This window comes from Fundidesulfovibrio agrisoli (genome assembly GCF_022808715.1).
Taxonomy (GTDB): Bacteria; Desulfobacterota; Desulfovibrionia; order Desulfovibrionales; family Desulfovibrionaceae; genus Fundidesulfovibrio; species Fundidesulfovibrio agrisoli.
This window is the reverse complement of sequence record NZ_JAKZKX010000003.1, coordinates 56,990-113,625: the sequence shown is the minus strand read 5'-3', so window position 1 is coordinate 113,625 and position 56,636 is coordinate 56,990. Positions and strand designations below refer to the sequence as shown.

Annotated in this window: 47 protein-coding genes and 1 tRNA gene (2 of these 48 running past the window's edge); 11 read left to right on the top strand and 37 right to left on the bottom strand. The window is 65.9% G+C overall.

Annotated features, from left to right (window positions below):
* The 5 genes from MLE27_RS03225 to lysS all read right to left on the bottom strand — a co-directional run.
* On the bottom strand, positions 1–208 hold the beginning of the coding sequence (locus MLE27_RS03225) for an OmpH/Skp family outer membrane protein (protein ID WP_243310448.1). Its footprint begins 314 nt before the window's first position; 208 of the gene's 522 nt are visible here — the first part of the coding sequence; the start codon lies at positions 206–208; the stop codon falls past the left edge of the window.
* A 108-nt stretch (positions 209–316) separates the two neighbouring features.
* Positions 317–3,007: an outer membrane protein assembly factor BamA gene (gene bamA, locus MLE27_RS03220; protein ID WP_243310447.1), complete on the bottom strand. Its 2,691-nt coding sequence runs from the start codon at positions 3,005–3,007 to the stop codon at positions 317–319.
* Positions 2,994–3,677 (bottom strand): ABC transporter ATP-binding protein, encoded by a 684-nt coding sequence (locus MLE27_RS03215; protein WP_243310446.1) that lies wholly within the window; start codon positions 3,675–3,677, stop codon positions 2,994–2,996. Before MLE27_RS03215 ends, bamA begins: the two co-directional genes overlap by 14 nt.
* Positions 3,670–4,899, bottom strand: coding sequence for an ABC transporter permease (locus MLE27_RS03210; RefSeq protein ID WP_243310445.1), 1,230 nt, complete (start codon positions 4,897–4,899; stop codon positions 3,670–3,672). Before MLE27_RS03210 ends, MLE27_RS03215 begins: the two co-directional genes overlap by 8 nt.
* Entirely contained in the window at positions 4,896–6,428 is a 1,533-nt protein-coding gene (gene lysS, locus MLE27_RS03205) for a lysine--tRNA ligase (protein ID WP_423747964.1), read from the bottom strand. Before lysS ends, MLE27_RS03210 begins: the two co-directional genes overlap by 4 nt.
* A gap of 237 nt (positions 6,429–6,665) precedes the next feature.
* On the opposite strand from lysS, the gene MLE27_RS03200 reads away from it, so the two are divergent.
* Positions 6,666–6,741 (top strand) — tRNA-Asn (locus tag MLE27_RS03200).
* A gap of 144 nt (positions 6,742–6,885) precedes the next feature.
* Here the strand turns inward: MLE27_RS03200 and MLE27_RS03195 are convergent.
* The 16 genes from MLE27_RS03195 to MLE27_RS03120 form a co-directional block, all read right to left on the bottom strand.
* Positions 6,886–7,731, bottom strand: coding sequence for a transglutaminase family protein (locus tag MLE27_RS03195; protein WP_243310443.1), 846 nt, complete (start codon positions 7,729–7,731; stop codon positions 6,886–6,888).
* A 5-nt stretch (positions 7,732–7,736) separates the two neighbouring features.
* Positions 7,737–8,495 carry a proteasome-type protease gene (locus MLE27_RS03190; protein WP_243310442.1) on the bottom strand — a complete coding sequence of 253 codons (759 nt, stop codon included), beginning with the start codon at positions 8,493–8,495 and terminating at the stop codon, positions 7,737–7,739.
* Positions 8,492–9,469, bottom strand: coding sequence for an alpha-E domain-containing protein (locus tag MLE27_RS03185; RefSeq protein ID WP_243310441.1), 978 nt, complete (start codon positions 9,467–9,469; stop codon positions 8,492–8,494). Before MLE27_RS03185 ends, MLE27_RS03190 begins: the two co-directional genes overlap by 4 nt.
* A 19-nt stretch (positions 9,470–9,488) precedes the next feature.
* On the bottom strand, positions 9,489–10,922 hold the full coding sequence (locus tag MLE27_RS03180) for a circularly permuted type 2 ATP-grasp protein (protein WP_243310440.1): 1,434 nt from the start codon (positions 10,920–10,922) through the stop codon (positions 9,489–9,491).
* A 434-nt stretch (positions 10,923–11,356) separates the two neighbouring features.
* On the bottom strand, positions 11,357–11,620 hold the full coding sequence (locus MLE27_RS03175; RefSeq protein ID WP_243310439.1) for a hypothetical protein: 264 nt from the start codon (positions 11,618–11,620) through the stop codon (positions 11,357–11,359).
* Between the two features lie 81 nt (positions 11,621–11,701).
* Positions 11,702–12,541, bottom strand: coding sequence for a sulfite exporter TauE/SafE family protein (locus MLE27_RS03170; protein ID WP_243310438.1), 840 nt, complete (start codon positions 12,539–12,541; stop codon positions 11,702–11,704).
* On the bottom strand, positions 12,534–13,358 hold the full coding sequence (locus tag MLE27_RS03165; RefSeq protein WP_243310437.1) for an FkbM family methyltransferase: 825 nt from the start codon (positions 13,356–13,358) through the stop codon (positions 12,534–12,536). The genes MLE27_RS03170 and MLE27_RS03165 overlap by 8 nt, the downstream gene beginning before the upstream one ends.
* A gap of 227 nt (positions 13,359–13,585) precedes the next feature.
* Complete coding sequence (locus tag MLE27_RS03160) at positions 13,586–14,149, bottom strand: 4Fe-4S dicluster domain-containing protein (protein WP_243310436.1); 564 nt, start codon at positions 14,147–14,149, stop codon at positions 13,586–13,588.
* Positions 14,150–14,151: 2 nt separating this feature from the next.
* Positions 14,152–14,511 carry a hydrogenase maturation nickel metallochaperone HypA gene (gene hypA, locus MLE27_RS03155; protein ID WP_243310435.1) on the bottom strand — a complete coding sequence of 120 codons (360 nt, stop codon included), beginning with the start codon at positions 14,509–14,511 and terminating at the stop codon, positions 14,152–14,154.
* A 332-nt stretch (positions 14,512–14,843) separates the two neighbouring features.
* Positions 14,844–15,929: a hydrogenase large subunit gene (locus MLE27_RS03150; RefSeq protein ID WP_243310434.1), complete on the bottom strand. Its 1,086-nt coding sequence runs from the start codon at positions 15,927–15,929 to the stop codon at positions 14,844–14,846.
* Positions 15,929–16,477: an NADH-quinone oxidoreductase subunit C gene (locus MLE27_RS03145; protein WP_243310433.1), complete on the bottom strand. Its 549-nt coding sequence runs from the start codon at positions 16,475–16,477 to the stop codon at positions 15,929–15,931. The genes MLE27_RS03150 and MLE27_RS03145 overlap by 1 nt, the downstream gene beginning before the upstream one ends.
* Positions 16,474–17,001 (bottom strand): 4Fe-4S dicluster domain-containing protein, encoded by a 528-nt coding sequence (locus tag MLE27_RS03140; protein WP_243310432.1) that lies wholly within the window; start codon positions 16,999–17,001, stop codon positions 16,474–16,476. Before MLE27_RS03140 ends, MLE27_RS03145 begins: the two co-directional genes overlap by 4 nt.
* Positions 16,986–17,444, bottom strand: coding sequence for an NADH-quinone oxidoreductase subunit B family protein (locus tag MLE27_RS03135; RefSeq protein WP_243310431.1), 459 nt, complete (start codon positions 17,442–17,444; stop codon positions 16,986–16,988). Before MLE27_RS03135 ends, MLE27_RS03140 begins: the two co-directional genes overlap by 16 nt.
* 15 nt (positions 17,445–17,459) lie before the next feature.
* Positions 17,460–18,419, bottom strand: a complete 960-nt coding sequence (locus MLE27_RS03130) for a respiratory chain complex I subunit 1 family protein (RefSeq protein WP_243310430.1) — start codon at positions 18,417–18,419, stop codon at positions 17,460–17,462.
* Complete coding sequence (locus tag MLE27_RS03125; RefSeq protein WP_243310429.1) at positions 18,412–22,167, bottom strand: proton-conducting transporter transmembrane domain-containing protein; 3,756 nt, start codon at positions 22,165–22,167, stop codon at positions 18,412–18,414. Before MLE27_RS03125 ends, MLE27_RS03130 begins: the two co-directional genes overlap by 8 nt.
* 77 nt (positions 22,168–22,244) lie before the next feature.
* The gene (locus MLE27_RS03120; protein ID WP_243310428.1) at positions 22,245–22,916 is read right to left on the bottom strand and encodes a Crp/Fnr family transcriptional regulator; all 672 of its coding nucleotides are present in this window, start codon (positions 22,914–22,916) and stop codon (positions 22,245–22,247) included.
* 819 nt (positions 22,917–23,735) lie between these two features.
* Between MLE27_RS03120 and MLE27_RS03115 the strand changes: the two genes are divergently transcribed.
* Complete coding sequence (locus MLE27_RS03115; RefSeq protein WP_243310427.1) at positions 23,736–24,821, top strand: NAD(P)H-dependent flavin oxidoreductase; 1,086 nt, start codon at positions 23,736–23,738, stop codon at positions 24,819–24,821.
* 230 nt (positions 24,822–25,051) lie between these two features.
* Here the strand turns inward: MLE27_RS03115 and MLE27_RS03110 are convergent, their stop codons facing one another.
* From MLE27_RS03110 to MLE27_RS03095, 4 genes are all read right to left on the bottom strand, one after another.
* Complete coding sequence (locus tag MLE27_RS03110; RefSeq protein WP_243310426.1) at positions 25,052–26,053, bottom strand: DUF6976 family protein; 1,002 nt, start codon at positions 26,051–26,053, stop codon at positions 25,052–25,054.
* A gap of 9 nt (positions 26,054–26,062) precedes the next feature.
* A complete protein-coding gene (locus tag MLE27_RS03105; protein WP_243310425.1) occupies positions 26,063–26,296 on the bottom strand; it encodes a hypothetical protein in 234 nt (77 codons plus the stop codon).
* 538 nt (positions 26,297–26,834) lie between these two features.
* Complete coding sequence (gene gap / locus MLE27_RS03100; RefSeq protein WP_243310424.1) at positions 26,835–27,851, bottom strand: type I glyceraldehyde-3-phosphate dehydrogenase; 1,017 nt, start codon at positions 27,849–27,851, stop codon at positions 26,835–26,837.
* A gap of 11 nt (positions 27,852–27,862) precedes the next feature.
* A complete protein-coding gene (locus MLE27_RS03095) occupies positions 27,863–28,426 on the bottom strand; it encodes a GAF domain-containing protein (RefSeq protein ID WP_243310423.1) in 564 nt (187 codons plus the stop codon).
* 344 nt (positions 28,427–28,770) lie between these two features.
* Between MLE27_RS03095 and MLE27_RS03090 the strand changes: the two genes are divergently transcribed.
* From MLE27_RS03090 to MLE27_RS03070, 5 genes are all read left to right on the top strand, one after another.
* On the top strand, positions 28,771–31,860 hold the full coding sequence (locus MLE27_RS03090; RefSeq protein ID WP_243310422.1) for a hypothetical protein: 3,090 nt from the start codon (positions 28,771–28,773) through the stop codon (positions 31,858–31,860).
* Positions 31,861–31,884: 24 nt separating this feature from the next.
* The gene (locus tag MLE27_RS03085; RefSeq protein WP_243310421.1) at positions 31,885–33,546 is read left to right on the top strand and encodes an aspartate:alanine exchanger family transporter; all 1,662 of its coding nucleotides are present in this window, start codon (positions 31,885–31,887) and stop codon (positions 33,544–33,546) included.
* A gap of 121 nt (positions 33,547–33,667) precedes the next feature.
* Positions 33,668–34,651: a DNA cytosine methyltransferase gene (locus MLE27_RS03080; RefSeq protein WP_243310420.1), complete on the top strand. Its 984-nt coding sequence runs from the start codon at positions 33,668–33,670 to the stop codon at positions 34,649–34,651.
* Positions 34,651–35,514, top strand: coding sequence for an NgoMIV family type II restriction endonuclease (locus tag MLE27_RS03075; RefSeq protein ID WP_243310419.1), 864 nt, complete (start codon positions 34,651–34,653; stop codon positions 35,512–35,514). The genes MLE27_RS03080 and MLE27_RS03075 overlap by 1 nt, the downstream gene beginning before the upstream one ends.
* A 6-nt stretch (positions 35,515–35,520) precedes the next feature.
* A complete protein-coding gene (locus MLE27_RS03070) occupies positions 35,521–35,952 on the top strand; it encodes a very short patch repair endonuclease (RefSeq protein WP_279355663.1) in 432 nt (143 codons plus the stop codon).
* Positions 35,953–35,995: 43 nt separating this feature from the next.
* Here the strand turns inward: MLE27_RS03070 and MLE27_RS03065 are convergent, their stop codons facing one another.
* The 6 genes from MLE27_RS03065 to MLE27_RS03040 form a co-directional block, all read right to left on the bottom strand.
* Positions 35,996–37,429: a sigma-54-dependent transcriptional regulator gene (locus MLE27_RS03065; protein ID WP_243310417.1), complete on the bottom strand. Its 1,434-nt coding sequence runs from the start codon at positions 37,427–37,429 to the stop codon at positions 35,996–35,998.
* Positions 37,422–39,833 carry a c-type heme family protein gene (locus tag MLE27_RS03060; protein WP_243310416.1) on the bottom strand — a complete coding sequence of 804 codons (2,412 nt, stop codon included), beginning with the start codon at positions 39,831–39,833 and terminating at the stop codon, positions 37,422–37,424. The genes MLE27_RS03065 and MLE27_RS03060 overlap by 8 nt, the downstream gene beginning before the upstream one ends.
* 151 nt (positions 39,834–39,984) lie before the next feature.
* A complete protein-coding gene (locus tag MLE27_RS03055) occupies positions 39,985–40,422 on the bottom strand; it encodes a universal stress protein (protein WP_243310415.1) in 438 nt (145 codons plus the stop codon).
* Positions 40,422–40,820, bottom strand: coding sequence for a biotin/lipoyl-containing protein (locus MLE27_RS03050; RefSeq protein WP_243310414.1), 399 nt, complete (start codon positions 40,818–40,820; stop codon positions 40,422–40,424). Before MLE27_RS03050 ends, MLE27_RS03055 begins: the two co-directional genes overlap by 1 nt.
* A gap of 13 nt (positions 40,821–40,833) precedes the next feature.
* Positions 40,834–41,943, bottom strand: a complete 1,110-nt coding sequence (locus MLE27_RS03045) for a YeiH family protein (RefSeq protein ID WP_243310413.1) — start codon at positions 41,941–41,943, stop codon at positions 40,834–40,836.
* Between the two features lie 12 nt (positions 41,944–41,955).
* Positions 41,956–42,378 (bottom strand): universal stress protein, encoded by a 423-nt coding sequence (locus tag MLE27_RS03040; protein WP_243310412.1) that lies wholly within the window; start codon positions 42,376–42,378, stop codon positions 41,956–41,958.
* Between the two features lie 309 nt (positions 42,379–42,687).
* Between MLE27_RS03040 and MLE27_RS03035 the strand changes: the two genes are divergently transcribed.
* Positions 42,688–45,576, top strand: coding sequence for an EAL domain-containing protein (locus MLE27_RS03035; protein WP_243310411.1), 2,889 nt, complete (start codon positions 42,688–42,690; stop codon positions 45,574–45,576).
* Between the two features lie 27 nt (positions 45,577–45,603).
* Here the strand turns inward: MLE27_RS03035 and MLE27_RS03030 are convergent, their stop codons facing one another.
* Entirely contained in the window at positions 45,604–48,159 is a 2,556-nt protein-coding gene (locus MLE27_RS03030; protein WP_243310410.1) for an ATP-binding protein, read from the bottom strand.
* 221 nt (positions 48,160–48,380) lie between these two features.
* Between MLE27_RS03030 and MLE27_RS03025 the strand changes: the two genes are divergently transcribed.
* Both MLE27_RS03025 and MLE27_RS03020 read left to right on the top strand, forming a co-directional pair.
* Entirely contained in the window at positions 48,381–48,827 is a 447-nt protein-coding gene (locus MLE27_RS03025) for a CreA family protein (RefSeq protein ID WP_243310409.1), read from the top strand.
* The gene (locus MLE27_RS03020) at positions 48,827–50,440 is read left to right on the top strand and encodes an ABC transporter substrate-binding protein (RefSeq protein WP_243310408.1); all 1,614 of its coding nucleotides are present in this window, start codon (positions 48,827–48,829) and stop codon (positions 50,438–50,440) included. The genes MLE27_RS03025 and MLE27_RS03020 overlap by 1 nt, the downstream gene beginning before the upstream one ends.
* Before the next feature lie 22 nt (positions 50,441–50,462).
* Here the strand turns inward: MLE27_RS03020 and MLE27_RS03015 are convergent, their stop codons facing one another.
* The 4 genes from MLE27_RS03015 to MLE27_RS03000 form a co-directional block, all read right to left on the bottom strand.
* Positions 50,463–52,049, bottom strand: coding sequence for a diguanylate cyclase (locus tag MLE27_RS03015; RefSeq protein WP_243310407.1), 1,587 nt, complete (start codon positions 52,047–52,049; stop codon positions 50,463–50,465).
* A gap of 154 nt (positions 52,050–52,203) precedes the next feature.
* Positions 52,204–53,484: an EAL and HDOD domain-containing protein gene (locus MLE27_RS03010; protein ID WP_243310406.1), complete on the bottom strand. Its 1,281-nt coding sequence runs from the start codon at positions 53,482–53,484 to the stop codon at positions 52,204–52,206.
* 142 nt (positions 53,485–53,626) lie between these two features.
* Entirely contained in the window at positions 53,627–54,121 is a 495-nt protein-coding gene (gene gpt, locus MLE27_RS03005; protein WP_243310405.1) for a xanthine phosphoribosyltransferase, read from the bottom strand.
* Between the two features lie 35 nt (positions 54,122–54,156).
* Entirely contained in the window at positions 54,157–54,585 is a 429-nt protein-coding gene (locus tag MLE27_RS03000; RefSeq protein ID WP_243310404.1) for a hypothetical protein, read from the bottom strand.
* Between the two features lie 226 nt (positions 54,586–54,811).
* Between MLE27_RS03000 and MLE27_RS02995 the strand changes: the two genes are divergently transcribed.
* A complete protein-coding gene (locus tag MLE27_RS02995) occupies positions 54,812–56,095 on the top strand; it encodes an EAL and HDOD domain-containing protein (RefSeq protein WP_243310403.1) in 1,284 nt (427 codons plus the stop codon).
* 199 nt (positions 56,096–56,294) lie between these two features.
* Here MLE27_RS02995 and MLE27_RS02990 read toward each other — a convergent pair whose 3' ends face one another.
* Positions 56,295–56,636: the end of an amino acid ABC transporter ATP-binding protein gene (locus tag MLE27_RS02990; protein WP_279355661.1), read on the bottom strand. Its footprint extends 438 nt past the window's final position; 342 of the gene's 780 nt are visible here — the last part of the coding sequence; the start codon falls outside the window, past its right edge; it ends in the stop codon at positions 56,295–56,297.

Genomic DNA, 56,636 nt, shown 5'->3' with positions numbered 1-56,636 from the left:
TCTTCTTGAGGTCTTCGCTCTGGCGGGTCAGTTCCTTCTGCTTGGACTCGGCCTTGTTCTGCAGTTCCTGCATGGCGCGCTTGCCGGCGTCAGAGTTCTGCACAACCTCGTCAGAGCTGACGACACCGATCTTGTCCGCGGCCCGGGCCATTGCCGGCATGGCCACGACCAGGCATGCAAGCAGCACATATTTCAGCAGGTTAGGCATTTCTCATTTTCTCCTTTGTCTGCAAATCTGTTCACACTGGTCAACTCTTCGTCGCATCGGGGCACGGCGATGCTCACATACCCTTTTGCCGAGAAAGTCAAGCCATTCTTAGAAGGTCTGCCCCATGGTGAAGCCGATTTGGAACGGGTTCTGGTTATGCTGGATGGTGTCGAGGGCGTAACCGGCCTCAACACGGATCAGGCCCAGGGGGGAGTGCCAGCGCACGCCGCCGCCCAGCGACTTGACGAACCAGATGTTCAGTCCGTCACGCATCCGGTAGATGGAGTTGCCCGCGTCGAAGAAGCCCACGCCGTAGAAGCCGTACTGTTTGGCGATGGGGAAGATGTACTCCAGGTTGGCGAAGTAGGAGGTGTCGCCGCCGATCGCCTCGTTGGTGCGGTGGTCGTGCGGGGTGATCTTGTCGGTCTCGTAGCCGCGGATGTTGTTGATGCCGCCCAGGAAGAAGCGCTCGAACACCGGGATGTCGCCGAAACCGTTCTGGTAGAGCACGCCGATCTGCGTCCTGAAGTGGAACACCGTCTCCAGGGGCAGAGGCTGGTAGAAGTTGAAGCTGTAGCTGGTCCTGACGAAGCCGCGGTCGCCGCCAAGGCCGGCGTATTCGACGTTCATCTCGTTGATGGTGCCCTTGGTGGGCTTGGTGCGGCTGTCGGTGGTGTCGCGCGAGGCGCCCGCCACCACGGCGCTGGTCCAGTGGATGCCCTTGGACTCCTGGATGATCGTGGCCGCGAAGGGGTTGGTGTGGTACACGTCGTCGCGGGTCAGGCGGTAATCCCAGTTCAGGGTGGTGTACTCGCCCACGGGGTAGCCGAAGCGGATGCGGGTGCCCTGCGACTGCTTGTAGAAGTCGGAGTAGCGGCGGAAGGTGCTGAACACGTCCGCGCCGGCAGCCAGGTTGGAGTCATAGACGTGGGGGTTGGTGAAGCTCAGGACGAAGCGGTTGGTGACGCCCGAGATCATGCCCTGGAACTGCACGTCGTAGCCCTTGCCGAAGAGGTTGCGCTCCTGCACGGAGCCGCCGAAGAACACGGAGTCGTAGGTCGAGTAGCCCACGCCCGCGGAGATGGAGCCGGTGTTCTTGTCCTTGACCTTGACGCGGATGTCCACTTCGCCGGGGTTATCGGTGGGCACGGTCTCCAGGTCGACCTTCTCGAAGTAGTCCAGCTTGTTCAGGCGTTCGTTGGAGCGCTTGAGCTTGGTGCCCGAGAAGAGGTCGCCGTCGGAGAGGCGCACTTCGCGGCGGATGACGTTCTCGCGGGTGCGGTCGTTGCCTTCGACCACCACGCGGCGCACGTAGACCTTCTGGCCCTTGCTCAGGATGTAGGTCACGTCGACGATCTTCTCGTCGCCGCGCTTCTGCATGTCGATATCGGTCTCCGCGAAGGCGTAGCCCATGTCGGAGTAGGTCTCGTTGAGCTTGGTGATGTCCTCGCGGACCACGGAGCGGTCGAAGTATTCCTTCTTGGACGCCAGGGTGTTGAGCTTGGTGAGCTCGCGCAGCTTCTTCTCTTCGAGGAGCAGGTCGCCCTTGTAGTTGACGTTGCCGATCTTGTAGCGCTCACCCTCGGAGACCTGGAAGGTCAGGTAGATGCCGTCGGGCTTGATGTCCACGGTGGGCTGGCCCACGCGGGCGTCGATGTAGCCGCGGTTGGTGTAGTAGTTCTCGATGGCGGCGGAGTCGCGGTCGAGCAGCTCTTCCTTGAGCACGCCGGTCTGCAGGATCCAGGAGAGGAAGTTCTTCTCCTTCAGGGCCATCTCGTCCTTGAGGTCGGAGGCGGAGATCTGCTTGGCGCCCTCGATGGTGATCTTCTTGATGTAGAGCTTCTGGGTCTCGTGGATGACGATGTTCAGGCGGGCCAGGCGGGGGTCGGTCTGCTCCAGCTTGTACTCGACGGTGGTCTGGTACAGGCCTTTCTTCTTGTAGAGCTCGCGGATCTTCTCCAGGTCGTCGGCCAGCACCTGCATGTTCAGCACCGAGCCGGCCTTGGTGCCCATGGCCTCGAGGATGTCGTCCTTCTTGATCTCGTCGTTGCCGAGCACGCTCACGGCCTGGATGCGCGGCTTCTCCTTGACCACGAAGACCACGCGCTTGCCGCCGCGCACGTCCTCGGTGCGGATCTGCACGTCTTCGAAGTAGCCGAGGTCGAAGAGGCGCTTGAGGTCGTCGTTGACGGTCTTGTTGTCGAAGGGCTCGCCAACCTGGGTCTTGACCTTGAGCAGGATGACGTCCTTCTCAAGGGCGTTGTTGCCCTCGACGTCGAGCTCGACCACCTTGGGGCCGGACGCGCCGGAAACGGCGGCGCCCGCCGCGGGGGCGGAGGAAGAGGCCCCAGCCGGGCGGACCTTGCCGGCCAGCTCATCCACGGCGGAAGGCAGGGAGAGCATGTCCGGGCGGGTGACTATGATCTGCTGGGGTTCGCCGCCGGCGGCGTCGACGGTCTTGGCGTCGATGGAGATGGAGTCGCCCACCTGGTTGAGCGTGCCGTACACGGCCGTGGCGGCCCCGGCGGCCTTGGCCGCGGAGCGCGCGGCGGAGGCCGAGCTCACAGGTTTGGCCTTGGCGGACGCGGCCGCGACGCTCACGCCCTGCTCGCGCAGGCGTTCGGTCAGCAACTGGGTGATGCTTTTGGACAGGGCGTCCTTGCCGCTGGGGGCGTTCACCGTGAAAGGCAGCACCAGGACCTTGCCGGCCCCGGACTGGGCCATGGCCGCACCGGAGAAGCACAGGAAAAGCGTTGCGAGGAAGGTGAGAATCAGACCGGTACGGTTAGGGCTGCGCATAGAGTTCTCCGCCATGCAGTTCCATTCTCCGACCCATGAGCCGGGCCAGGTTATGGTTGTGGGTGACCACTATGAGGGTCATATTGAGTTCACTGTTCAATTTCGCCAGGAGTTCTCCGGCGCGCTGGCCGGTCGATTCGTCAAGGTTACCAGTGGGTTCGTCAGCCAGAAGAACCTTGGGCCGCATCAGTATCGCCCGTGCGATGGCGGCCCGTTGCCTTTCTCCGCCGGAGAGGGTTGTTACCCTGTGATGCAGCCTTTGTTCAAGCCCTAAAAGCCCCAAGGCGTCCGAGGCCATATCGAAAGCCTTCTCTTTGGGCACTCCCGCTATCAGCGCGGGCATGGCCGCGTTCTCCAGGGCCGTGAACTCGGGCAGCAGGTGGTGGAACTGGAAGACGAACCCGATGTCCTTGTTGCGCAGCCTGGCCGCCGCCGCCGGCTTCAGCCGGGTGATGTCCTGCCCGTCGAACTCCACCGTCCCGCGCGTGGGGGTATCCAGCGCGCCCAGCAGCTGCAGCAGCGTGGACTTGCCCGACCCCGAGGACCCGAGGATCGCAATCGATTCCCCCGGCATGATCTCCAGCTCGATGGAGCCCAGCACCCGCACGGCCTCGACCGGCCCCTGGTAGTCTTTGCCCAGGCCCTTGAGTCGGTAGATCGGCTCAGTCATGGCGCAGGGCCTCCACGGGCTTGAGCGAGGCCGCCTTGCTGGCCGGGTACAAGGTAGAGAGGAAGCAAAGCCCGAAAGCCGTTACACCGATGCCCACGAGATCCACCCAGTTGAGCAGCACGGGGATGGTGTCCATGGGGTAGACGTCCGCCGGGAGCTTGATGAACTGGAAGTGCTTGATGGTCAGGGCCAGGCCGATGCCCAGCGCGTAGCCCATCACCGTGCCCACGGCCCCGATGATGCAGCCCTGGAGCAGGAATATCCGGCGGATGGTGTCCGCCTGGGCGCCCATGGACATGAGGATGGCGATGTCGCGCGTTTTCTCCATGACCAGGAGCACCAGGGAGGTGATGATGGAGAAGGAGCCCACCAGCACGATCATCAGGAGCACCACGAACAGCCCGGCCTTCTCCAGCTTGAGGGCCGCGAAGATGTTGCCGTTCATGTCCACCCAGGTGCGGGTGTAGTACGGCATGCCGCCCAGGGCCCGGGTGATCTCCTCGCCGATGCGGGGGGCCTCGTCGGGGTCGTGGAGGCGCACATCGAGGTAGAGGGCGGAATCGGGCTTGAAGCCGAGCATCTCCTGGGCCGCGCCGAGGGAGACGAAGGCCGAGGAGGAGTCGTATTCGTACATGTGAGTCTTGAACACGCCCACCACCTGGAAGATCTTCACCTTGGGGGTGAAGCCCACGGCGGAGCCCCGCAGCGAGGGGGTGAGCACGTTCACGGTGGAGCCCAGGCCCACGCCCATGCGCGCGGCCAGCTCGGAGCCCAGCAGGATGCCGGGCACGTCGGCGGGCTTCTCCAGGTCTTCCATGGAGCCGTAGACCATGTCCTTGTGCACGGCCAGCACGGCCTTGGCCGAGGCTGGGTCGATGCCGCGCAGGATCACCCCTTTGGGCGCGCCCGCGCGCGAGAGCATGACCTCGGCGTAGATGATGGGCGTCACGCCGGAGACCCCGGGCACCCTGGCCACCTTGTCCATCTGGGCCTCGTAGTTGCGCATGGCTCCGCCGGTGACCCCGGCGATCACATGGGAGGAGAGGCCCAGGAGCTTGTCCCGGAATTCGGTGGAGAAGCCGCTCATCACGGACATGACCACGATGAGCGCCGCCACCCCCAACCCCACGCCGAGCACCGACATGAGGGAGATGACGGAGATGAAGGAGTGCTCGCGCTTGGTGAGCAGATAGCGCAGGGCTATGAACAGCTCGAATTTCATTCTGCGGCTGCGCCCTCGGGCTTGAGCAGCGGGAACAGGATCACCTCGCGGATGGAGGGCGAGTCGGTGAGCAGCATCACCAGCCGGTCGATGCCGATGCCCTGCCCCGCCGCCGGAGGCATGCCGTACTCCAGGGCGCGGACGTAGTCCTCGTCCATGTAGTGGGCCTCGTCGTCGCCGGCGGCCTTCTCGGCCACCTGCTCCTCGAAGCGCAGGCGCTGGTCCACGGGATCGTTCAGCTCGGAGAAGGCGTTGGCCATCTCGCGCCCGGTCATGAACAGCTCGAAGCGGTCCGTGATCTCGGGGTTGGCCTCGTTGCGGCGCGACAGCGGCGAGATGTCCGTGGGATAGCCGTAGATGAAGTGCGGCTGGATGAGCTTGGGCTCCACGAAGAGGTCGAAGAGCTTGGCCTGGAGCTTGCCCAGCTTCTCGCCCTTGAGCACCTTCTCGCCGTGCTTGAGCACGTGGGCCTTGCAGGCCTCGTAGTCGGTGTAGATTTCGGGGGGCACACCGCCGACCTTCTCCAGGGATTCATGGAAGTTCATGCGCTGCCAGGTGCCCACGGTGAGGTCGATCTCCTGGCCCTGGTAGGTCACCTTGGTCGTGCCGCACACCGCCTGGGCCAGGCGGGCGAAGAGCTCCTCGGTGAGGTCCATGAGGTCGTCGAACCGGGCGTAGGCCCAGTAGAACTCGCACATGGTGAATTCGGGGTTGTGCTGGGTGGAGATGCCCTCGTTGCGGAAGTTGCGGCCCACCTCGTAGACCTTCTCGAAGCCGCCCACCAGCAGGCGCTTGAGGTACAGCTCCGGGGCGATGCGCATGTAGAGCTGCAGGTCGAGCGCGTTGTGGTGCGTCAGGAAGGGCTTGGCCGTGGCGCCGCCGGGGATGGCCTGCATCATGGGCGTCTCGACCTCGACGAAGCCCCTCTCGTTCAAGAAGCTGCGCAGCTCGGTGACGATGCGGGTGCGGATCTTGAAGATCTCGGCCGTGCGCGGGGTGACGATGAGGTCGACGTAGCGCTGGCGGTAGCGGATCTCCACGTCTTTCAGACCGTGGTACTTCTCGGGCAGCGGGCGCATGGACTTCGAGAGCAGGCGCACCTCGGTGCAGCCCAAAGTCAGCTCGCCGGTCTGGGTGCGGAAGAGCTTGCCCACGCAGCCCACCACGTCGCCGGTGTCGAACTTCTTGAACACGGAGTAGGCGTCCACGCCCAGCTCGTCGCGGGTGGCGAAACACTGCAGCTTGCCGGAGGCGTCCTGCAGGTGGAAGAACGTCACCTTGCCGAAGGAGCGGTGCGCCACGATGCGCCCGGCCAGGGCGAAGGTTTTCGGCGGGTCGGCCTCGGCCAGGGCGGCCAGGGCGGGCTCGTCGGCGTCTTTGTATTTCGTCGCGGTATCGCCGATGTCGTCGGTTTTGACGAAGTCGTTGGGATAGAGCGGTACGTCGCCGTCCAGGAGCTGGCAGGCTTTGGCCACGCGGTTTTTGAGAACTTCGTTGAGTTCGTCGCGGTTGGCCAGGGCTTCGAGCATGGGATGGAACCGCTCGACCTTGTCCGATTTCACGGGCAATTTGAAATCGCGGCGGCGGGGCTTGTCTTGGGATGCCAAAGGGATCACTCCGTGGTCGTAAAGAGAAGGTCGGATCGAATCCGGCTGAACTATGACAAAACCCCTGGAGCGTCAAGGAAACCGGAAAGTTCCCAAAAAAGTGGTTGACGCCGTGGCCGCTTTCTCATAGACGTTCTTTCCGCCGCAACGCGGCTCTGTTCCCCGGTAGCTCAATCGGCAGAGCGGGTGACTGTTAATCACTAGGTTGGGTGTTCGAGTCACCCCCGGGGAGCCACGAGAACAAGGGTTCCAGACGAAAGTCTGGAACCCTTTTCGTTTTCCGGCCTGACTGCGCGCCCGCCCCAATCCGACATGCACTCACGGACGGCACAATGCGGTGTGACGTAGCCTCGGGCATGGGCCACGGCCAGCCCAGGCGTCACGCAGTCACGGTCAACGCTATCCGGTGCGAGAGCTCGCTTTCGGCCCCGGTGCCCCGGAAGCTGCCCGTGCTGGGCGCGGTGAGCGCGGGTTCCGGGCTGGCGCAAAGCGCCAGGTGGGCGTCGGCCACGGCCAGGCCCAGGGTCGGGTCGTAGCCTCGCCAGCCAGCGCCGGGCAGGTAGACCTCCACGCAGGCGTGCAGGTCGCGCTCGGGCTGGTCCGCGTCGCCCTGCTGGTAGCAGGAGAGGTAGCGCGCGGGCAGGCCCACGGCGCGGCAGGCGGCCATGAACACCAGGGACGCGTCCCGGCAGGCCCCGCACCCGGCCGCCAGGGTGGCGTCCGGCGTGAGCACGCCCGGCTCCTCCCGTACGGTCACGGCGATGTCGCGGTACAGCCTGGCGTTGAGTTCGTTCAGAAACGCAAGGGTCTCGTAGCCCGCCGCCCGTGCCAGTTCGCGGCCCAGGCCTTCCGCCCGCTCCGCCCCGGGGATGGGGCCCAGGCTGGGGGCCAGCACCGCGCGTTCCAGGGGTGAAAGCTCCAGGGGAAGCTTCTCCGCCCCCTGGAGCAGCAGGTAATCGAAGGGATTATGGCGCAGGGTTCTGGCCGTAAACGAGGTGGAGACGGTCAAGGACTCGTGCAGGCCCTCGAACCAGAGCCAGCAGGCCTGGTTGCCGTCCGCATCCGTGATCTCGCAGCGCCCGGCGGGCTCGGGCCACACCCGCAACACGAAGGACTCCAGCCGCTGGGCGCCATCCTGCCGGGGCGTCAGGCGCACCAGGTGCGGCTCAAGAAAGACCGGGCGGCTGTAGCGCCAGGCGATCTCGTGCTCACCCGTGAAGAGCATCCGCCCTACTCCTCCAGGCGGCAGTGCAGCTTGCGGGCCGCCGGGGAGAGATTGGCCGCGATGGCCTCGATCCACTCCGAGGGCAGGGCGTGCACGCTCTCGCGCAGGCGCTCCTGCCACCACAGCGAGATGTGCTCCAGGTCCTTCTTCTCGAAGCGGTGCTCCACCAGGGCGAAGCTGCCCTTGGTGTAGACCACCACGTCCAGGGGGAAATCCACCCCGGCGGCGCTGATGCGCGTGGAGTCGAAGGCCAGGCAGCCCACCTTGAGCGCGAAGTTGATGGAGTCGGCGTGCTTGAGGGTGCGGTCCAGCACGGGCTTGCCGTAGCCGGTCTCGCCGATGATGTGGTAGGGCGTGCCCGGGCTTATCTCCACCCAGTTGCCCTGGGGGTAGATGAGGTAGAGCCGGTGGCAGGAATCCCCCGAGAATTGCCCGCCCATGATGACGTGGATGTTGAAGTGCAGGCCCGACTCGTCCAGGTACTCCTTGTCCTCCTTGGCCACGCGCCGGATGATGCCCGAGATCGTGTTGACGGCCTTGTAGATCTTGTCCTGCGGGGGGCAGGTCTCCAGGGCCTCCTCGAAATAGGTGACCACCTTGTCGCGCACGGAGCGCAGGCCCGAGGTCATGAAGAAGAGCGCCCCGCTCTGCGTCTCGTAGGTGCTGAGCTTCTGGGCGGTGGTCATCTCGTTTCCCGCGGTGATGCGGGTATCCGCGATGCCCACCAGGCCTTCCTCGACCGTGATCCCGAGGCAAAAAGTCATTGTTCCACCTGCACCTGGGCCACCCCTCCGGGGTAGCCGAAGAATTCGCGACCCAGGCAGGCGTCCGCCGCGTTCATGCGGGTCTGGAGCCTGTCCGTGAAGCGGTGCAAACCTTGGTCGAAAACCTCGTCGATGGTCAAGTAGGAGAGGTCCGCCCGCAACTGGCCCAGCAGGCGCTCGCTCTCGCGGGAGTAGTGCCCCGGGGCCGTGCCGGTGATGGCGTGCAGGGAGTGCTGGGCCTGGATCAGGCCGTGGAGCACGGAGCGGGGGAACTCCTGGTCCAGGAGCAGGAACTCGGCCACCTTGGCCGGGGAGATGCGCCCCCTGCAGCGGCGGAAGGCGTTGAGCGCGCTGGTGGCCCGCAGCAGGGCGGACCAGTGGATGGAGTCGAACACGATGCTCTGGTCGCCCTCCTCAGGCAGCATGCGGTGGCAGTTGACGTCGAGTATGCGCGAGGTCTTGTCGCAACGCTCCAGCAGCCTGCCCAGGCGGGCGAAGTGCCAGGCCTCGTCGTGGATCATGGCGTCGCCCTCGATGCCGCCCACGATGAAGTCGCCCTGCTTGATCTGCTGGCAGAAGTCGTAGGGGTTCTCCACCACCTCCAGGGGCCGTTTGGCCATGTCCTGCACGAAGTGGTAGGTGATGTTGATCTGCTCCCACATCTCGTAGGGGATCACCTCGCGGATGGCCCGGGCGTTCTCGCGCCCGGCCCACAGGCAGGAGTGGATCGAGTTGAGGTAGTCCGCGTCGAAGCAGAGGAAGGTGATTACCGAGGCGGCGTCGTAGTCGCCGTAGCGCTCCTCGAAGAGCGCCTTGTCACCGCTGGCGATGATGAGCGACCTCCAGGCCTCCGGGCCGGACCCGGGCAGGTCCAGGGTCAGGTGCCAGTTCACGTCAACGAAGCGGGCCAGGTTGCCCGCCCGCTCCAGGTAGCGGCTCATCCAGTAGACCGCGTTGGCCACGCGCGAAAGCATAGGTTCGTCCCCGTACGGGTTAGTGTTTGAGGACCCAGGTGTCCTTGCTGCCGCCGCCCTGGGAGGAGTTGACCACCAGCGAGCCCTTCTTGAGGGCCACGCGGGTCAGCCCGCCCGGGATGACCCGCACGTCCCCGTCGTGGAGGATGTAGGGCCGCAGGTCCACGTGGCGGCCCTCGAAGTGGTCGTCCACTATCACCGGCGCGCGGGAGAGCTTGAGCGCGGGCTGGGCGATGTAGTTGCGCGGGTTGGCCTTGACGCGCCCGGCGAACTCCTCGCGCTCCTGCTTCGTGGAGCCGGGCCCCACCAACATGCCGTAGCCGCCGGATTCGTTGGCGGCCTTGACCACCATGGTCTCCAGGTTCTCCAGCACGTATTTCCGGTCGGACTCGCGCCAGCAGAGGTAGGTGGGCACGTTGGGGATGAAGGCCTCCTCCCCCAGGTAGTAGCGGATGATCTCGGGCACGAAGGCGTAGACCACCTTGTCGTCGGCCACGCCGGTGCCGGGGGCGTTGGCCAGGCTCACGTTGCCCGCGCGGAAGGCGTCCATGATGCCGGGCACGCCAAGCAGGGAGTCAGGCTGGAAGACCTTGGGGTCGAGGAAGTCGTCGTTCAGGCGGCGGTAGATAACGTGCACGCGCTTGAGGCCTTTTGTCGTGCGCATGTAGACGCGCCTGTCGCGCACCTCCAGGTCCTGCCCTTGCACCAGTTCGATGCCGGTCTGCAGCGCCAGGAAGGAGTGCTCGTAGTAGGCCGAGTTGTAGATGCCCGGAGTGAGCAGGGCCACGCGCGGGTTGCGCACCCCTTCCGGGGCCATGCGCAGGAGCAGGTCCAGCAGGCGGGCCGGGTAGTCGTCCACGGGGCGCACGTTGGAGGCGGCGAACACCTCGGGCAGCGTGCGCTTCATGAGCCTGCGGTTGGCCAGCACGTAGGAGACGCCCGAGGGGCAGCGCAGGTTGTCCTCCAGCACGTGGAACACGCCGTGTTCGTCGCGCACGAGGTCCGTGCCGGTGATGTGGCACCAGATGCCCTTTGGCGGGTCGATGTTCATGCAGGCGGGCAGGAAGCCCTCGGCGGTCTCGATGATCTCGCGGGGGATCACCTTGTCCTTGAGGATCTTCTGGCCGTGGTAGATGTCGTCCAGGAACAGGTTCAGGGCGTAGATGCGCTGCTTGAGCCCCAACTCCAGCCTGTCCCAGCACTTGGCTTCCACCACGCGGGGCACCACGTCGAAGGGAAAGATCTTCTCGGTGCCCTCCTGGTGGCCGTAGACGGTGAAGGTGATGCCCAGGTCGTAGAGGGCCTGTTCGGCCTTGTGCTGCCGCCGGGCCAGCTCCCCCGGCGCCAGGGATTCGATGCGCTCCATGAGCAGGCGCGCCCCGTCGCGGGGGACGCCCGGGGCGCTGAACATCTCGTCGTGAAAGGGACCCACGTCGTAGCCCGTGAATTTCATTTGCAGCCCCTGATTAACAATATTGTTATTTCACGTCTAGAGATGGCCGAATCGGCCCTTCTTGTCAATGGATGAACCTGGGCGCGGCAAGAGGGCCGCCGAAACGGAAAAGGCCCCGTCCAGTGAAGGACAGGGCCAGAAGGTTGATCCGATTGAGCTTTATGTAGTTTCGCGAGGGATGTTTCGGCCAATACAGTAGAGCGTATGGTTAACCCATGTTGTGTTGTGCCGTGGCTGCTTATGAGCCTGTGGCCTTGTGTGCTCTACTTCATGAAATGCTGTTCATCTTCTGTCTGACCCAATGGCATCGCCTCCGTTGAGGTTGAACCAACAGTCACCTGAACACGGCCTACATATATGCTCGAGCTCAAAAGTTGTCTAGAGGGAATCGTGGGCGGATCGCGATGGTAATGTTTTCCACGCTGCCGCCCGGCTCAGGTGGCGCAGGATTCCCCGCAGTAATTCCTGACGAATTGCCCGATCTGCGTGGAGAGGTGCACGCACTCCCTGCCCTCGGCGCAGTTCTTGGCGTCCTTGTGCTCGATGTAGGTGTCGAGCCTGTGGCCCCCGCGGGAGATCTCCACCACCCAGGCGTTCTTGGCGGTGTCGTCCCTCACGGCGAGGGACATGTTGTAGCGGTCGAATTCGGGGTAGAAGGCCTTGATCCTTTCGGCAAGGATGTCCGCTGTCACGTGCATGCCGCACCTCCTGGAACAGAATTGAGGCCTATGTAGCACCCCACGACGTTTTTGGGCAAGCGCGGCGGCCCGGGGCCGGCGTCAGCCTCCCCGCGCGCCCTGGATCAGGATGCGCAGGCCGGCCAGGGCAAGGGCCACGGCCAGGCTTTTCATGATCCAGGAGGAGTTGACGCGGCGCGAGAGGTGCGCGCCCATCTGCGCACCGGCCAGCACGCCGATGGCCAGGTAGATGGTGCGGTGCGCGCCGTGGTGGAAGGCCCCGGTGAACACGTGGGTCAGGGTGCCCGCCAGGGTCATGCAGGCCAGCACGAAGTGGGAGGTGGCCGTGGCCACGTGCACGGGGAAACCCAGCACGTAGACCATCGCGGGCACGTGGATGATGCCCCCGCCGATGCCCAGCAGGCTGGAGAGGAAGCCCACGCCCACGCTGATGCGCAGGCCCGTCTTCATGTTGAAGCAGTAGTCGTAGGCCTCGCCGGAGCTGTCCACCAGGTGCCTGTGGGCCGCGCCCGGCGGGCAGTCGCCCTCCCCCCTGTTCTCCAACCGGCGGCGAAGCAGCAGGTAGAGCGCCCCGGCCACCAGCAGCGCCCCGAACAGAACGTCGAAGGCCCTGCGCGGAAACACGTGGGTGGAGAGCGCCCCCAGCACGGCCCCGGGCGTTGCCGCCAGGGCGAAACGCCAGCCCGAGGCGTAGTCCACGCGCTTCATCATGGCGTAAGCCTCGGTGCCGGAGGCCGCGTTGGCGAAGATCACGGCCAGGGAGATGGCCGTGAGCAGGGCCGGGTCGTCATGGGGGAAGAGCATCAGCAGCACGGGCATGAGGATGAAGCCCCCGCCAGCGCCTATGAGCGTCCCGAAGGCCCCGGTGCCCAGGCCCAGGGCGATGAAGCCCAGGGCCGTCAACAGGTCGTGCTCAGGCATCTCCGCCCCCCTCGGAGCTTTGCGACCGACCTTCCGGCTGGGCTGGAGCCGTGGCCGGAACCGGCCTCCTGGCCCAGACGTTGACCTGCACGTCCATGGTCCGGCCGCCCCCGCCGCTGACGTAGGGTTCGCCCCCCGGCCAGACGTTCTCCAGGTAGTAGCGGAAGCCGCCCTCGGCCAGCAGGGCCAGCACGGCGTGCAGGTTCTGGGGCAGGTGCCGCCAGCAGTGGCACTCCACGAAGGCGAAGCCCACCTTGCCCAGTTGGCCCGCGCAGTCCGCCAGCACCTCGGCCTCCGCGCCCTCGATGTCCATTTTCAGGAAGTCCACCCGACCGAGGCGCTCCAGCACCCCGCGCAGGCGCACGGACTCGACCCTCAGCCCTTGCCCCACCCCGAGCACGGAGCCGCCCTCCGCGCCCTCGGGCACGAAGTCGACGCCGTCGCCGTGCACCCACACCGCCTTGCGGACCACGGGCACGTGGGCCAGGCCGTTGGCGGCCAGGTTGCGCTCCAGGTAGCCCGCGATGCGCGGATCGGCCTCGAAGAGCAGCAGCTTGGCCTCGGGGTGGCGGGCGGCCAGATGCAGGGCGCTCACCCCGATGTTGGCCCCGCAATCGATGATGACGGGGTCGCGCCGTGAGCAGGGGAAGTCGTAGACGCTGTGCACCACGATCTCGTTGAGCTGGTAGAGGCAGCTCAGGGCGTCGGGGGTCTCCAGGGTCCAGCCCATGTAGCGGATGCGCGCGGGCTTGCCGCGGGGGTGGTCCTTGTAGGCGTCGTAGAGGCGCTCCAGTTCGGCGCGGTACGTGGAGGTCATCATGAGCTCCGCTGTGCGTCTGCGGTTGCCGCGGGCTCCTGGATGGAGGACCGCCATACGTCCAGGTACGTCATGGCCCCCGCCCGCGTCCAGCCAGATGTTCCGTACGGCCGCTCCTCACTGGGGGCGCGTAAAACGAAGCGGCCCCGGACCATGAGGTCCGGGGCCGTTTTCATATATCTCGGAGCGCGTCATCGCCTGCGGGCGTCCCCGCGGCCGCTCCGGCGCTATTCGTTGCCGGCGGCGTGCAGGCGGGCCAGCTCCTGGGCGCGGCCCTTGGCCACCACGGCGCGGTAGGTGCTCACGTCGATGAGCTGCAGGGCCTGGTTGGGGCAGGCCTCGACACAGGCGCAGACTTCCTTGCCGTTGCCGGCGCGCCAGGCTTCGCACAGGTCGCACTTCTTGGCGGAGCCGCGGTTGGTCTTGCTGGAGCCGGGGACTTCGCCCTCGACACCCACTTCGATGGCGCCGAAGGGGCAGGCCATCACGCACATCTTGCAGCCCACGCACAGCGACTCGCTGATGCGGACCATGCCGTCTTCCTGGCGGATGGCGCCGAAGGGGCAGGCGTGGGCGCAGGGGGCGTCCTCGCACTGGCGGCACTGAAGGGGGTACTTGTACTTGTCCACCTTCACCACCTTGATGCGGGAGATGACGGGGATACCCTTCTTGCGGGCTTCCTTGGCGGGCATATTGATGTGCGCGCTGACACAGGCGCTTTCACATTTCTTGCACCCGATGCATTTGTCGGGGTTGGCGAAAACGACGGAATTCTCGGATTGCTTTGCCATGGCTATGCTTCCTGGTTTGGACGTTCGACCTCAATGCTTTTGACAAAGAGTTCACGCCCTGTTTCGAGCGTGACGAAGGAGTTCGTACAATCGGGGCATCTCAGGAGCCTTCCGGCCTTGCGTGCCGTCCCCCCGCAGGAGGTGCACCTTCCGGTGGCGGGCTTCCTTTCGACCACCATCCGCGCGCCGTGCGCCAGGGTCCCTTCGGAGAGCATCTCGAAACACGAGCGAAGGGTTTCCTCCTCGACGCAGGCCAGCTCGCCGATGCACATGTCCACCTGGACGATCCTTCCGCCCTGCCCTTTCCTGGCCGTATCTTCGGCTATGGCGATGATGCTCGAGGCCAGGGAAGATTCATGCATTGCTTCGGTCTCCAGGTATCCCACGCTCGGCGTGGCTGCTCTTGAGAAAGCTTTTACAGGAGCACGCGGGGCAAGACTGTCAGCCGCGCGACAAATGGCATTATTTTCACATTCTCCACGCATTGAATCTTGCTGGGCAGCGTTCCTCCGGCGGAGCCCTTTCTCCTTGCTGGATTTAAATCTAATGATTCAAGTCTTTTGCAATATTCACTCGAAACAGAGCCAGCCCTCCGCGCTCAGGCTCGCAGCACCGAAAATATGACCTTTCCCTGAACCAACGAAAAAGCCGCCCCGGAGGGCGGCTTTCGTTGTCTGCTGCGGGATGGCCGCGATCAGCGCTCGGTGCAGCTGATGCAGGGGTCGATGCTGTTGACGATGAGCGGGATGTCCGCCACCTGACAGCCCGTCATCATGGTCTGGAGCGCTTCCCAGTTCATGTAGGTGGGCACGCGCCACTTCAGGCGGTGGGGGGTGTCGCTGCCGTCGGAGCGCAGGTAGTAGAACAGCTCGCCGCGCGGGGCCTCGGAGCGGGCCACGGCCTCGCCCTCGGGGATCTCCACGAACCGCTCCAGCTCGATGGGGCCTTCGGGCATCTGCTCCAGGCACTGCTCGATGAGGCTCACGGAGTCCACGGCCTCGCGCAGGCGCACCAGCGCGCGGGAGTGCACGTCGCCCTTGGTGTCCCACTGCACGTCGAAGTTGAGTTCCTTGTAGGTGCAGTAGGGGGTCTTCTTGCGCACGTCGTAAGCTATCCCGGAGGCCCGGGCGACCGGGCCGACCACGCCGTAGCGGCGGGCGTCGGCCTCGGGCAGCACGCCCACGCCGGTGGTGCGCTTCAGGATCAGGGGATCGGTGGTGTAGATCCCGTAGATCTCCTCAAGATGGGGCTTGAGCTCTTCGAGCTTGCCCCGGATGAAGGCGTTCATCTCGGCGTCGATGTCGTAACGCACGCCGCCGATGGTGCAGGCGCCCAGGTTCATGCGGTTGCCGTACACGCCTTCCTTAACGTCCTGCATGATCTCGCGCACTTCCATGGCGTGCATGAACAGCGAGTCGAAACCGACCAGGTGGGCCATGATGCCCACGTTGAACAGGTGGGAGGCGATGCGCTTCACTTCGTCCGCGATGACGCGCAGGTACTGGGCGCGCTCGGGCACCATGATGCCGGCCAGGTTCTCCACGGCCATGCAGTAGGTGGAGGGGTGGCTGTTGGAGCACAGCGAGCAGACGCGCTCGGTGAGCACCACGTTCTGCAGGTAGTTGCGCTGCATGGCCAGGGACTCCATGCCGCGGTGCACGTGCCCGGCAGAGAGGCCGAGCGACTCGACGGTTTCGCCCTTGACCTTGATGTCGAAGTACATGGGCTCTTCCAGGGCCACGTGCAGCGGCCCGATGGGCAAGGTATATGTGCCGGACATTATTGAGCTCCTTTGGCCCAGTCGGGCATCTCGGTGCCAGCGTAGACCTTTTCCCACAGGGTCTTGGTGCAGGCGCCGTTCATCATGGTGGAGAGCGGGACCAGGCGGTCCAGGGCGCCCTGCTCCACGTTGGCGTCCAGGAAGAGGCGCACCGGGTTGGGATGGCCGGTGACCTTGATGTCGTAGAGCTCCATGAACTCGCGCTCGTGCCAGTCGGCGTTCTGGAACCAGCGGGTGATGGAGGGGATGGTGTCCTCGTCGGTGGGCAGGGACGCCGTCACGGTGACCACTGTGCCGTCCAGGTCGAAGTGGTAGGCGATCTCGCGGCCGGGGTAGTTGGCGTACTTGTCCACCCTGTAGGCGGTGATGACCATGAGCCGTGCGCTGACGCCCGCCAGGGCGGCGGCGGCGCGGGCCAGGCCGTCGTTGTCGGCCAGGCGCACCCAGCCGAAGGAGTTGCCGTTCAGGTCCTTGTTCCAGAAGACGCTGTCGGGCCCGAGAGCTTTGGTCAAAGCGCTCTCAAGAGCCTGCTTGGCGATTTCGTTCATCTCGCTTCCTCCACCCGGATGACCTTCCGCGAGGCGGCGTGGTTGGCCAGGGTTTCGCGCTTGCATTTGGGGCAAAGCATGAAGCGCTCGGGGTAGCGGGCGCCCAGCTTCTCGACGATGGCGGCGGGCCGGGGCTGGATGGTGGCGCCGCATTCGGCGCACTGGCCCAGCTTCACGAACTTGGTCTCCGCGAAGGAGTACATGTCCTCGCCCTTGTGGGAGAGGTGCCAGTCGTTGGTCATGCGGATGGCCTTGGTGGGGCAGTAGTGGGCGCAGAGGCCGCAATAGGTGCAGCTGTTGTGCCACACGCGGAACTCCATGCCCGAGCCGTCCTCCGCCGCGCGGAACTGGATGGCTCCGGCCGCGCAGACGTGGCGGCAGATGCCGCAGAGGATGCACTGCTCCGCGTCCAGCTCCGCGCGGCCCCTGAAACGGGCCGGGGTGTAGGTGGGCGCGAAGGGGAAGGGGTCCGTGCTGGGGCCCTGCCGCAGGTTGCGGGCGAGTACTTTCAGGAACGGGAGCATGTGCCCTCCTCCAGGCGCTTGCGCCAGATTTCCAGGGCCAGGGCCACGCCCTCGATGATGGCATGAGGCCGGGGGGGGCAGCCGGGAACCACCACGTCGATGGGGATGTACTGGTCGATGGGGGAGTTGACGGTGTAGCTGTCGCGGTACACGCCGCCCGAGACGGGGCAGGCGCCGCAGGCCAGGGTGACCTTGGGGTGCGGGATCTCGTCGTACACGCGCAGCACCTTGTCGCGCACGCGGGAGGTCAGCGGCCCGGAGATGAGCACGATGTCCGCGTGGCGGGGGCTTCCGCAGTATTTGCAGCCCAGGCGCTCCACGTCGTAGCGCGGGATGAGGGCGACGGTGGCCAGCTCCACGTCGCAGCCGTTGCACGAGCCGGCGTTGAGCCGGTAGAGCCAGGGCGAGCGGGGAGCGATCTTGTTTATGAACTTGTTGAGCATGCTATCCTCTCTCGTCTAGCGCAGCATGTAGGCCAGACCCAGGCTCGCGAGCGCCAGGGGCGAGGTGTATTTCACGAAGAAGGTGAAGCCCTGCTCCAGGCGCAGGCGGCCGGTGGAGGCCCGGAACACGGTCACGGCCACCAGCATCAGCGCCAGGCACTTGAACAGGTGCCACACCAGGTTCACCAGCACGTTGCCGCCCAGCCCGTTGGGCATGAACAGCGCGACGACCAGTTCCACCACCACGACCAGCTTCACGGCGCTCATCAGCTGGAACATGGCCAGCAGCGGGCCGGAGTATTCCAGCAGCGGCCCTTCGATAACCTCGGGCTCGGCCTCGGGGATGTCGAACAGGCCCGCGCCCATGGTTCCGGGGATGAAGAGGAGCATGGCGATGAAGGCGGGCAGCATGATCGGGTCGAAGATCATGGGGCCGTGGGCCATCTGGTAGTTGATGATGCTGTCCAGGGCGAACATGCTGCCGCCCGTGCCGCCCACGCGCACCGCCACCGCCAGGAAGGAGGCGATCAGCGGCATCTCGTAGGCGAACATCACCACCATCTCGCGGGAGAAGCCCAGCGCGCCGTAGGGCGAGCTGGAGGCCGAACCCGCGATCATCAGGGCCATGGCCGGCAGGGGCAGCAGGTACAGAAGCACCAGCAGGTCCTTCATGCCGGTGACGCCGTTCCAGACGCCGCCGATGGGCATGACCGCCGCGGTGAGCAGCACGCCCGAGAGGCCCAGCACCGGGGCCAGCTTGAAGGCCAGCTCGTTGGCGGTGTGGGGGATGAGGGTTTCCTTGACGGTCAGCTTGAGCACGTCCAGCGCGGGCTGGTACAGCGGCGGGCCGACCCGGCGCTGCAGGCGCGCCACGGCCTTACGGTCGACGCCCTTGAGCATCAGCCCGGCGGCCAGCGCGAACAGGCCGCCCGGGAAGATGAGCATGGCGAATGTTGCTTCGAAGAAACTAGTCATGGCCTCCTCCAACGCGCTTGGGAGTGAAGTAACCCCGACTCATGCGCGCCAAGAGCTCAAGGGGCGCGGCGTACAGGTTGGACGCCGCAACGTTGGTCTGCTGGGTCGTCACGCTGGTCTCGCCGCAGAGGTGGATGGCGGTGCGGCGCACGGTGCGCGTGGCGTACCGGGCGATCATCCACACCGAACCGCCGGACAGGACGATCATGAAGCTCAGCAGGGTCATGTCGGAGGCGCCGGGGCCGGAGAGGATGCCGGAGAGGCCGACGTCCAGGGGCGCGATTCCGAGGCTCTGCTGAATGGAAGCGATGGGGATCAGGGCGATGCCGGGGAACACACCCGTGAGGATGCACAGCCCGGCAAGCACCATTATGGGAGCTCGCATCGCCAGCCCCACTTCGTGTGCATGCGCGGCCTTGGGCGAGAGCTGACCGAAGAAGGCCGAATGCATGAACTTGAGGAAGTAGGCCAAGGTGATGACACTCGAGAGAATGGCGATGATGGCCAGAGTCATCTCGCCCTGATCGATGAGCGCGTAGTAGATGGTCAGCTTGGAGCTGAAGCCGTTGAACGGGGGCATGCCGGCCACCGAGAACAGCGCCACCGCGAAGCACATCAGCGTCATGGGCATTTTGCGCCCGATGCCGCCGAGCTCCTCCAGGCTGTGGGCGTGCGTGGCGAACATCAGCGCGCCGGCGCAGAGGAACGCCAGGTTCTTGAAGAGCATGTGGTTGAAGAAGTGCAGCATGCCGCCGGTGACGCCGAGCGGCGTGCCGAGGCAGATGGCCATCACGATGTAACCCAGCTGGCTGACCGTGGAGTAGATGAGCATCTCCTTGATGCCGGTCTGCAAGAGGGCCTGAATGGCCGCGTAGATGATGGTGATGCCGCCGATCCACGCGCCCACGTACATGGCGGTGTCCAGGGCGGCCGCGCCGTCCACGTTCACGCCTCCGGCCAGGCCCCAGCGCAGGAAGAGCAGTCCGAAGGGAGCGCTCTTCAGCAGCATGGAGGAGATGTAGCCGGAAACAGGGGTGGGCGCGGTGGGCGGGTGCATCTGCCAGTCGATGCGGATGGGCAGCATGGCCGCCTTCATCAGCATGCCCAGGCCGATCAGGCACACGCCGGTCATCCAGGCGGCGGGGGGCAGGGTCTTCAGCGCCAGGGCAACCTGCTCGAAGCCGTAGCCGCCGGCGGCCCGGCCGACCAGCAGCACGCCCAGGAACAGGAAGGAGGCTCCGGCCACGTTGAACAGGAAGTACTTGGTGCCTTCCTTGAGCGCGGCGGGGCTCTCCTCGTGGATGATGGCCAGGAACAGCGGCCAGGAGCTCATGATCTCCCAGAAGCAGAAGAAGGCCAGGAAGCCGGTGGCGGTGCCCATGCCCACCAGGCCCGCGATCATGGTCAGGAACACGGCGTAGAAGCGCCACTGCGTGTGGCTGTGGCTCATGTAGCCGGTGGAGTAGTACATGTTGCACGCGCCGGTGAGCAGCACCAGCAGCGCGAAGGCGAACTGCAGGCTGCCCCAGCCGCCGGACTGGGCCAGCAGCACGATAGCGGCCAGCACCAGGCTCGCCGTGGCGGCCAGGCCCGCGCGCTTCATGTCGGCGCGCAGCACGATGGCGGCCACCGCGCCCAGCAGGGGCAGGATCACGGGCAGCGCCCAGGTGACGGTCAGGTCGGGCAGCGCGGCGTGGGCTCCGGGGAACAGGGCGTCGGCCGCGGGGGTGACCAGGGAGAGCCAGGTATGGGGGAAGAGGCCGCCCAGCACGGTGACGGCGGCCAGCGCGCCCACGCCCAGGCGCATGGTCATGGGGGTCTCGAGCACATGGGCGCCCTTGTAGGGGGTGAAGAACAGCACCTTTATCAGGCGGCCGTAGTACACGCAGCCGACCAGGCTGCCCGCCAGGACCAGCACGGCGATCCAGGCGCTGCCGGCCTCCAGGGCCGCGTGCAGCATCAGGAACTTGCTGTAGAAGCCGTTGAACGGGGGCAGGCCCATGATGGCCACCAGGCCCAGGGCCATGCAGGCCCCGGTGAAGGGCATGGCCCGGCCGATGCCCGCCAGGGCGTCGATGCGCTGGGTTCCGGCGCGCATGATGAGGCCGCCGGCGGCGAGGAAGAGGAGGTCCTTCATCACGGCGTGGTTCACCACGTGGCCCAGCGCGCCCGTGGTGGCGGCCCAGGTGCCCAGGGAGAGCACCAGGGCGATCTCGCCGATCTGGGCCAGGGTGGAGTAGGCCAGCATCCGTTTGATGTCGGACTGGATCAGGGCCATGACCTCGCCCAGCACGAAGGTGCAGGCGGCCAGCAGGGTCAGCAGGAAGGGCAGGCCGTAGGCCGAGGTGCCCGCCAGGGAGCCCTGGAAGAGCATCGGCAGCACCAGGGCCATGCCGAAAACGCCCGCCTTGGTCAGAAGGCCGGAGAGGGGCGCGGAGATGGAGGAAGGAGCGACAGGGTGGGCAACCGGCAGCCAGGAGTGCAGGGGGAAAAGGCCCGCCTTGACCGCGAAGCCGCCCAGGAGCAGCAGCGCGACGCCCGCGACAGCGGCGGGGCCCATGGCCTGCGCGGCCTGCGCGGCGTCCATGAGCGCGCCGTGGGGCGCGGCGGAGACCAGGGCCATCAGGCCCACCTGCATGGCGTAGGCGCCGCTGACGCACATGATGAAGTAGCGCGCGCCAGCCTTGAGGGCCTCTTCGGAGCGTTTGTGCACCACCAGCATGTAGGAGCTGAAGGTCATCAGTTCCCAGGAGACGTAGAACCCGCCGGCGTCCTTGGCCGAAGCCAGGCCCACCAGCGTGCCCACCATCATGAACAGGAACAGGAAGTAACGGTCGGAGCCGGGCTTCTCGCCCACGTAGCCCAGGGAGTAGACGATGATGACGCCGCCCACCAGCGCGTAGAGCGTGGTGAACATGTTCTGCAGCGGAGCCAGGCCCGGGGTGAACCAGGCGGCCGCCACGGTGGCGGCCGCGACGGCCAGCACCAGGGCGGAGCGCCAGGCGGGCATCAGGCGGCCCACGGCGTAGACAGCGAAGCCGCCCAGGTAGGGCACCAGCACCTGCAGGGGCCAGGAGCCTTCCAATTCGGCCACGGCCGGGATGTCGGCCAGGCCCAGGATGCCCGCGGCGCTGGAGGCCGCCATGTGGATCAGCCCGTGGGGGAACAGGCAGGCCAGCACCGAGGCGGCCATGAGCGCCCAGCTGACCGGGTCGGCCTTGGCGGCGCCTTCGGCCTTGGGGCCGGCCTTCTCCAGGCAGACGGCCTGGAAGAGGCGCACGGTGTACACGGCGGCGATGGCGCTGGAGAAGGCCATGGCCAGGGCGGTGAGCATGTGCCCGCCGTCCACGGCCGCGAAGAGCACCAGGGGTTTGCCCGCGGGGGCGGTTACGGGCGAGATGCCCAGGGCGCAGAACATGGCGAAGCCCATCATCACGGAGAGGGTCTCGCGCCCCTGTCCGGCGCCGCGCAGGGTTTCCAGGTTCCAGCCGCCAGCGCCAACGGCCAGCCGCCTGAGCGACGTGTACCAGAGGGCGCGGATGAGGGCCTGGTAGCCTATATGAAGAAACGCACCTGTAAGTCCGTTGAACGAGCCAAGACTCAAGCCTATAAGCACATAGCCTGTCTGGGCCAGCGCCGAGAAGGCCATGAGTCGTTTTGGTTCGCCCAAGGACCGTAACGCCTTGACCTCGCTGCCAACCAGCAGCGCGGCCCCGACGAGTAGTCCGAGGGAAGTGGCAAGTTGCATGTCATCCTCCTTTTGCTCGTCCCTATCCGAGAGGGGGGTCTATTTCTGTCGTCCAGCCGACGATTGTGAATCTTTTCTCACTCTGCGCAGGGCAGCGCGGTGAGCCGCAGTTCTTCCATGTCCGTGATGAGGTATTCGCCACGGGCAAGCTTCTTCATGATGCCGTTCTTTTCCATGGCGGATATGAGGGAGGAGACCGTCTGGCGGGATGAGCCGACGATCTTGGCGATGTTGTCCACAGTGAGGCCGACGTGCAGGCGCATGCCGTCCGTGCTGTTTTCACCGCGCAACAGGGCCTCTTCGTAGAAGAAGGCCGCGACGCGCTTGTCGATGTCGTGGAAGTAGAGACGTTCGATGATGCTCAGGGCCCCGGTGAGGATGTCACCCAGGGACATGAGCAGGGGAAGCATGAATTCCTGGCGTTCCATGGCGGCCTTGAAGAATTTGAAGACCGGACACGCCAGTATGGTGGTATCCTCCAGCGCCTCTACATACGCGCGGGAGTGTGTGCTGAATATATCGCCGGGGCCGAGCATGGACAGGGAGAGCTCCTTGCCCTCCAGGCCCATGTACATTCTCAGTTTTCCTGTTTTAACGATGCATACGAGGTCTTCCTTGTGGTATGGCATGAACAGCAGGTGCCTTTTGCGGTAGCTGCGTTCGTGCAGGGCGTCCAGAATGACCTTGTTTTCTTCCTTGTATATGATTTCCAGCAGGTTCCTGCCGGAAGATCTGAGGCGGCTTCCCATACATGTCCCTTCGCACTGGGCGAACGGCGGGCAAAAAAAAGGCCGCACCCGAGTCCGAAGGCGGATGCTTCGGCTCTTGAATCGGGTGGGCGGAGTGGGAGAGCGGTCCCTCCGCTATGTATAAACGCCGCAATGGGCGTACACAGCCAGTAATCATTGCAATGCCCGCGAGTCCGTCCTGCTGCGTGCGGCAGCGTTCAGAGCGCGTTTATTATTACGTCCGGAGCCACTTGGGTTGGTTTCCGGCCGATATGACGGACGCCGGGCGGACATTCTGGGTCGGCCGGTCGGCTGCGCGGCGGCAAGGTGAGCTCCTTGCGTGCGCCTGCGCTGCCGGGGTTGGGTATGTCGCGCGGCTGTCGGAATTGTGAGAGCTGCCGCAGGCGACATGGGTCCGGCCGGAATGAACGGACGGCGTGCGTCTTTCGAAAAGCCTTAATCAAACGCGGCGGTTTCGTCCAGCTTCATCGCGTCCCGCAGCATAAATTCATACCGCCACAGTATGCTATCCAGGGCCCAACCGCCCGGAATCACGCACAAGAAATTGTCGCCACCCCGACATGTCGCCCCCGCGACAGATACCGCACCAGTTTCCGTCAGCCGGGCGGCACACCCTGCCCGCCCGCCCGGAAACAGCCCGCTTCACGAAATATTTCAGCCTAATCCGTCTTCCGGGCGGCCAAGAGGCCCTAATAGCGCATGACAAAAACCGTTTCTTGACATATCCCGACTCGGGTTCACTTTGAAAGAAACTCCTAACCATCGGCGCTAGGCGCTCGCTCGATCCTGCCTCCGGCAGTGTCTCTGACAGGACCGCATATGAGCCTTCCCGGTTTTTACATTGACGATCTCCACATCCCCGTGCCCATCATCCAGGGAGGCATGGGGGTAGGCATTTCCTTGTCGGGCCTCGCCGCAGCCGTTGCGGCCGAGGGCGGCGTGGGGGTCATTTCCGCGGCCATGATCGGCTTCAAGGAGCCCGACGTCCGCACCAACCACACCGAAGCGAACCTTCGGGCCCTGCGCCGCGAGATACGCCGCGCCCGCGAGCTCACGACCGGCGTCATCGGCGTGAACATCCTGGCATCCCTCACGGACTTCGAGGCCATGGCCTCCTGCGCCATGGACGAGGGCGTGGACCTCATCATCTCCGGCGGCGGCCTGCCCCGCACCCTGCCCGGGCTGGTGAAGCCGGGGCAGAAGACCAAGCTGATCCCGGTGGTCTCCTCAGGGCGCGCGGCCGAGCTCCTGGCCCGCATGTGGATCACGCGTTACAACCGCGTGCCCGACGCCTTCGTGGTGGAGGGCCCCCTGGCGGGCGGCCACCTGGGCTTCAAGCGAAGCGCTCTGGACGCCCCCGAATCGCGCCTTGAGGTGCTGGTGAAGGACGTGGTGGAGGTCGCCAAGAAGCTCAAGGAGACCCACGGGCGCGACGTGCCCGTGATCGCCGCGGGCGGCATCTACACCCACCAGGACATCCTGGACATGCTGGCCATCGGGGCCTCGGGCGTGCAGCTCGGCACCCGCTTCGTGGCCACTCACGAGTGCGACGCGGACCTGCGCTTCAAGCGGGCCTACGTGGACTCTACCCAGGACGACATACAGATCATCGACAGCCCCCTGGGCCTGCCCGGCCGGGCCATCGTCAGCCCCTTCCTGCGCAACGTCAGCGAGGGGCACACCGCGCCCATCTCCTGTTATTGCAAGTGCATGGCCTCATGCGGGGTCGAACAGGCGCCCTACTGCATCAGCCTGGCGCTCATCAGCGCCCAGCGCGGCAACTTTAGGGCGGGCTTCGCCTTCTGCGGGGCCAACGCCTGGCGCGTAAACAAGATCGTCTCCGTGGCCGAACTCATGCACGAGCTGACGACAGGCGAGACCTCCGACTCCCCGGCGGAAGCCTAGCGCGGCTCCCTGACCGGCCCGGCGGCCGGGAACACTCCCCAAAAAAACAAGACGGGGCGGCGCAATGCCGCCCCGTTTCGTTTCCGGAGGGCATTGGCCGCCCCGGCGTCTCGTCTCAGACGCCGGGGCGGGGCCACCACACCCCGCCCTTCCCGGCAGATTCCCGCCCGAGCGGGCCCGGCCCCCTGGCGGGCCGGACCCTCCGAGCGCTTGCTCCGTGCGCGCACGGATCAGACGTCGTGCACCTCGAGGTAGACCAGGGTCTGGTTGAGCAACTGGTAGGCGATCTCGCCGAAGGTGATGGGGCCCACGAAGGGGTCCGTCTTCTTGCCCTCCAGACCAGAGTAGAGGTAGTTCAGGATGCAGTTGCAGGAGAACACCACCCTGTCCTCGGAGAGCTGGCACTTGTTCTCCAGGCAGGCCTTGAAGGCCTCGCCGTAGTCGGCCACGGGCTTGGCGTGCTTGTAGCGGATGCCGGTGAACACGGGGGCGTAGAACTTCACCTCGCCCTCCACCTCGTCGATGCCCTGGAAGCTGATGTTCACCAGGGCTCCGTAATAGTCCGCCACCAGGGGCAGCCTGGTATCCAGCTTGTTCTTCACGATGTAGGCCGCGAAGTTGCGCTTCTCGCCGTTGACCAGCACTTCCTTGGCCGAGAACCCGTCCGCCGGGAAGGTCAGGATGTCGCCCCCGCCCTGCTCGAACAGGTTGACGATGCCCACCTCGGCCACCTTGCCGGGTTTGAGGGTGGCCTGGAGCACCACGGCCCCCTCCTCCAGCGCGTTGCCGGTCACGCCGTTGAAGACCTTGGGCGTCACCTTGCCCAGATCGTCCAGGTGCACGCCCGAGATCCAGCCGATGAGCGGGCGCACGCCGAAATCCTTGTAGTTGGGGGCGTTGAGCGCGAAGGACAGGTGGGCCTTGCTCAAGGCCGGGATGATGACCACGCTGAAGCCTTCCTGCGGCCCCTCGGCGTAGACCTTGGCCAAGCCGTTGGCGTCGCGCTCCACGATCTCGACGCTCTGCGCCACGCCGGTGACGTCCGTGACGAAGATGCGGTCGCGCGTGGCCAGCCCGCCCTCGGCGTGGGAGATGAAGTACGGGATGGTCCCGCCGATCCAGTTGCCTTTGGGGAGCTGGCGCAGCACGGCCTCGTCGCCCGCCAGGAGCAGCACGTTCCCCGCCTCGATGAGCTTCGCGGTCTCCGCCACGGTCATGATGTCTTGTATCATGGCTGCCCCCTATCCAAAAATGGTGGTTAAATCTTCCTGCACGGACGGAGAACCGGCGTTCTTGGCGTAGACGTTGTACACCTGCTCGATGCATGACTTGATGTTTGCGGGAGTCGGATTCTCTTTTACTGAATGCACGAGTCTGCCCAGCAGGATTTTCGCCGCAAGAAACTTGAGCTGATAGGTTTTCTTCCCCGTTACGAGATCAGTCCATTGCGGGCGTGACATGCTTGGAACGTCCATACGCGCACTCCTTTTGGTTTGATTTCTTCAGGACGCCCACAACAGCGTGGCGCATCCTTCCGTGCAAACTGTCAGTCACGAGATAATAGTCATTTTCGATTGTCACTCGTTACCGCCAAAGAACCGTTAGATATAAGAGTCATGCCTGCGCACGCCCTGGCCTCTGGACGCACCATGCTTTGCCCAACTCCAGCGGTGCATTCTAAAGAGCAACTATCGGACCAATTAATTATGGACGTCATTTCAACATATTGAATCAAGGCGGTACGCATAGCTTCTCAATCCGGGTCCGCCCTGCGCCACCGGGGCGAGGGGGCAGGGCCCGACAGCGGGCCAGCACTGGAGGCAGTTTGGCCATTAGTCCAATGATATCAGCATGATTTTAAAAATGTTCCCATCCGACACATCTTCGTGACTGTTGGGTCAAAACGACCCATCCCCTGCCTGGACATGGGGGGCGCCGCAAAAAGAAGGCCGCCCCTCCGTCTTGGAGGGGCGGCCGATGCCGCCGGGGCGGTGAGCTCGCTGCGGGAGAGGCTTAGAGCCCGGCCTTGGCCATGTAGTCGATCAGGTCGGCCACGCGGCAGGAGTAGCCCCACTCGTTGTCGTACCAGGAGATGATCTTGGCCAGGGTGCCGTTCTGCACCGTGGTGTACTCGGCGTCCACGATGCTGGAGTGGGGGTCGCCCTTGAAGTCGGAGGAGACCAGGGGCTTCTCGCTGTAGTCCAGGATGCCGCTCAGGCGGCCGGTGGCGGCCTCCTTGAGCCTGGCGCGCAGCTCCTCGGTGGTGGTCTCGCGCTCCAGGTCCACCACGAAGTCCACCACGGAGACGGTGGGCGTGGGCACGCGCAGGCTGAAGCCGCTGAACTTGCCCTTGAGCTCCGGGATGACCAGGGCCACGGCCTGGGCCGCCCCCGTGGAGGTGGGGATGATGTTCAGGGCGGCGGCGCGGGCGCGGCGCAGGTCCTTGTGGGGCAGGTCCAGGATGCGCTGGTCGTTGGTGTAGGAGTGCACGGTGGTCATCATGCCCCGGACGATGCCGAAGCTCTCGTGCACCACCTGGGCCACGGGGGCCAGGCAGTTGGTGGTGCAGGAGGCGTTGGAGATGATGTGGTGCTTGGCAGGGTCGTAGGCGTGCTCGTTGACGCCCAGCACGATGGTGATGTCCTCCTGCTTGGCCGGGGAGGTGATGATGACCTTCCTGGCCCCGCAGTCGCGGTGCACCTGGGCCTGGGGGCCGGTGCGGAAGATGCCGGTGGACTCCACCACCACGTCGATGTCCAGGTCGCCCCAGGGCAGCTGCTTGGGGTCGCGCTCGGCGTAGTTGCGGATCTTCCAGTCACCCACCACCATGTTGCCGTCCACCACGGAGGCGTCCACGCTCAGGCGGCCGTAGTTGGTGTCGTAGCAGAGCAGGTGGGTGTTGGTGGCCACGTCGAAGAGGTCGTTGATGGCCACGATCTCCATGGTGTTCCTGTGTCGCTCCAGCACGGCCTTGAGCACCTGGCGGCCGATGCGGCCGAAGCCGTTGATGGCGATGCGGACTTTCTTCATGGTCGGCCCCCTTACAGGTCGTGGATGGCGTAGGTGGTTTCGGCCAGGAGCTCGTAGTCGGTCTTGAGGGCCTGGTGCAGCCTGGCGTTCTCGATGGCGATGGCGCTCAGGTTGGCGATGGCCGAGGCGAAATCCACCTCGACGGGGGTGAAGTCGCGCACTGTGTTGGAATAGACGCGCATCACGCCGATGGGCTTGGCCCCCACGGTGAGCGGCAGCACCAGCACGGAGGCGATGTCCTCCTTGCGGGCGGCCTCCGGGTACTGGAAGCGGGTGTCGCTGCGCACGTCCTTGACCTGGACGGGCCTGCCCGCCAGGACCTCCTGGTCGAGGCCGCTCTTGGCCACCTCGATGGGCCCCTTGCGCAGGTAGCCCGCCGAGAGGCCCCAGGCAGCGCTGGCCAGCAGGGTCAGGCCCTTGCGGTCCAGCAGGCGGATGGTGCAGGCCTTGGCCTCCAGGGCCTTGGCGGTCTGCTCCACGATGCCCGCGAGCACCGTGGCCGGCTCCAGGCTGGAGTTGATGACCTTGGCCACTTCGTACAGCGTGCGGTAGAATGTGCATTCCTTTTCGCTCATGCCGTTTCCTCCAGGCGATGTAGTCGGCGCCGCTTTCCGGGACGGGCCGTTCGGATTCCGTCTCCCCTATGCCTGAAGCAGCATACGCAGGCAAACACTTCCATCGTGAGCCAGGCTTCGAATACCCGGAGCCGAACCACTCCGGGCCGCGCTGGGCCTCGCTCCCGCCCCATTCGTAACATTTGGAAGTCGTTCGCATTAATTTCCCATGTCGGGGGAACGGCCCGCCAAGGCAAGCCCAAGGGCCGCCTCTTGCGCCCGCCTCCGCTTGACAAGCGGGCCGCTTGCGTTGATTGAACGCGATATCGGCACGTTAGCCCCAACAGTCGGCCGGAAAGGAACGCATGGACTCAAACATGAGCCGCATCGGCGGCCGGCTCCTCTTCGACAAGAAAGACTATGCCCTGCTGGGCATCGTGGCCGACGTGCTGGGCCGCGAGGCCTACTCCGGCTTCAAGCACCTGCTCACCCACTACCTGCACCCACGGGGCATCAAGGAGCTGGCGGCCTCCCAGGCCTTGCGCATGGCCTACGCCGCGGCCAACCTGCTGGGCTCGCTGGAGATCGGCAAGGCGCACGACCGCATCGTGGCCCTGCGCGCCCTGCACGACGAGGTGATGAACGCCTCCGTGACCTACCTGCGCCGCAACACCGCCCGCGTGCTCATGCAGGTCATGAAGGAGCTGGTGCGCGAGCGCGACCCCCAGCGCCAGCTCGAACTGGCCCACGACTTCCGCATGGCCGCCACGGGCAAGGCCCGCATCATCGCCCGGCTGCTCAAGCGCTACCACCTGCTGCTCATGCCCGAGGACTGGGTGCAGCTCTGCTTCGACAACCACGTCCACGACGCCAACACCAAGGGCCGCAAGTCCGCCACGCACCTCATCATGGACGCCTGGATCAAGGGCATCCGGCACCTCACGGTGATCTACTACAACTTCGTGCAGCCCGACGTGGCCGAGGAGCTGCTGGCCGCAGCCGAGGTCATGGGCATCACCGTGCGCGTGGGCATCGAGTTCAACACCCGGCACGGCTCCCGCCAGGCCAAGATCATCTGGGTGCCGCGCGGCTTCGCGGGGCCGGGCGAGTTCGTCGACTTCCTGCGCGAGCCCGACATCGAGGCCTTCATGCAGCAGGGGCGGCAGCTCTCGCTCCTGCAGCAGGAGCAGCTGCTGGGCGTGCTGCGCGAGTTCAACGAGTCGGTCCTGCCGGACTTCAACGCCTATTTCGGCCTCGCCATGCAGCCCCTGGACGTGGAAGGGTTCTTCGCCTCCGTGGGTGCGGGCCAGCCCTCGCTGGACCACCTAGGCAAGTACGCGCACTCCGCCCTGCTGCCGCACCTGCGCAGGCGCGTGGAGGAGCTTCAGGCCGAGTACGCCTCGGCCGACGCCGAGGAGAAGCGCCACATCGAGTCCCTCGTGGAGGAGATGAACGTCCTGGACGCCGAAGCCGTCACGGACGACTACCTGGAGCAGCTCGTCTCCCCCCTGCGCCACGAGAACGGCGAGTGCGAACACCCGGCCATATACTGCCCCCTGCACACGCCCGTGAGCCTGCTGGACGCCGTGGGGGCGCTGCGCGTGGGCAACCGCTTCATCCTGAACCTCTGCGGCCTGAGCCCCGACTCCGTGCTGGAGATCCTGGCGGATTGCGGCGGGCGCATCACCCACCTGGAGGTGGTGAACCTCAAGAACGTGACCCTGGGCCTCGTGGAGGACGCCCCGGGCATCGCCAACCTGTTCCAGGTCATCAACAGCCCCAGCGCCGTCGCGCTCAAGCACTGGATCATGGCCAGGCTCGGCGCCCTGGAGGCCGAGGGCTCGCCCGAAGCCGCCGCCACGGCCGCGAACCTCTGGCGCATCCTGGAGACCGTCTCGGCCTTCCACTCCAACTACCGCAGGAGGCCCCTGCGCACCTCCATCGGCACGGACTCCACCGGGCAGTCCTGCCGGGGCTTCGGCATGGGCCTGGTGGCGGACCAGACATTGCCCCCCTCGGCCCAGGCCGAACTGCGCCGCGGCAAGCACTCCACGGGCCGGGTCATGACCGTGGGCATGACCATTGAGCCGCACCTGGTGTTCGCGCCGCGCGAAAGCTCGCACCCCTGGCTGAACGCGCTCTACGCCCTGGCCCGCAGGCGCGAGTCCCTGCGCTTCCTGGGCTACATGGCGCAGCGGGAGTTCCGCTACCGCGACTTCCACCCCGTGGAGCGGGGCGAAAGCAACATCTCCATCCTGGGCGGCACCAAGAAGGACTGCGGCAACAACCTGAGCCTCACCCCCCGGCGGGAGTCCGCCCGGCGCGGGATGCCCGGCCCGGCCTACCTGAACAACAGCCTCAAGAACGTGCTCAAGGTGCTCTGCGGCTTCATCCCCGCGTTCCTGGCCTTCCTGTTCACGAAGGACTGGTGGCTGCTCAAGTATTTCGGAGCCCTGATCTGGTTCGGCATCACCGGGGTGCGCAACGTGATCCAGTCCGTGCTGGGGGGCGGCGGGCTTTCGCGCACGCCCCTGCTCAAATGGAACGACTACGTGAGCTGGAGCAGGCTCTCCGACTCCCTGTTCTACACCGGCTTCTCAGTGCCGCTGCTGGACTTCTTCGTGAAGACGCTCCTTCTGGAGGACACCTTCGGCATCACCGTGGGCACCAACCCCACGGCGGTCTACGCCATCATGGCCTTCGTCAACGGCAGCTACATCTGCACGCACAACCTGTTCAGGGGCCTGCCCCGCTCGGCCGCGTTCTGGAACCTGCTGCGAAGCGTCCTCTCCATCCCCCTGGCCATGCTCTTCAGCGCCACGGTGGGCTGGCTGCTGACCCTGGCCGGGGAGCCGGCCGTGGCGGCCATCCTGCAGCAGTGGGCGGCGGTGATCTCCAAGCTGGCCTCGGACAGCGTGGCCGCCGTGATCGAGGGCCTGGCCGACCGGGGCAACAACATGCTCCAGCGCCTGCGCGACTACTCCTCCAAGCTGCGCCAGGTGATGGCGGTGCATGAACGCCTGGAGGTGCTCTACCCCCGGCGGGACGTGCTCCAGCTGCTGGCAGACCCCAAGCGCTTCGTGGAGGAGCTCATCCGGGACCAGCCCGAGCTGGCCAATGCCATCATCGTCAACTCCTTGGACTTCCTGTATTTCTGGATGTACCAGCCCCGGGCGCGCGGGGCCTTGGCCCGAACCCTGAGGGAGCTTGACCCGCAGACCAGGAGGATATTCATCTCCTCCCACTATGTGCTGCTGTGCAAGCGGGAGATCAGCCAGTTGTTCCTGGACGGGCTGTTGGGCAAGAACTTCTCCAAGGGCCTGGCCTTCTACCTGGAATACGCCGACGGCTACCTGGACGCCGTGCAACGCCTGGCCCAGCGCCTGGACCCGGCGGGCGCGCATGCCCAGGAACAGACCATCGGCGCGCAGGACAAGGCCGCCCGGCAGGCCTGACGCGCCCGCCCGCAGGAGAGCATCATGATCATCGACCTCGCCGCGCTCCTCCAGGAGCAGCCCATGCTGCTCTTCTTCGCCGTGCTGGCCTGCGGCTACGGCCTGAGCCGGATATCGCTGTGGCACATCCAGCTCTCGGCCCCGGTGGGGGTCATGGTGGCGGGCATGGTCTTCGGGCACCACGGCTTCCAGGCCCCGCCCATGGTCCAGGAGATCGGCTTCATCCTGTTCATCTACTCCATCGGCATCACAGCCGGGCCGCGCTTCTTCAACATCTTCCTGGCCGACGGGCCGCGTTACATGGCCCTCACCGTGACCGTGGGCCTGCTGGCCGCCGGCACGGCCTACGCCCTGGGGCACGTGTTCGGCTTCTCCGCGCCCACGGCTGCGGGCCTGATGGCGGGAACGCTCACCAGCTCCCCCACGCTGGCCGCCGCGCAGGAGGCCCTGCGCCAGGCCGACCCCAACTCCGGCCCGGCCCTGGTGCGCATGGGCTCGGCCTACCCCCTGGCCTACCTGGTGGGCCTGTTCAGCGTGCTGGGCCTGATGCGCTACGCGCCCATGCTCCTGCGGGTGGATCTGGCCCAGGAGGCCATGTCCCTCTCTCGCGAGCGGCGCTACCGCGAGGACACGCTCGACTCCCAGGAGCAGGCCTCACCCCCGCCGCAGCTGCGCGCCTTCGAGGTGCGCCGCGCCGAGGTGGCCGGGCACTCCTTCGAGAGCTCCGAGCTCTGCCGGGGCGGGCACTGCGTGCTCCAGGCCGTGAAGCGCGAGGGCGCGGTGTTCCAGCCCGAGCCGGGCATGGCCCTGGCCGAGGGCGACGTGGTGGCCCTCTCCGTGCCGGTGGACCGAGTGCCCCTCATGGCCGAGCGCATCGGCCCCGAGGTCATCGACCTGGATCTGCTCTCCGACTCCATCGACACCGTGGACATCATCATCGCCAACGACGACGCCGCCGGGCGCAGCCTGGGCGAGCTCACGGTGATCCCCCGCCAGGGCTGCACGCCCACGCGCCTGGTGCGCTCGCACATCCCCATCGCGCCCAGGCCCGAGATCGTGCTGGAAAAGGGCGACCTGCTCACCGTAGCCGGGCTGCGCCACCGCCTGGACGCGGTGGTCAAGGCCCTGGGCTTCGTGGAGCGCACCGTCATCGAGACGGACCTGATCGCCTTCGTGATCGGCGTGGCCCTGGGCCTGGGCCTGGGGGCGGTGAAGTTCAAGATGGGCGACGTGACTGTGGGGCTGGGGCAGGCCGGGGGGCTTCTGGTGATGGGCCTGATCTTCGGCTATTCGCGCTCGATCTCGCCCACGTTCGGGCGGGTGCCCCCGGCAGCCAGGTGGATCATCTCGGAGCTCGGGCTTATGTTCTTCATGGCCTGCGTGGGCCTCAAGGCGGGCCAGGGCGTGCTGGAGGCCCTCTTGACCATGGGGCCGGAGCTGCTGATAAGCGGCGCGGCCATCGCGGCGGTGAGCCTGTTCGGCGGGGTGGCCTTCGGGCGGCTCGTGCTGCGCATGAACTACGCCCTGCTCTTCGGAGCCATGGCCGGGGCCATGACCTCCACGCCGGGGCTCAAGGTGGTCACCCAGGCGGCGCGCAGCACGCTGCCCTCGCTGGGCTACGCGGGCACCTACACCCTGGCCAACGTGCTCTTGACCCTGCTGGGCGCGCTGCTGGTCAGACTGTAAGCTCGGACATCTTCTACTCCCAAGCCTGGACAGCACCATTTTGCAAGGGTTTGATGGAGTAGTTGCCATCACCCCTTGATCTATTTATTAACCGGCGAATCTTCTAAGCATCGGGGGACAGATGAGCACGGGGTTTACATCCCTAGAGTTGTGTGCTGGCGGCGGCGGCCAGGCCCTAGGCATTGAACAGGCAGGCTTCGAACACCAGGGCCTTGTGGAAATAGACTCTCGCTGTTGCGAGACTTTGCGCTTTAACCGGCCCCACTGGCAGGTCTTCGAACAAGATTTAGAGACCTTTGACGGAGCCCCCTTCAAAGGGATTGATCTTCTCGCTGGTGGTCTGCCCTGCCCCCCCTTCTCGAAAGCCGGCAAGCAACTTGGTCAGGCTGATGAACGCAATATGTTTCCTGCGGCGCTCCGGTTGATTGACCAAATTCGCCCGCGAGCGGTCATGATTGAGAATGTGCGCGGCATTCTCGATGCAATTTTTGAAGATTATCGGATCTACGTTTCAAGTAAGATTGCAAAGCTCGGATACAAAACTGACTGGCGGCTTTTGAACGCTTCTGATTACGGTGTTCCCCAACTGCGGCCCAGAGTTGTGTTTGTCGCCATACGCGAAGAGTTAGCGCATAATTTTGAGTGGCCAGTCCCGCACAAACGCAATCCCTACACGGTCGGCGAGACCTTGTATGATCTCATGGCTTCACGCGGTTGGCGTGGTGCAGGAGCTTGGCGCAACCGCGCTAATGATATTGCCCCAACTATCGTTGGTGGATCAAAAAAGCATGGCGGCCCGGACCTTGGCCCCACCCGCGCAAAAAAGGCTTGGGCGGCCCTTGGCGTTGACGGTCATGTTATAGGCAATGAGCCTCCCGCCAGTGATTTTGTGGGGATGCCGCGCCTTACCGTCCCTATGGTTGCCCGCCTCCAAGGGTTTCCAGACGAGTGGGCTTTTTCCGGGAAGAAAACGCCCGCCTACCGGCAGGTGGGGAATGCATTCCCTCCTCCTGTGGCTTGCGCTGTAGCGGCTCAAATAAAAGTATGCCTTATGGCTTCGCGAAATCGCTACTCGAGAGAAAACTTCGAAAGGAAGTTTGCTTAATGAGCGCAGACATACTTTTCATCAACGCGAGGAAGAATTTTCATTCACATCTAGCGGAGCAGGTTCTTTTTGTAGACTCGGACGGAGTGCCATCTAATGCCGACTCAAAGAACCCGGCTAGTGTAAAAATTGCTCAGATTCTAGGCAAACAGATCGGCCCATTGCAATGCAGAACAAAACTCAAAGGCCAAGTAGCAGGCAATATATTTGAACAGCTTTGCGCTGATTTTGTTGAGTCTACATTTTCACGGCTGAATCACTTAAGACCTGGGACTTGGACGGTCAGCAAGGGCTTCGGAAAGAGCATTCTTGGGATTTCTCAATTTGAACAGTATGAACATCTGGCTGCTCTTGCAGTCGCAGCCAGAGCGAATGCCCAACTGGCAGCCGCGTTGGGAAATGATTATCTTATAAAACCAGATGTCGTTATTGCCAGATACCCAGAAGACGATACCATTGTTAACAGTCGAGAGTCTCTTGTTGATGAACACATTGCCAACCTCACCAGCATACGAAAAATAAACAACACCCTTCCATTGCTGCATGCCAACATCTCATGCAAATGGACTCTTCGCAGTGATCGCTCGCAAAATGCTAGGTCAGAGGGATTGAATCTAGTACGCAACAGAAAAGGCCGTCTGCCTCACATCGCTGTTGTCACGGGAGAGCCACTCCCCAGCCGCATTGCGTCAATAGCTCTAGGAACAGGTGATATCGATTGTGTCTATCACTTTGCGTTGCCTGAGTTGATTCACGCTGTAACGACTTTGGAACTTGATGACTCTCGAGAGATGCTACAAACGATGATCGACGGCAAGCGCTTGCGAGATATTGCTGATTTGCCGCTGGATTTGATAATTTAGCCCACCATGACTGACAAGATTAGCATGGAGGCGCGAAGTGCCAACATGCGCGCCATCCACAGCAAAAACATGAAGCCGGAGATGATTGTCCGCAAGTTGGTTCACCGGCTGGGCTATCGTTTCCGGCTTCACCGCAAAGACCTTCCGGGCAAGCCCGACCTGGTGTTTCCTGGCCGCCACACTGTGATCTTTGTTCACGGCTGCTTCTGGCACCAGCACCCCAATCCAGTTTGCAAGGACGCCCGGCCTCCGAAGTCTAACACCGAATATTGGAACTCCAAGCTTGCCCGTAATCAAGACCGGGATGCGAAAAACATCGCTTCGCTTGCAGCGCAAGGTTGGCGAGTTCTTGTGATTTGGGAGTGTCAGACCAAGGATGAAATGTTCCTGGCGAGAACGTTGGTTTCGTTCCTTGGCCAACCCCGGACACACATTTAGGCTCCTCTTTCCGTCCAAAACGTGATTCTCGCGGAGCGCCCACTTACTCCGCCGGCTCCCCCGGCGGCCTGAACCCGGCCGGGTCGATTCCAAGGCGCTTGAGAATCTTCTGCACCGAGACCCTCTCCAGCCCGGAGAGCCGCGCAGCCTGGGACACGTTGCCCTTGGTGCGCTCCATGAGCCTCAGCACGTAGGCCCGGGTGAAGTCGTCCACCACCCTCTCCTTGGCTTCCACGTAGGGCGTGAGCCCCGTCGCCACGCCGCAGCCGGAGCCCGGGGCGCGCACCTGGGCGTCCAGGAGCCGCACCTGCGTCTCGGTTATCACCGGACCCGACGAAAAAACCGCAGCCCGCCTCACGAAGTTCAAGAGCTCCCGCACGTTGCCCGGCCAGTGGCGCGACCCCAGGAAGTCCAGCGCGCCGGGGGTGAACTCTTTCTCCCCGGTGTCCAGCTCGGTGCAGGTGCGCCCCAGGAAGTGCATGGCCAAGAGGCCCACGTCCTTGGGTCGTTCACGAAGCGAGGGCACCCGCACGGTGAGCACGTTGAGGCGGTAGTAGAGGTCTTCCCGGAACTCGCCGGAGGCCATGCGCGCCTCCAGGTTCAGGTTGGTTGAGGCCAGGATGCGCACGTCCACCCGGATGTTCTCGCTGCCGCCCACGGGGCGCACCTCGCGCTCCTGCAGGGCGCGCAGTAGCTTGGGCTGCACGGTGAGCGGCATGTCCCCGATCTCGTCGAGCAGCAGGCTCGAGCCGTCGGCGGCGGTGAACAGCCCCTGCCGGGCCTTGACCGCGCCGGTGAAGGCCCCGCGCACGTGCCCGAAGAGCTCGCTCTCGATGATCTGCTCTGGCACGGCCGTGCAGTTGAGGCTGACCAGCCCGGCCCGGCCCCGCCTGCTCAGGCGGTGGATGGTGCGGGCCACCAGCTCCTTGCCGGAGCCGGACTCGCCCAGGATGAGCACCGTGTAGTCGTTGGAGGCCACGGCCTCGATCTCCTCGCGAAGCTGCCGCATGGCCGGGCTTTCGCCGATGAGGCGCTGGCCGGCGGGGCCGGCGTCCACGGCGGCCTTGAGCCGCCTGTTCTCGCGGGCCAGGGCGGCGCGGTCCAGGGCCTTGGCCACGGCGCGGAAGAGCACGTCCTGGTCCACGGGCTTGGTCAGGAAGTCGTAGGCCCCGCTCTTGAGGGCCTTCACCGCCACCTCCACGCTGCCGTAGCCCGAGAGCATCACCACGGTCAGGGCGGGCTCCTGGGACAGGGCGCGCTCCAGCAGGGCGAAGCCGTCCTGGCCGGGCATGCGCACGTCGGTGAGCAGCAGGGCGCAGGGGCGCTCCTGCAGGGTTTCCAGGGCCTCCTCGGCGCTGGTGCGCACCAGCACGGGGTGTTCCGGGAAGCCCTTCTGGATCAGGCGGGCCACGCCTTTGGCGAAGTGGCTCTCGTCGTCCACCACGAGGATGGCGTCGCTGGAGATGGTCTCATGCATCGGCGATATCCTTGGATACGGGCAGGCCCACGGTGAACACCGCCCCGCCCTCGCTGCGCACCTCGATGTGCCCGCCCAGGTCCCGCACGAGGCCGTAGACCACGCAGAGGCCCAGGCCGGTGCCCTTGCCCACGCTCTTGGTGGTGAAGAATGGGTCGAAGATTCGGCCCGCGTATTCCGGCGGGATGCCCGGCCCGTTGTCGCGCACGGTGAGCAGCACCTCGGAGCCGTCCGGCCCGGTGCGCGCGCTCACCTGGATGAGCCCCGGCGCCTCCTGGCCCTGGTCCTCCAGGGCGTCCATGGCGTTGAGCATCAGGTTGGTGAGTATCTGCTCCAGGGAGGAGCTGTTGGCCCGCACCGGGGGCAGGTCCGGCGGCAGGTCCGTGACGATGGAGAGGTTGGCCCGGCTGGCCTTGCCCCGGAACACGCGGGCCAGGAACTCCACGGTGTCGGCCAGGTTGACGTCCTCCAGGGATTCGGGCTTGGGCCTGGCGAAGCGCAGCAAGTCCTCCAGCACCTTGCGGGCCTGGAGGGTGTGGCGGATGATGATGTCCAGGTCCGGGGCGTGGGGGCTCTTGCCGTCGTCCCAGAGGATGCGCGCGTAGCACAGGATCACGCCCAGGGGGTTGTTGATCTCGTGGGCCAGGCCCGCGGCCAGCATGCCCACGGCCGTGGCCTTCTCGCTCTGCTGCAGCTTGGCCAGCATGGTCTTCTCCACGGTGTTGTCGCGGGCGTAGACGATGGCCCGGCCGCTCCCGGCCAGCCCGCTCACCGGGTAGGCCCGCAGGCGCAGGGAGCGCCCGCCGGGCAGCACGGCCTCCCGCTCGGTGGAGGGCTCGCCGCCCTCCCCGGCGTCAATGGCCGCCGAGACCTGCGCTGCCAGGGCGGGCAGGCCCAGGGACTCCTCGGCCTGCTGCGAGCGGCACTCCTCCAGGAGCTTCAGGGCGCTCTCGTTGGCGTGCAGCACCTCGCCCGTGGGGCCGAGCAGGAACAGCGGGTCCGCGATGCCCTCGAAGATGGATTCCAGCACGGCCTTGCGCCTGAGCAGGCTCTCCATGGCCTCCAGGTTCTCCAGGGCCATGCCCAGCTGCCTGCCCATGGCCCCGAGCACCTCCCGCTCCTGCGGGGGCAACTGGGCCTCGGCGCCGAAGCGCAGGCACAGCGCGCCGCGAACCGCGCTGGCGGACTGCACCGGCACCATTGCCTCGCGGCCGCCGAACACGCCGTCGCCGTCCAGCAGGGGCGTGCGCATGGAGGCCTCCAGCGCGGGCATGGAGCAGTCCGACGGCCAGACGCGGGCGTTCATGGAGTAGAAGCAGACGAACCCCGCCGCCTCGGCGCCGAAACGGTTCGCGGCGGCCGCCAGGGCCTTGTCCAGCAGGGCGTTGCGGTCCTCGCCTTTGGCGAAGAGCTCCAGCACGTAGAGGAACAGTTTGACGTCGGCCTGGCGGGCCTGGGCCTCCTGGCGGGCCTCGGCGGTGCGTTCGTCCACCTTGGCCTCCAGGTTGGCGGCGTAGTCGCGCAGCTGTTCGCGGGCGTCGCGCAGGTGGTCGGCGAAGCGCTCCATGTCCTCCACCATGCCCTCGATCTCTTCGCGTCCGTCGGGCTTGGGGCGGTCCAAAGCTTGCCCCGCCTCGGCCGGGAACCTGGAGCGCATGGCCGCCGCCAGCCTGCCGATGTTCACCACCATCATCCTGTCGAAGAAGAAGTGGTTCAGGCCCATGATGAGCATGGTGCCGCAGGCGAAAAAGAGGATGAAGTTCACGATGGCCCGGTTGATGGCCCCGGCCTCGGCCTCCACGGGCATGGTGATGCTGTCCAGCCCGGCGATCTCGCCGTCCACGCGGCCGAAGCCCCTTTCGGACCCGTAGCGTTCCAGGAGCACGCGCGGGGCGTCCTCGGGCTTGCCGTGGCAGGAGAGGCAGGAGTCGTCGAAGGCCACGGGCCGGGCCATGATGAAGAACTCCTCGCCGTTCTTCCTGTAGTAGCGGCTTATCTGGGTTTCCTGCGGGTTGTCGCGGAAGTGGGCGATGAGCTCGCTCTCGCGCTCGTCGGCCCCGTATTCGGGGTTGCGGGGGTCCAGGGCCACGCGGCGGTAGATGAAGGACTCCTTGGCGGCGTTGTAGTCCGACATGACCTTGCGGGTCACGTAGGAGGTGGACATGGCCTCGATCACGAAGGAATCCGGCGGCAGCACGCCGTACATGGTGGGGCGCAGCGTCTCGCGCACGTAGGACTGGATGGCCACCACGTTGGAGAGCACGATGCTGGCCTTGTCCGAGACCTCGGTCTCCAGCAGCACGCGCAGGTAGTGGTTGAGCGACAGGCCGAACACCAGGCCGATGCCCAGCAGCACGGCCAAGAGCCGCAGGGAGAGACGGGTCTGGAGTCTGGCCTTTTTCACTCTGGACGCCACGGGGGTGAAAGGATGGAGGGCACGCGCCGACACACGAGACATAGGGCCCCGCGTGCGCGGCTGTCAACGAGGGGCGGGGCGCCGGACCCGGGGGGGCCAACCTGGCATCCGGGTCCGCCGCCCCGCTCCGGGGGCTGGTTCAGTCTTTCTGTTCGCGCACGAGGTACAGCGAGCAGGGCAGCTTGGGGATGAGCCCGGCCGCGGTATCGCGCAGCACCTCCAGCCCGCGCCGGAAGGGCTGGGCCATGACGAGCAGGTCGTACGCGCCGGAGGCCAGCTCCTTGAGGATCTCCTCGGGCACGCGCCCGGAGGCCACCTTCAGTTCGAAGTCGATGCCCCTGGTCTTCTCGCGCAGCAGTTCGGGCAGTCCGGCGGCCTCGCGCATGTCGTGCTCTGCGGCCCACTCGATGTAGCCGCCGCGCGCGTTGGAGCCGGAGAGCCAGTCGCTGCCGAGGTAGTCGTGCCAGGTGGTGTCCTGCACGAACAGGGCCGTGAGGCCCGACCCGCGTTCGGCGGCGAGCTTCACGGCCTCGTCCACGGCCCTGGCCGATTCGTCCAAAGCCAGGAGGATGCGCATTAGGGGAGCGTCCCCTTGACGTGCTCGACCACCAGCAGGCCGTTGCCCTTCTTGAAGGCCTCGCCCGGGGCCAGCTTCACGGAGAGCACCTTGCCCGGGGTCTTGGACTTGAAGGTCTCGGACACGGAGGTCTCCTGCATCTGGCCCTGCACGAACTTCTTCTTCTTGGTCTCGTAGACGTAGAGGGGCTGCCCTTCCGCGATGGTGTCGCCGACCTTGACCTTGATCTCGGTCAGCTTGCCGTCCACCGGGGCCTTGATGGTCACGGAGGGCAGGAAGAAGGCCATGTAGCAGAGCACGATCACCACGGCCAGGCCGGCGAAGCAGCAGGCGGCCACATCCTCGTGCCTGTCGGTCTTGAATACGGTGAGGGCTTTTTTCTTTTCTTCGGCGGACATGTGCTGCTCCTTCCTAGAACGAGGCTTCCTTGCCGATGAACAGCAAGATGATGACGAGAGAGAGCACCAGCTTGAGGGTGCCGGCGGCCACGCCGATCTTGAGGGGGGCGCCGCCCGCCTTCTTGATCTCGCCGAAGTCGATGTAGGCGCCCAGGCCAACCATGCCGATGCCGAAGATCCAGGCCATCCAGTCGCGCAGCATGTGCAGGGTCTCGGAGCCTTCCTTGCCGAGCATGTCGAAGGAGGAAAGCGCCGTCATGCCGAAGAAGCCCAGCACGAAGATGGGGAACTTGGACTTCAGGATGCCCCACAGGCTCATGTGCTCTTCCTGGGCTTCGCCGCGCCAGTACCAGAGCGTGATGAAGAACACCACGAACGGGATGGAGATGACGCGCACCACGTTCCAGATCTCGCCGTAGGCCACGGCGGTGCCGGGGGCGATGGCCGGGTTGAAGGAGAGGCAGGTGGCCAGCACCTGGCCGGAGTTCAGGATGCCCGTGCCGACCCAGGCGCCGAACTGGTAGTCCGAAAGTCCCAGGGCGCGGCCGATGGGCGGCGTGATGAACATGGACATGATGCCGAAGCCCAGGATGGTGGCGATGGCCAGGGCCACCTCGGCGGGCTTGGCCTTGACGCCGGGGCTGGTGGCGATGGCGGCGGAGACGCCGCACACGCCGCAGGCAGCGCCCATGACGCCCACCATGGAGCGGTCCATGCCGAGCTTCTTGCCCATCCACATCACGAAGAAGATGGTGCCGAACACGAAGGCCACGATGAGCGCGATGGCCAGTCCGCCGACCTTGGCCAGGCTCTGGATGGTGTAGAGCGAGCCCAGCATGATGACGCCGGTCTTGATGAACAGGCGGGTGGTGCGGAAGCCTTCGGCAGCCCAGCCGGGGATGCTGCCCCTGAACAGCAGGTTGCGGTAGGCCATGCCCACCAGGATGGACATGAGCACGTAGTTGAGCCCGATGGACTTGGTGATGTAGCCCTTCTGCCCGAACACGGCCACCCCGGCCAGCCAGGGCTCGACCACCTGCTTGAGCAGGTACAGCGTCACGACCATCATGGCCAGGCCGGGCACTATGGCCGCCAGTTTCCCCAGAAAACCTCTCTCTTCCATTTCGATCGACTCCTACTTTACGATCAAGACATTGCAGGCAGCCAGTTCAGCCACGCGCGAGGAGACAGAGCCCAGGAGCAGCTTCGCCGCCCCGTGCTTGCCCTGGCTCCCGACCACGATCAGCCCGGCTCCGGCTTCCGCCGCCGCTTCCACGATGGATTCCGCGGGCCGGCCGTACTTTATGACGATCCCGGCCTTGACGGAGGCCGCCTCCAGCGCCTTGGAGACCCTCTCCATGCGCCCCCTGGCCTCCGCGGCCAGGCTTCCGGCCACCACGTCGCACTCCTGCTCGGAGAGCTCCTCCGTGGAGAGGCAGAGGTCGGGCACCACGGTGACGATGGTCAGCGACCCGCCCCCGGCCGCCGCCAGCTTCGCCCCCGCTTCCAGGGCCTTGTCGGCGAGGGCCGAACCGTCGTGAGCAACAAGAACGTTCATCAACCAACCTCCACTTGCGGTTATTCCATTCGCGGGGGCCGTCAACCGGCCCCGCTCGCCGCAGCGGTGGAACCGCCGCCGGACACCCCTGGTTAGCAACCCCCGTACCAGCGACCTGCAGCTTGCAACATGCTAAAATAACGTGATTTTAATCCGCACGCATCCCAAGGGGATGCCAACGGGCGGGGCGAAAGTGCCAACGGCCGTTAGCACCTCCGGGCCATCCGGGAATGATTCACAGAAATGTTAATCTTTGCTTTTGGGCGGGTTTTCGCTACATTCGCGTCACGCAGTTACACGGGAACGATGATGCATCAGCAAGACCGCGAGCCAGCCACCGAATTGACCCTCTTCAAGGCCTTTTTCGCCTACGTTCCCATCGCGGCCTGCCTGATGGACGCAAACGACACGGCCCTCCTCGTGAATGACGCCTTCGCGCGGCTGTTCGGCTTTTCCAGGGGGGAGACCGAAGGCAGGTCGTTGCGCGGGCTCATCATACCCGAAGGCCGCGGCCGGGAGTTGGCCGCGCTGGACCGCAAGGTGGCCCTCGGCAGCGAGGCCATTCTGGAGACCACGCGCCGCCGCAAGGACGGCACGCTCATCGACGTGGTCATCAACCTGTTCAGGGTGGACGGCGCCCCCGGCCGGGAGCTCCTTTTCGCCACCTACACCGACGTCACGCACCTGCGGGCGGCCCAGCAGAACCTGGAGCGCGCCGAGAACAAGTTCCAGGACTTCTTCGAGAACGCGGCCGAGGGCATCTTCCAGACCACGCCCGAGGGCTCCTACCTGGTGGTCAACCCGGCCCTGGCCCGCATTTACGGCTACGACTCCCCCGGGGAGCTCATGGCCTCCCTGCGCGACATCCGCCGCCAGCTCTACGTGGACGAAGGCAGCCGCGAGGCCTTCGTGGAGCGCATCACCCGGGAGGGCGAACTCAAAGACTTCGAATCCCGCGTGTACCGCAAGGACGGCTCCGTCATCTGGATCAGCGAGAACGCCCGCGTGGTCCCCGGGGAGGACGGCAGCCCCGCCTTCTACGAGGGCACCGTCACGGACATCACCGCGCGCAAGCAGGCCGAGGACATGCTCACCGCCAGCCGCGAGCGCTACCGCTCCCTGGTGCGCTCGGCCACGGACGGCATCCTGACCCTCAAGGACGACCTGGTCTCCAGCAGCAACATCAAGGCCCTGGAGCTGTTCGGCTACACCCGGCAGGAGATCGGCGGGCTCTCCGTGGCGGACCTCTCCCCTGAGCTGCAGCCGGACGGTTCGCCCTCCGGGCGGAAGGCCCGCATGCTGCTGGGCAAGGCCCTGGCCGGGGAGCCCCAGCGCTTCGAGTGGGTGCACAAGCGCAAGGACGGCTCCGAGTTCCAGGCCGAGGTCTCCATCAACCGCTTCGAGGCCATGGACGAGGTGTTCGTCACGGCGCTGGTGCGCGACGTCAGTGCGCGCAAGCGCACGGAGGCCGAGCTGCAGCGCGAGCGCGTGCACCTGAAGATGCTCTTCGAGAGCTCCCCCCAGGCCATCGTTCTCAAAAGCCCGGAAGGGCGCATCCTGGATATCAATCCGGCCTTTACCGCGCTCTTCGGGCACACCAAGCCCGATGTCCGCGGCGAATACAACCGCCACCTCATCGTGCCCGACGAACTGACCAGCGAAGCCGAGGGTTTCCACCGCACCGTGGTCTCCGGCAAGACCGTCTGCAAGGAGACCCAGCGCAAGACCAAGAGCGGAATGCTCATCCCGGTTTCCGTTCTGGGCTACCCCATCATGCTGGATGGGGCCATCGAAGGCATCTACTACATCTACGAGGACATCACCGAGCGCAAAAGCTTCGAGGAACAGCTGACCCACCAGGCATTCCACGACTCCCTCACCGGTCTGCCCAACCGATCCCTGTTCATCGAGCGCCTGGGCCGGGCCATGGAGCGCGGTAAGCGGCGCCCTGACTACAATTTCGCCGTGCTCCTGCTGGACCTGGACCGCTTCAAGCGCATCAACGACAGCCTGGGCCACCTGGCCGGGGACGTGCTGCTCAAGGGCATCGCCCGCAGGATGGAGAGCTGCCTGCGCTCCGTGGACACCGTGGCGCGGCTGGGCGGCGACGAGTTCGCCGTGCTCCTGGAGGAGTTCAGAAACTCCCGCGAGGTCATCGAAGTCGCGGACCGCATCCGCGAGGTGCTGGACCGCCCCTTCACCATCTCCGGCAACGAGGTGTACTGCGGGGCCAGCATCGGCATCGTGCTCAAGACCAAGGAGTACGACACCACCGAGGAGATCCTGCGCGACTCCGACATCGCCATGTACCGCTCCAAGGAATCCGGCAAGGACAGGCTGGCCTTCACCCGCAAGATGCGCGAGCAGGCCATGGAGCAGCTGCACATGGAGAACGAGCTGCGCCACAGCCTGAAAAACGACGATCTGGCCCTGCACTTCCAGCCTATCGTCTCCACCGTGGACGGCAGCCTGCAGGGCTTCGAGGCCCTGGTGCGCTGGAACCACCCCTCGCGCGGCATGATCCCCCCCGACCGGTTCATCCCCCTGGCCGAGGAGACGGGGCTCATCCTGCCCCTGGGCGAGTGGGTGCTCACCCAGGCCATGCGCCAGATGGCGCAGTGGCGCGAGAGCATCACCGGGGCTGACAGCATTTTCATCACGGTGAACATCTCAAGCAAGCAGTTCCGCCAGCCCGACCTGGTGGAGGTGGTGCGCCGCGTGCTGGAGGCATTCGCCTTGCCGCCCTCGCGGTTGCGCCTGGAGATCACCGAGAGCGTGCTCATGGAGGACGCCCGGGGCGCGGTGGACAAGCTGGCCAGGCTCAAGGGGCTGGGGGTCAAGCTGCTGGTGGACGACTTCGGCACCGGGTACTCGTCGCTGAGCTACCTGCAGCGCTTCCCCATCGACGGGCTCAAGATCGACCGCTCCTTCATCAGCGGCGGCGGGGACAGGCGGGAGAACATGGAGATCGTGCGGACCATCATCGCACTGGCCCGCAACCTGGGCCTGAACGTGGTGGCCGAGGGCGTGGAGACCGTGGAGCAGTTGGAGAGCATGATCGAGCTGGAATGCGGCAGCGCCCAGGGGTTCCTGTTCGCCAAGCCAATGCCCGGCTGGGAGGCCGCGCGCCTGATAGGCCGGGGGTTCGAGCTGCCCGGCCACGTCTTCATGGGGTGCAACACCTCAAGCGGCTGCTAGCGGCCCCGCCCCGAGCCCTAAAGGGTATCACGCCCCGGCGGACCTGGCCGCGCGCACGGCGCTGGCCATGGCCCGTTCCAGGTCCGACCGGCTCACCGGCTTGACCAGGTACTGGTCCATGCCCGCGCGCAGGGCTTCCTCCCGCTCCTCGGGCAGGGCGTTGCCCGTGAGCGCCACCATGGGCACGCCCGCGTCCCAGCCCCCGCCGCCCGCCCGGATGCGCCGGGCCGCCTCCAGCCCGTCCATCTCCGGCATGCGCATATCCAGGAGGACCACGTCGAAGGGCTCCTGCTCCAGCAGCTCCAGGGCCTCGCGCCCGTTGACCGCCGTGCGCACCAAGTGGCCGGCCATCTCCAGCAGCTTCACGATCACCAGGCGGTTGATGCGGTCGTCCTCGGCCATGAGCACCCTGAGCGGGCGGCCCGGCCGTGAGGGCACGCCCTCCGGCGCGGGCCAGACGCAATCGCCGGGGAGGCACCCCGCCAGCACCAGGGTGAAGAAGAACTCGCTGCCCTCCCCCGGCGTGCTATGCAGGGTCAGCGAGCCGCCCATGGCCTCCACAAGGCGCTTGGCGATGGTCAGGCCCAGGCCCGTGCCGCCCTGGCGGCTGGCGGCGCCGCCCGCCTGCGTGAAGGAGTCGAACACCCGGGCCTGATCCTGCGGGAGCAGGCCCACCCCGGTGTCGCGCACGGAGAAGCTGAGCACGGCCTCGCTCCGCTCCTGCGGAGCATCGCCCGGCAGGCAGGCCTCGGCGGGGAACACCGAGACGGTCACCGAACCCGCATCGGTGAACTTCACCGCGTTGCCCACGAGGTTGATCAGAATCTGGCGCAGCTTGGTCTCGTCGGCCAGCACGGCCTCGGGCACGCCCTCTCCGATGGAGCTCGCGAGCGCCAAGCCCTTGGATTCGGCCAGGGGGCGCAGGGTGCGCACCACGGTATCCAGCAGGTCGCGCGGACGCATGGGCGCGGGCTGCAGCTCCACCTTGCGGGCCTCGATCTTGGAGAGGTCCAGGATGTCGTTGAGCAACCCCAGCAGGGCCCTGGCCGCCACGTTGAGCGTTTCGAGGTATTCGCGCTGCTCGGCCGAGAGCTCCGAGGCCAGCAGCAGCTCGGCCATGCCCAGCACGGCGTTCATGGGGGTGCGGATCTCATGGCTCATGTTGGCCAGGAACTCGGTCTTGGCCTGGCTGGCGCTCTCGGCCCTGGCGATGGCCCGCGTCAGGTGCTGGTTGGCCAGGGAGAGCTCTGCCGTGCGCTCGGCGACCTTGCGCTCCAGGTCCTTGTTCTGGCTGGTGATGGTGGCGTTGCGGGCCTCCAGGGCCTCGAAGGATTCACGCAACTGCCGGGCCATGTCGTTGAAGACGCGGGCCAGGTCGCCCAGTTCGTCCCGCCGCCCCTCGGGGATGCGGGCCTTGAAGCGGCCCTTGGCCATCGAGACCGCCGAGGCCCTGAGGTGTTCGATGGGCCGCACGATCCAGCGCGCCGTGGCCAGGCCCGCGAGGCTGGCCGCCAGGATGGCGAGCAGGCACAGCAGTATCGTGCGTTGCGTGTTCTTGTTGACGGTGCCCAGAAAGTCCGATTCGGGCACTCCCACCACCAGCCGCCAGTTGAGGCCCAGCGCGTCGGTGAAGGGCACCGCCCTGGCCATGATGGCTTCGCCATCCAGGTCGAAGGTGAAGAACAGGGCTCCGTCCCCCTCGCCGGCAGGGGCCTGCCGCTCCAGAGCCAGGGCCGCGGCCTGGACGGCCCTGTTGCCGGAATCCGCCGCCGCGATGCGTTTGTACCCGCTCTCCTGGTCGCCGTAGAGGGGCGTATCCATGGAAGTGGCCACCAGCAGGCCCTTCTCGTCCATGAAGAAAGCCCAGCCGCTCAGGCCGATGCGCATCTGGCGCAGGTAGTCGCTGATCTGGGAGAGCACGTAGTCCACGGCGAACACGCCGCGCAGCGCGCCTGAGGCGTCGTAGACCGGGTGGGATGCGGTGATTGCCAGATCCTTGATGACGAAGTGGCGGTAGATCGGGGACCAGACCGGCTTGCCCGCCTCCACGGCCGCCGAGTACCAGGGCCGGGTGCGCGGGTCGAAGTTCTTGAAGACGGCCACCACCTCCCCGGCCCTGTCCTGCGGGGTCAGGGCGTAATAGGTGGAGTCGCCGCTGGTGGACTTCCCGGAATGCACGAGCTGCACCTCGCCGCGCTCGCCGCGCCGGGCTCCGTAGAATTCGCCGTCGGGCAGGCCCACGAAGTTGTACATGGCCGTGGGGAAGGCCCGCATCTGGCGGGCGAAGAACGGCTGCCAGGACTCCTCCCGGTTCAGGTCGAGCCCGCCGAGCTCCAGGGCGTTGGCGTCGATCCGGTTGGTCAGGGGGGGCGCGCCCAGGAATTCCCGCGCACGGGAGGCGATGCGCGCCGCGACCTCCTCGTCGAGCTGCCTTGCCACGTCCCCGGCGGAGCTGTGCCCGGCCTGCACGGCCATCCATCCGGCAAGGCCCACGGCCAGCGCGGTCAAAGCGACGAAAGGCACCACGAGGGCGGTGGTGATGGAACGCTTCCTGAGAAAGATGCGCGAGAGTGCGTCCAGCATGGTGCGGCTTCCTGGGATCGAACGCATTGACAGTACCCGTGCGAGTTTCAAAGTATTGGCAACCCCGCCCTACGGCAAGGGAAATCCTACCTTTGGGGTGACACCGCCTCCCTGCCGGGAGCGGGGCGAACCACCCCGGCCTTGCCCGCGAAGGCTTGCTGGCGTACAGACTCTCAAGCCCGGCGTGCTCCGGTGCGACTCAACCCACAGGAGCCCCTGCCATGTTTCCGCGCATCCTGCCGCTGCTCTTCGCCGTACTGCTGGCCGTCCCCGCTCTTGCCGACGAAATCGACTGCGTGACCACGGAGTGGAAGCTCCTGGGTGCCAACCACAAGGTCTGCGTCTACGCCTTTGAGGATCCCGACATCCCCGGCGTGACCTGCTACCTGAGCCAGGCACGCACCGGGGGCATCTCCGGTGCCGTGGGCGTGGCCGAAGACCCTTCGGAGTTCTCCATCGACTGCCGCCAGACCGGCCAGGCCGCCGTCCCGGACAAGCTGCCTAAATCGAAGAAGGTGTTCTCCGAAGGCACGTCCGTGCTCTTCAAGGACACCACGGTGACCCGCATGTGGGACGCCAAACGCAAGGCCCTGATCTACCTGGCCATCAGCCGCAAGATCATCGCCGGGTCGCCCAAGAACTCGCTCTCCACGGTGGTGCTGCGCTGATGGATCTCCCCGGCTCCGGACCGCCCGGCTCCGGGACCTCTCCGCGCGGCCCGGCCGCGCTGGTCCTGCCCGCCATGGTCCTGGCCGCCGCCCTCTGGCTGGCCCTGCTCGCCCCTTCGGCCGCGCACGGCAGGACGCTCAAGCTCGCCCTGGACTCGATACCCTACACCCTGGACTACATGAGCGCCCTTTCGGGCAACCTGACCACCTACGCCCACTGGGTCTTCGACCCGCTGGCGCGCCGTGACCGGGAGATGAAGCTCGAACCCAGGCTGGCCGAACGCTGGCTGATGCAGGACCAGCTGACCCTGCGGGTGTATCTGCGCACCTCCGTCACCTTCCACTCCGGCAACCGCCTGACAGCCCGGGACGTTGTCTGGACCGTCCGCCGGGCCCGGAACTCCCCCGCCTGGAAGGCGCTGTTCTCCAACCTGGAGCGCGTGGAGGCCGTGGGCGAGCACACGGTGGACTTCCATTTCTCCCGCCCGGAGCCCCTGGCCGTCAACCTGCTCTGCTTCATCTTCCCCATGGACTCGAAGTTCTATCAGGGCGCGGACGCCCAGGGCAGGCCCAGGGACGCCATCTATCAGGGCAGCCCCGTGTTCGCCCACACAACGGCCTGCGGCACGGGCCCCTTCCTGGTCGCCGGCTTCGACCCTGAGCGGCGGCTGACCCTGGAGCGCTTCCCGGACTACTGGGACGACAGGAGCCAGGGCAACGCGGACAAAGCCGTGGTCACCGCCATGCCCGACGCTGTCGCGCGCTGCGCCGCCCTGATCTCCGGCGCGCAGGACTGCGTCTCGCCGGTGGCCCCCCAGGAGACGGAACGGCTGCGCAAAACCCCGGAGGTCAGGCTGGCCTACATGGCGTCCTCCCGGGTGATAACCATCGGCTTCAACCCGGCCGCCAGCCCCGAATTCAAGGACCGCAGGGTCCGCCAGGCCTTCATCGCGGCCATCAACAGCGCGGGCATCGTCGACAAGGTGATGAACAAGCTCACCGTGCCCGCCAACCAGCTCTCGGCCAGGGGCATGCCCGGCTTCAACCCGGACCTCTCCCCGCGCTACAACCCGGAAAAGGCCAAGGAGCTCCTGCGCGAGGCAGGCCTGGAGGGCGGAATGCGCGTGAGCATGATCGCCCCCGCCAACCGCTACACCAACGACGTGAGCGTGGCGGAGGCCGTGGTCGGCATGCTGGCCCGCATCGGCGTGACGGTGGACCTGGAGGTCATCCCCCTGGCCCAATACTGGGCGGCCTTCCAGGAGCGCCGGGCCGGGCTGCAGATGGTCGGCTGGCAGCCCGACACCGAGGATTCGGCCAACAGCTTCCAGTTCCTGCTCATGTGCCGCAAGCCGGAGGGGGATGTGGGCTCCGCCAATTCGGGCTACTGCAACCCGGACCTGGACGAGATGGTGGCGGCCGCCGCCAGCGAGTGCGATCCGCTGGAGCGGGGACGGATACTGCGCGGGGCGGAGCGCCTGGCCTACGACGACGCGGCCTGCATCACCCTGCACTACGAGCCACTGACCTGGGCCTTCCGCAGCCACGTCCGGCTGGAAAGGGCCATGACCCCGCAGAACAGCCTGCTCCTGGGCGAAGTGAAGATGGATTGAACCCTGCGCGGCCCAACGCGGCTCAGGCCGGGTTGCGCACGCAGAAGGAGGACACGGCCGTTCTGTTGCGGCCCTGCCTCTTGGCCCTGTACAGGGCTTCGTCCACGGCCTTGTAGAGCGCGGAGAAGTCCTGGATGGAGGGGCAGACCTCGGCCACGCCCAGGCTCAGGGTGCAGTTGAGCTCCTGGGCTCCCACCATGTGCGCGGGCCTGCAGGAGACGGCCTGGCGGATGCGCTCCGCCAGGGCCACGGCGTCCTCCAGGGTCGTCTCGGGCAGCAGCACCGCGAACTCCTCCCCGCCCAGCCTGGCCACGAAATCGCTGGAACGCGCAGAATGGCGCACCCGCCCGGACACCTCGCGCAGCACCTCGTCGCCGACGGGGTGGCCCCAGGTGTCGTTGACCAGCTTGAAGTGGTCCATGTCCATGAGGATCAGGCTCAGGGGCCGCTCGTAACGCAGGGCCCTGGCGATCTCCGCGTTCACGATCTCGGAGAAGCGCCTGCGGTTGCAGAGGCCGGTGAGCATGTCCGTGTCCGCGCGGGTCGTCAGCTCGGCCTCGGCCTCGCGCAGGTTGGCCATGGCCTCCTGCAGCCTGGAGTTGAGCATCACCAGGTACAACGCCGCCAGGACCAGGGCCAGCAGCAGCGACCCCAGCACGGCAACCAGCGGGCCGTGCTGGCTGGTGAATGCCTTGACGGAGATGCGCCCGTGGTCCTCATAAGGGGGGACGCGCAACTCGCGCATGATGCGGTGGATGGGCTCGTAGTCGAGGGGTACGGTCCACTGCGCGCCGTAGTCCGGCGTTTGCACGGCGGGGATGGTCAGCAGCACGGCGGCCACGGCCTTGGCCTGCGCCTCCGGCGTATGGGCCAGCCTGGCGAAGGGCCACTCGGGCACCAGCTCCGTGGAGTACAGGAAGGGGAAGGCCGGGTCCGGCTTGAAGTCGGGCGGCAGGAGAACCTTCACGTCCTCCAGGCTGATCTGGCCCTTCTGCGCCATGCGCTCCAGGGTGTCGGTGCGCACGGTGCCCGCGTCCGCACCGCCGGACAGAACCAGCTGCACCACGGCGTTGTGGCTTCCGGGGAAGGTGAGCTGCGAGCAGGCCTTGCGCGGGTCGACCTCTTGTGCGCACAGCGTGGAGAGGCCCACCAGCCAGCCGCCCATGGAGCCCTCCGAGGTGGCCGCGAAGCTCCTGCCCCGGATATCCTGAAAGGTGTTGATGTCGCCCCGCCCGGCGCGCGTGAAGATCACCCCCCCGAACGACGCCGTGATCCGGTCGCCCAGCTGGTTGACCAGCGTGGCGATGCGCATGGCCCGGTAGCGGACCTCCAGGTTCACGTAGATGGCGGGGTTGGCCAGGATGTAGTCCACCGTTGCCTCGGCCGCGGCGCGGTCCACATCCTCGAAGTCCAGGGGCACCAGCGTGAACGCCACGTCCGGCAGGGCATCGGAGAGAGTGCGGATCAGGGGCGACCACTGCTCCAGGCAGGATTCCTTGCCCCGGTTGGCCAGCACGCCGATCCGGGCCTCGGGCCCGGCCTCCCGCGCCTCGCACAGACTGGGCGCGAGGGCGCACAGCAAAAGCAGCAGCGCAGTAAAACGGAACATCCGCCCGGCCGTGATGGCGGACGAAGATGTTGCGTATTGCGCCGTTGCCAGCAACGCGGCGTAACCAGCAGGCCTCCGCATGGTTCCATTGTGTCTCATGCGGTGCAAATCTTCAAGCGTCCTGGCGGAATTACTGCGTTCCCGCAGGTGGTTTTCAGTTCGTCCCCGCCATCTGCTGATAGACCAGGCCGGTAGCCTCCCCGGCCTGCATGTACAGGTCCGCCGCGGCGGGCAGGGGGATGTTCAGCCCGGAGAGCTGCGCCCTGGCCGTGTCCCAGGCGTCCAGCCTCACGCTGTCGCCCAGGACCGAAAAGCGGGAGAGGGGCTCGCTTTCATCGCGCAGCAGGGCCCGCTTGAGGTCATCGCTGAGGGGCATGTCGTCCACGATGTCGCGCATGGATTCGCCCAGGAAGGCGTCCACGTGGCTCAGGAGCCCGAGCAGGAAGAGCTTGTCCGGGGTGTAGCCGCCGGGCGCGCGCTTGCCCAGCAGGGACAGGAAGTTGGCCAGGTGCAGCGTGCGGTAGCAGAGTTCGCGCCCCCGGTCGGAGGGGTCGATGTCGGAGAGCACGGCCGCCAGGGCCCACTTTCGCAGGGTGTTGGTCCCCACCAGGGAGGCCGCGCGGTGCAGGGTGTCCACCCGGTGGGTCATGGCGAAGGCCGCCGAGTTCACGAAGTGCAGCAGCCGCACGCTCAGGGCCACATCGGTGGAGATGTTGCGCACGATGGCGTCCATGTCGGCCGAATCGTCGGCCAGCTCCTTGAGCAACCTGAGCCGGGTGAGCTTGTGTGTGGAGAGCCGTTTGCCCGTGAGCTCCTGCGGGCGGGCGAAGAAGAAGCCCTGGAAGTAGTCGAAACCCTGGAACTTGCAGCTCTCGAAGGCCTTCCAGGTCTCCAGCCGCGAAGCCACCAGCTTTCCCTTCCAGCCCTGCAGCCCCGCCCGGACGCGCGCCATCTGCTGGCCAGGGTTCTCGCCCACCGGCACCTTGATGAAGCTCGCCAGGCGCAGCAGCTCCGCCTTGCCCTCGGCGGCCTCGGGCGTGAAGTTGTCCAGCAGGAAGACGTAGCCCGCGCCCTTGAGGCCCTTGCAGGCGGCGATGAACTCGGGGGAGGCCTCGGCCGTGCAGGGCACCTCCAGGATGACCTTGCCGGCCGGCAGGGCCAGCACATCGCGCGAGATGATGTTCTCCAGCCCCACGTTGACGGTGAGCTTCTGGTCCTGCCTCACGCCCTTGGCGGCCAGGGCGAAGCCGTCGGCGATGATCCTGTTGGTGGCTTCGTCGTAATTGGAGATCAGGGCGCAGTTGTCGCCGTCGCAGGTTCTGAAGAGGACCTCATAACCGAAGGTTTCGAGCTTGCGGTTGAAGATGGGTTGCCGGGCCACCATGAAATCAAAGGCGGGCATGTCCGTATTGGCGGGGTCATGTACGTCGCTCATGCGCTCTCCATTTACTCTGGCATGATGACCGGGGAGGCGCGGCTCGTACGGACTATCGGCTTGTTCCCAGGGTCTTGTTCTTTAAGAATCAGTCAATTGCGACCTCACGTCAAGCGCCGTCCGACATGCAGTCATCAAGGCTTCAACCCATGGGGGCCGCGCACTGGGCGATGGGCTGCACGAACTGGGGCTGGGAGTCCCACGGGAAGAGGATCCAGGTGTCCTGGCTGACCTCGGTGATGAAGGTGTCCACCAGGGGGCGGCCTTCGGGCTTGGCGTACACCGTGGCGAAGTGGGCCTTGGGCAGCATCTCGCGCACGGCCACGGCGGTGCGGCCGGTGTCCACCAGGTCGTCCACCAGGAGCCAGCCCTCGCCGTCGCCCTGCACGCCCTTGAGCACGCGCACGCCTTCGCCCTGCACCTGCCCCTCGTAGCTGGCCACGCAGATGGTGTCGATGAGCCGGATGTCCAGCTCGCGGGCGATGATGGCCGCCGGGATCAGGCCGCCCTTGGTGATGGCGTAGATGCCCTTCCACGGCCCCAGGGACATCAGCCGCCAGGAGAGGGCCCGGCAGTCCCGCTGGAGCTGCTCCCAGCTGACGGGGTACATGCGTTTGTAGCGTTCGGCGTCGGTCATGTGCACTCCTGAAAAGTATGTTATGCGGCGCGGCCTCAGCGGCAGCGCCCGGCCTGGCCGGCCTGCCGTTGCAGTTCCTCGGCGTTCTTGATGGGGTGGGCCGCATCCAGCACCAGGAAGTTGGCCTGGCGGCAGTCCCGGCCGGCGCGCCAGCGCACCCGGTACAACCCCTGGGGCATGGGGCTTGGCGCCCCGAAGTCCGCGGGGTAGCGCAGCTCGTCCCGCTCGGGGGACGTATGCTGGCGCGCCGTGCGCCCGCCCGGGCCCTTCACTTCGCACCGGGAGCCCCGCAGCCTTGGTTCCGGCAGGCCGCGCACGCCCAGGACGGCCTGGCCGTCCGGGGCCACGGGCGCCTGGGGCGCTGTCACGCCCCAGCGGTCGGTGGCGTGGGCGGAGCCGCTCAGTGCGGGGATCAGCAACGGGAGGGCAAGAAGCGCGAGGAACAAAAAAGAGACGTTGCGCATGCGGCGAAATGTACCGCTTTGCGCCGCGCGGTCAAGTGATCGAGCGCCCCCGGAGCCATTCGGGCACGCCGGGAATCCACACCGGCCGATAGTTACGGACACGACGCATACTCCCGACGAGCTTGCAAGCGGAAGCAAAACAGCTTAAAGAGGCGTCTGCCGCTTTTTTTCTGTGTTTTCAGAACCATACGTTGTATCAACAGTTTAGACGAGGCCCGGTTGTCGTATGCTCCAGCAGGACCAGTCCGAGTCGGCAGCGTGCTTTCTCTCCCGCCACCCGGTTTTCGACAGAGACAAGACCATCTACGCGCACGAGGTCGTTGCGCGCTCCTGCCTGCACCCGGGCACCCCCGCCCACTCCGACGTGCAGGCCTTCTCCTGGCTGGTGACCGACGGGGCCTCCGAGCTGCAGAACCTGCTCGAGGAGTGCGACCGCCTGCTCATCAACGTGCCCGACCCCATGCTCGACGCGCCCGAGGTGCACCTGCTGCCCATGGACCTCTGCGACCTGGTGGTCAGCCCCGAGCACTGCACGCGCGCCAACCTCGCGGAGGTCCTCGAGTTCCTGCAGGACTACGGCTACTCCATCGCCCTGCGCTTCGAAGGCGACTGCGCCCAGCATGAGCATCTGCTGCGCTACGCCAGCATGGTCATTCTGGACCTCACGCTTCTGAGCCCCCTCCAACTGGCCAAGGCGCGCAAGCAGCTCAAACCTTTCCCGGTCAAGCTCATGGTGGCGGGAATCGACACCTGGGAGGCCTTCGCCGGGTCCAAGGCCCTGGCCTTCGACTATTTCGCGGGCACCTTCTTCGGCCGCCCCGAGATCGTGAAGGGCCGCAAGCTCTCGGTGAACAACTTGACGCGCATGGAGCTCATCTCCGCCCTGCTCAAGGAGGACTCCACCTTCGCCGAGCTGGCCGCGCCCATCGCCAAGGACGCCTTCCTGAGCTACCGCCTGCTGCGCTACGTCAACTCGCCGGGCATGGGCCTGGGCCGCACGGTCAGCTCCATCGAGCACGCCGTGGCCATCCTGGGCGACACCTCGTTCAAGCACTGGGCCATGATGGCCCTGGTCTCGAGCCTCGACTCCACCCCCAAGGGCGAGGAACTGGGCTACCTCTCGCTGCAGCGCGGGGCCTTCCTGGAGAAGATCGCGGCCAGGGCCGCGTCCTCCCCGCTGCCGCCGCGCTCCATGTTCCTGCTGGGCCTGTTCTCCCTGCTGGACGCCATGCTCGACCAACCCATGGAGGAGCTGGTGGGCACCATGCCCATGGACCCGCGCATCAAGGCCGCCCTCACCGGGGAGCGCAACATGCTCGCCCCCTGGCTGGACCTGCTCGCCTGCGTGGACCAGAACCAGTTCTGCGACGTCACCGCCATCCTGGAAGGCCAGAAGGTCAACCGCTTCGGCGCCGCCAGGGATTACCTGGAGGCCGCCCGCTGGGCCAGGCACTGCTTCAGGGCAGGGAAGGACGGCGAGGACGAGGGGCAGGAGCAGGCGGGGGCGTAGTACGGGGGGAACGCCTCCGGCGGGCAGAAAGGGCTCCGCCCTCTCTGCGCTCTCCCGCCAAAGGGCCTTCGGCCCTCTGGACTCCCCTCCCGCTTCGCGCCCACGGCGCGAGTCTTCAGAACGCAAAAAGCCGACGGGCAATGCCCGTCGGCTTTTTTCATTTGGGAAGATCAAGCCCTCGGGAGGGCGAAAACCGGCGCTACATGATGCGGTCGATGAAGCTCTTGATGCGCGGCTGCTCGCAGTCCTTGCCGAAGAATTCGGCGGGCGGGTCCTTGAGCAGGATGCGCCCGTCCTCCATGAAGGCCACGCTGTCCGCCACTTCGCGGGCAAACCCCATGTTGTGCGTGACGATGATCATGGTCATGCCTTCCAGGGCCAGCTTCTTGATGGCCTCGAACACCTCGCCCACCAGCTCCGGGTCCAGCGCGGAGGTGGGCTCGTCGAAGAGCATCAGCTTGGGCCGCATGGCCAGGGCCCGGGCGATGGCCACGCGCTGCTTCTGCCCGCCCGAGAGCGTGGCCGGGTAGCGCTCGGCCTT

Bases quoted from the DNA above. Each gene is read 5' to 3' on its own strand.
- MLE27_RS03075 (WP_243310419.1), top strand. From the start codon at position 34,651: ATGAGCGCAGACATACTTTTCATCAACGCGAGGAAGAATTTTCATTCA.
- MLE27_RS03160 (WP_243310436.1), bottom strand. From the start codon at position 14,149: ATGGCAAAGCAATCCGAGAATTCCGTCGTTTTCGCCAACCCCGACAAA.
- MLE27_RS03180 (WP_243310440.1), bottom strand. From the start codon at position 10,922: ATGAAATTCACGGGCTACGACGTGGGTCCCTTTCACGACGAGATGTTC.
- MLE27_RS03170 (WP_243310438.1), bottom strand. From the start codon at position 12,541: ATGCCTGAGCACGACCTGTTGACGGCCCTGGGCTTCATCGCCCTGGGC.
- MLE27_RS03030 (WP_243310410.1), bottom strand. From the start codon at position 48,159: ATGCTGGACGCACTCTCGCGCATCTTTCTCAGGAAGCGTTCCATCACC.
- MLE27_RS03085 (WP_243310421.1), top strand. From the start codon at position 31,885: ATGATCATCGACCTCGCCGCGCTCCTCCAGGAGCAGCCCATGCTGCTC.
- MLE27_RS03015 (WP_243310407.1), bottom strand. From the start codon at position 52,049: ATGTTCCGTTTTACTGCGCTGCTGCTTTTGCTGTGCGCCCTCGCGCCC.
- MLE27_RS03095 (WP_243310423.1), bottom strand. From the start codon at position 28,426: ATGAGCGAAAAGGAATGCACATTCTACCGCACGCTGTACGAAGTGGCC.
- MLE27_RS03125 (WP_243310429.1), bottom strand. From the start codon at position 22,167: ATGCAACTTGCCACTTCCCTCGGACTACTCGTCGGGGCCGCGCTGCTG.
- gap (WP_243310424.1), bottom strand. From the start codon at position 27,851: ATGAAGAAAGTCCGCATCGCCATCAACGGCTTCGGCCGCATCGGCCGC.
- MLE27_RS03135 (WP_243310431.1), bottom strand. From the start codon at position 17,444: ATGCTCAACAAGTTCATAAACAAGATCGCTCCCCGCTCGCCCTGGCTC.
- MLE27_RS03140 (WP_243310432.1), bottom strand. From the start codon at position 17,001: ATGCTCCCGTTCCTGAAAGTACTCGCCCGCAACCTGCGGCAGGGCCCC.
- MLE27_RS03010 (WP_243310406.1), bottom strand. From the start codon at position 53,484: ATGAGCGACGTACATGACCCCGCCAATACGGACATGCCCGCCTTTGAT.
- MLE27_RS03065 (WP_243310417.1), bottom strand. From the start codon at position 37,429: ATGCATGAGACCATCTCCAGCGACGCCATCCTCGTGGTGGACGACGAG.
- MLE27_RS03110 (WP_243310426.1), bottom strand. From the start codon at position 26,053: ATGATACAAGACATCATGACCGTGGCGGAGACCGCGAAGCTCATCGAG.
- gpt (WP_243310405.1), bottom strand. From the start codon at position 54,121: ATGACCGACGCCGAACGCTACAAACGCATGTACCCCGTCAGCTGGGAG.
- MLE27_RS03105 (WP_243310425.1), bottom strand. From the start codon at position 26,296: ATGGACGTTCCAAGCATGTCACGCCCGCAATGGACTGATCTCGTAACG.
- hypA (WP_243310435.1), bottom strand. From the start codon at position 14,511: ATGCATGAATCTTCCCTGGCCTCGAGCATCATCGCCATAGCCGAAGAT.
- MLE27_RS03080 (WP_243310420.1), top strand. From the start codon at position 33,668: ATGAGCACGGGGTTTACATCCCTAGAGTTGTGTGCTGGCGGCGGCGGC.
- lysS (WP_423747964.1), bottom strand. From the start codon at position 6,428: ATGCTCGAAGCCCTGGCCAACCGCGACGAACTCAACGAAGTTCTCAAA.
- MLE27_RS03045 (WP_243310413.1), bottom strand. From the start codon at position 41,943: ATGGAAGAGAGAGGTTTTCTGGGGAAACTGGCGGCCATAGTGCCCGGC.
- MLE27_RS03185 (WP_243310441.1), bottom strand. From the start codon at position 9,469: ATGCTTTCGCGCGTGGCCAACGCGGTCTACTGGATGAGCCGCTACCTG.
- MLE27_RS03195 (WP_243310443.1), bottom strand. From the start codon at position 7,731: ATGCTCTTCACGGGTGAGCACGAGATCGCCTGGCGCTACAGCCGCCCG.
- MLE27_RS03020 (WP_243310408.1), top strand. From the start codon at position 48,827: ATGGATCTCCCCGGCTCCGGACCGCCCGGCTCCGGGACCTCTCCGCGC.
- MLE27_RS03000 (WP_243310404.1), bottom strand. From the start codon at position 54,585: ATGCGCAACGTCTCTTTTTTGTTCCTCGCGCTTCTTGCCCTCCCGTTG.
- MLE27_RS03090 (WP_243310422.1), top strand. From the start codon at position 28,771: ATGGACTCAAACATGAGCCGCATCGGCGGCCGGCTCCTCTTCGACAAG.
- MLE27_RS03210 (WP_243310445.1), bottom strand. From the start codon at position 4,899: ATGAAATTCGAGCTGTTCATAGCCCTGCGCTATCTGCTCACCAAGCGC.
- MLE27_RS03165 (WP_243310437.1), bottom strand. From the start codon at position 13,358: ATGACCTCCACGTACCGCGCCGAACTGGAGCGCCTCTACGACGCCTAC.
- bamA (WP_243310447.1), bottom strand. From the start codon at position 3,007: ATGCGCAGCCCTAACCGTACCGGTCTGATTCTCACCTTCCTCGCAACG.
- MLE27_RS03215 (WP_243310446.1), bottom strand. From the start codon at position 3,677: ATGACTGAGCCGATCTACCGACTCAAGGGCCTGGGCAAAGACTACCAG.
- MLE27_RS03190 (WP_243310442.1), bottom strand. From the start codon at position 8,495: ATGACTTTTTGCCTCGGGATCACGGTCGAGGAAGGCCTGGTGGGCATC.
- MLE27_RS03040 (WP_243310412.1), bottom strand. From the start codon at position 42,378: ATGAACGTTCTTGTTGCTCACGACGGTTCGGCCCTCGCCGACAAGGCC.
- MLE27_RS03175 (WP_243310439.1), bottom strand. From the start codon at position 11,620: ATGCACGTGACAGCGGACATCCTTGCCGAAAGGATCAAGGCCTTCTAC.
- MLE27_RS03055 (WP_243310415.1), bottom strand. From the start codon at position 40,422: ATGCGCATCCTCCTGGCTTTGGACGAATCGGCCAGGGCCGTGGACGAG.
- MLE27_RS03050 (WP_243310414.1), bottom strand. From the start codon at position 40,820: ATGTCCGCCGAAGAAAAGAAAAAAGCCCTCACCGTATTCAAGACCGAC.
- MLE27_RS03120 (WP_243310428.1), bottom strand. From the start codon at position 22,916: ATGGGAAGCCGCCTCAGATCTTCCGGCAGGAACCTGCTGGAAATCATA.
- MLE27_RS03070 (WP_279355663.1), top strand. From the start codon at position 35,521: ATGACTGACAAGATTAGCATGGAGGCGCGAAGTGCCAACATGCGCGCC.
- MLE27_RS03150 (WP_243310434.1), bottom strand. From the start codon at position 15,929: ATGTCCGGCACATATACCTTGCCCATCGGGCCGCTGCACGTGGCCCTG.
- MLE27_RS03035 (WP_243310411.1), top strand. From the start codon at position 42,688: ATGCATCAGCAAGACCGCGAGCCAGCCACCGAATTGACCCTCTTCAAG.
- MLE27_RS03025 (WP_243310409.1), top strand. From the start codon at position 48,381: ATGTTTCCGCGCATCCTGCCGCTGCTCTTCGCCGTACTGCTGGCCGTC.
- MLE27_RS02995 (WP_243310403.1), top strand. From the start codon at position 54,812: ATGCTCCAGCAGGACCAGTCCGAGTCGGCAGCGTGCTTTCTCTCCCGC.
- MLE27_RS03130 (WP_243310430.1), bottom strand. From the start codon at position 18,419: ATGACTAGTTTCTTCGAAGCAACATTCGCCATGCTCATCTTCCCGGGC.
- MLE27_RS03145 (WP_243310433.1), bottom strand. From the start codon at position 16,477: ATGAACGAAATCGCCAAGCAGGCTCTTGAGAGCGCTTTGACCAAAGCT.
- MLE27_RS03115 (WP_243310427.1), top strand. From the start codon at position 23,736: ATGAGCCTTCCCGGTTTTTACATTGACGATCTCCACATCCCCGTGCCC.